The following is a 57671-nucleotide window of genomic DNA, read 5'->3' as shown; positions in this document are numbered from 1 at the left end:
TGCGCGTGCTGCGGCTCATTGAGACGATCTTCGAAGCGGCCGAAAAGCGGGTCGTACTGAAGGATCTGGAGCTGTAATAATCCATTTGCCGATAGCTTGTCCGGATCAATGATCGGGTGACATCTGACCGCGCGCCGGCAAGCGGAAGGCCGGGATTCCTGTATGGAACCCCGGCCTTTTTGGCGTAATATCAATACCGGCAAACGCTTGATGCCCATAAGATGCCGCCGGACATTCCCAGAGCTATGGCGTCAACGCTAACTCTTCTATTTCTGGGGTTCAGCCTGAATCAGCGCGTTCTCGACCGCTTTCTTCAGCACCCGGCTGGAATTCGTCGCGCCGCTGACAGCATCCACCTCAAGCGTCTGCCGCTGCACGATCTCGCCGAGAATGGCTTCCGCCGGAGCGCCATGCCCGTTCTTATGCTTCAGAATCTGGATTTCAGCCACCCGGCCTTCCTTCACGGTGACACGAACCTTCGCATCAATGAACTGCACGTCGCACTCCCCGTCATATACCCCGTCCTTAAGTCCTGTGAAAGGAAGATCCGCTGTAACAAGATTAGCCACTTTATTCTGATAGTTCCGGACCTGAATGAGATACGTCGCTCCCCAGACAATGCCGATGAGCAGTACTAGGGACGCGGCGATTATCCATATCTTTTTCTTTTTCTTCATAACGGGATTTCTCCTTCCTTCGCAAGCATCCGCAGCAGCAGCCCGAAGCTGTATTCCAGAAGATTCTCTGCCGTCACGCCCATCGTCTCGGCAATGTAGCTGCTCTTACGGTGCGCAGCCAGAATCACCCCGGACAGACTGCTCCAGAAGATCAGAATCGTCTCCTTAATCCGGATATCCGCTCTTACCTCGCCCTGGGCGATTCCCCGGGAGATCATTTCCTCAAGCGCAGCATTGATTTCTTCTCCTACGGCAAAAATATCCAGCTTAATCTGCGGCAGGTCTTTGCCATCGAGCGGCGTAGTCTGAAATTCGGCGATGCCGGCGAACTGGTAGGGCGACGCTTCATAGAAGGCGGTGAGGCCGTCGCACAGCTTCTTGTATGCGGCGGAGAAGCTTTGATTCGGCTCCCATTCTCCGAGCAGATACTCTTTCAGCCCAGTGAAGCCTTTCAGCACGAGCCGGTCGTGAATTTCCTCCTTGCCAGAGAATTGGAGGTAGACGGTGCGTTTGCTGTATTCGGCCTGGCGGGCGATGTCATCCATCGTCGTTGCGGCATAGCCCCTGTCTTCGAAGAGCTGCTCCGCGGCATTCAAAATGGTGTTCCGGTGAAGCAAAAGAATGGTTTCTTTACGGTCGCTGCGGTTCATTTTGAAACCTCCAATATGAAAAGTAAACTAACGGTTTACTTGATCGTAACATGGAAGGATGAAGCTGTATGTGCGATTTGTGGCATGGGCTAGCAAAGTTGGCTATCGAAAATAGAAAAAGAGATCGCTTCATGGAGAGGGGCGGGTGGTACATCCATCTTCCAGAAGATGATCTCTTTGATTTTGCTTTAAACGGTTGCAGAACCTTTTCCCGCTTCAAGCAGCGGAGAGGACGGAGCGAATGTGGAAAAAAGCCAGCGTTCGCATTTGTGTCCACAACAGGTCTTGGAACAACGCTCCGTTCGCGGAGCGTCCACCTATGCGATTACGTTGATCCAAGTTTAGTAACGCGGGCCTTAGGAGTTCAGGCGTTTATGATTCTGATGGGCCAGCGTGAGCAGCGCGACGTAGATCGGCTGGACGTTGAATTTTTTGCCGAACTCGAATTTGTAGGAACCGACCTGCACATTGTTGCTCTTGAAATAAGGCGACTGGATATAGTGGATCGTGATTTCACTGTCGTCAAAGCCCGTTCCGGCTGTCTCCATCGTCACTTCGTAAATGGATTCAAGCGAGATAGAGGCAACGCGCGTCTTCTTGCCGGTCACGCCCTGATGGTCGATCAGGATGAGGCGCTCGTCGGTGATGATGAACGAATCCCGGATAAGCTTGAATCCCGATTCAATCTTCTCGTCAGGCATGAGGTACATGCCGTATTGACTCTTCAGCTCCGCCGGCGATACCTCGGAATAATTGCCTAGCAGTCCATTGAACAGATTGGCCATTTACATAACTCCCCCCGGTGTCATTGAGATAATGGATGCGCATTCACATAAATGATGGATGCTTACCCATATATATTTCGGCGCCCGGAAGATATATCCTTTTTTGTATCGTCAAAAAGCGGAGCGTTTCGTCAAATTTCGGCAGCCGGTACGCGGTACACCTCACGGTATACGGTATCCCTGAAATGCAGAAACTCGCTTTCTGTCAAAGGAAGGAGATGGCTCATGATGAGAAGGGGCAGCGGCGCCTGATTCTTCCTGAGGGGCGGCTGCTCATAGGGATACGGATTCAGGGTGAAGCCCAGCCGCTCGTAGAAGCCGATGCGTCTTGACGCCCATTCCGTCTCCGGAGGCTCTACCTCCAGCAGGACGGGAATGGATGATTCGGCGGCGAATGCGCTCAGCATCCGTCCACCCACACCCTGCCCGCGCAGGGAAGGATCGACTGCCGTGTGCTCCAGAAACCTGAACTCCGGGAACTCCCAGACCGCGATAAAAGCATTTGTCTGCCCATCCGGCCCCTTCTTCGCAATTACACGGTAACGCTTGTCCTCAAGCAGCCTCTTCTGTCCTTCATAGGTCCGGAATTCGGTAGGAGGGAAGGAAGCCTCCATCAATCGATACAGCGAATCAAAGTCCAGTTCGGCTTGCATATCTATCTCTGCTTTCTGGCAAAAATAGGCCTTTCGCAACCTTTTTCGCTCACAGGCCGTCTGATACAGCGTACTCTTAACCAGTCTTACAAATCAACCGGGAGATGAAACATATGAGTCGAAAATATAATTACGCAGCCGCAGGCCTTCTGCTGGCGGCCATGCTGGGATTATCCGCCTGCAGCTCCGGCGGCAATGGGGCCGCAGGCGCTTCCGCCGCCCCGGCTGTGACCGCTTCGCCGGCGGGAGGCCCAGCGGCCGGGGGCCACTCGGCCGCTCCAAGCGAGTCCGCCGCAACCGGCGGGACGGCCGGCGCCTCGGCTCCGGCACAGGCATCTGCGGAGCCAAGCGCCGCGGATACCGGCGGCCAGAGCGTTCAAAGCCAGCTTCAGGAGCTCATGGAGCTTGCGAAGCAGGGCCACGCGCCGGGCATTCCGTTCGCCGCGCATACGGGAATGATCGAGGACGTGAAGGCCGCATGGGGCAAGCCGGATATTGAGGAGGGCGCCGGCAAGGGCATTTACGCCACATATAAAGCGAAGCAGGCCGTGATCGGCTTCAACAAAGGCAGCGTCATTATCGACGTCCGCTCCAGCGCGGATGAGCTTCACCGGCTGACGCTTCAGAATATCGAGGCATCGCTCGGCAATCCCGACGAGATTACAACGAGCGGCAGCGATCACATCTATACCTACAAGGCAGGCGAGCAGTACCAGCTTAAGTTCGTGATTCCGGAGCAAGGGGGTACGGTGGATCATATCTCCGTCTATTCTCCGGGAGATGCGGTCAACAATATGGCCGGCTAAGAGGGAATAGTGGCGGGTTACCGGCTAACCTGCTGACCCGCTAAGCAGGTTAGGTGACGACTGGTTACCGGCAGCGGAGACCGGGATCAAGCCAGCGAAAGCGCGGCAGCCTGGATCAAGTCATGCACGACAGCCTGGATCAAGTTATGAAGAGCGAGTCAGCCGGGATCAAGTCAAGAAAAGCGCGACAACCTGGATCAAGCCAAGACAGATTCGAGCTTAGTTTAATAGCGGATGACAAGCACAGCAGCGTACAAAGCAGCCCTGAGGGAGACTTCAGGGCTGCTTTTGCGCGCGGGTGAACGCTGAGCCTGCTATAATTATAGCCACGATAATAATCCGCGATAATAGTAACTGTGAGCAACAACGAACCGGAACAGAAGGAGAGGACCGCCGGACATGCTGCAATTGGACGAGAATGGATACCGGGTATCAGGCGAAGGGACTTCGGTGGAGCTGCTGCCGAAGGAATTCGCGCTGCTGAAATTTCTGTACCGGGGCAGAGGCCGCGCCTTCAGCCGGGAGCAGCTGCTGGAAGGCGTCTGGCCGCTGGAATATCCGGTTGAGCGCACGGTGGACGACCATATTTACCGGCTCCGCAAAAAGCTGCAGCCGTTCCCCGGAATCGGCATCCGCACGGTCCGGGGCTTCGGCTACTGTCTTACGGAGCGGACGGCGGCGCACGGAGTCGATGCAAGCCCGTCCGCCAAGGACGGTGAGCTGCACGAGAAGATGGCGGAGGTCTTCGCCAAATATCATCAATATGGCCAGGGACGGTCCATGCTGGCGCTGGCGCGTCAGCAGGATGTGCTGGGCTATGAGCTGGACGGGTTCTACAGCGTCTACATTCATTTTGTCGAGGGCGATGTGGAGTGGCTGCTGCGGGGAGAAGCCCCTCTTGCCGAGCGGCTGTACTCGCTGCTGCTGTTTCTGCTGGTGACGGAAGAACCGGAAGAAGGGCTGGCCTGGTGTGAACGGGTGCTGGAGGCGAAGATTCTTCCGCAGGTGCAGCACAGGGAACTGGAGATTCTGAATGTGCTGGAGCTGTACGCCGCGGCCGGGAGAGCGGAAGAAGCGCTGGAACGGCTGAAACTGACCCGGGAGGCGATCAAAGAGCCCGGCTATGAGAACTTCGGAACTCCTGCGGCCAATGCCGAGCTGTACGTCCGCCTGATGACAGACACGCCGGAAGCCGAAATGCGGCAGCTGATCCACCGGGTGGAGGCGATGATCCAGGATAAGCCCTTCCTGCGGGATATCGGAAGCTGCAAATTGTCCAAGGGCCTGTGGAAACTGAAAAAGAACGAACACCTCGCCGGAGAAGCCCTGATCGACGAGGGATTAGGCGTGCTCGAATTATCCGGCTTCGTGCCGATGAAGCTGTTCGCGCTCTATCGGATCATCTATTTCTGCCGGAGATACGATTTTAAGGGCAGGGAGTCGGTACAGCGCAAATACGAGCCGATGTTTCAGGAAGAACAGGCTCGTTGCGGGTTTCCGGAACTCAAAGCCGAAATGATCAAGCTGCTGAACGATTGCCTGAACCGATAGGCACCTTGTCCCCGCTCGTTGATATTGTTTCGACTCTCTGATATTTCTCTGACATAACGCCTTCATACTTGGTCTCATCAAGAGATGATTTCATGAAGCGGATGGAGGAATACCACATATGATCAGAAGTGAAGCTGCGGCGGCGAAGCGCCGCCAGAGCCGTAAGAATACCCGGAGCGGCCTGCTGGGTAACCCCGTGTTTCGAAAAATGTACGCCGCCTACGCCGCGGCGGCATTGGGAGACTGGTTCGATATGCTGGCGATCCAGGTGCTGGTCGGCTACCGCTGGCAGGCAAGCCCGCTCATGCTGTCGCTCATCCCCGTCAGTCTTGCGGTGCCGGGAATTCTGCTCGGCTCGCTGGCAGGTGTGGCGGCCGACCGGCTGGACCGGCTCAAGCTGATGCGGCTCTGCGACCTGCTAACAGCCGCCATAACGGCGGCGCTGCTGTTCGCGCCCGGCATGCTGTGGCTGCTGCCTTTGCTGGCGCTGCGTTCAGCCGTCTCTGCGCTGAACGTTCCCGCGCAGCAGTCGCTTACCCGGAGCATCGTCCGGGAAGACCAGCTGCTTCAGGCCGCCTCGCTTAACGGCCTCGTGACGCAGGGCTCCAAAATAGCGGGACCCCTGCTCGGCGGAGCAGCCCTGGCGATTCTCTCGCCGGCGTGGTGCATCGGACTGAACGCGCTGCTGCGGCTGCTCTCCTTCGGGCTTCTCCTGACGGTGAGAAGCCGGGATACTGCCCGCAGCATGGAGCCTGGCCACGAGTCCGCCGCTGAAGAGAGCAAGCCTTCCTTCCGCCTGATGTGGAGGGAAGGCTGGGGATTGATCTGGAGCAGCCGAATGCTGCGGAATACGCTGCTGTTCGGGCTCCTTGGGGCACTGACGATCCAGATGGTGGATTATCAGTTCACCAGCCTGTTCCGTAAGCTGGCTCCGGACCGGGCCTACTTGCTTGGTTGGCTTGTCGCCGCGGCCGGAGCCGGAGCTGTGATGATTATGCTGCTGCTGAACCGTATAAGCGCCGGGCGGCGTTACGGTCTGAGACTCGGGGGCGGGTACGTCCTGATTGGCGCCGCCTTCGGGGGCCTCGGGCTGCTTCAGCCCGGAGTGGGGACGCTGCCCGTACTTCTGCTCGGACTCCTGATGGGCGCGGGCAACGGACTGTTTTTTGTATCGTTCAGCTACTGTCTGCAGAAGGAGACGCCTCCCTCCATGACGGGCCGGGTATTCGGCATTCAGAGCATGCTGCTCAGCGCCGTCATGGTTATGGCTCCGGTGCTGGGCGGCGTGATGGTGGGTATAGAGGGACCGCGTGCGGTCTTCGCCGCGTTCGGGCTTGCGATCGGGCTGCTCGGCGGCATGGGAATGGCGCTCGGACGCAGGCTGTGGCCGGAGGGCAGAGCGGAAGAAATTTAATGGATTTGTCCTTTTTTTGTAACCTTTTCCGCTATCGGTACGTCTTAGTAACTATAGGAAACACCGACTAAGGAGGGAAGAGACATGCCCATTATGCGCCGCGCCGCCATGACTGTTCTGGCGGGCGTGCTGCTGCTGCTATCGGCCTGCGGCAATACACCGGAGACAACGGGAGAAGGACAGGCGTCCCCCTCGTCCGGACCAACGCCGGTCTCGGCAGGCCCGGAGATCAGTCCCGGCTGGACGGGAGAGGGAACGCCGCCGCCTGGCTCTTCTGAACCGCCTGCGAGTCCGGGGGCCGGGGAATCGTCTTCCTCAGAAGATATGGAGGGCCAGCCGCCAACGTCGCTTGAGGCTGCGTCGGTTGTCATGAAGGCACTGGCGGCAGGCGATATGAGAGCGCTGGCGGCCTGGGTACATCCGGATAAAGGGCTGCGCTTCTCTCCTTACGGCTATGTCGACGTGAAGACTGATCTTGTCTTCTCCCGGAGCGAAGTGGAGGGGCTGATGCATAATCCGGCCCCGCAGATATGGGGCACTCATGCCGGATCAGGCGAGCCCATTGAACTTGCATTCCCGGATTATTATAAGAAATTCGTCTACGACACAGATTTCAGCGCAGGGGCCACCATCGCGGTGAACCGGGCCATCGGGAAGGGAACGACGGTCAACAATGTGAACGAGGTTTATCCGGCGGCGAGCCATGATTATGTCGAGTATCATGTGGACGGCGTCGATCCGGCCGCCGAAGGCATGGACTGGCGAAGTCTTCGCCTGGTTTTTGAGAAGATCGGAGATGACCGGGCGCTTGTGGGCATTATCCACGACCAATGGACGCCGTAATGAACAGAAGGAACAGAAGGATGCGCAGCTCAGGCTAATGAAGCTTAAGCTGCGCATTGTTTATTCGGCATCTTTTTCCAAGATATTGACAATGACTGCACTTTGAAATCCTCCCTGAAAATGATTGATATTTTGTTGAAATCAACGGATAAATACTGAAATTGTTATGGTTTTCAAGTTGATTTCTTTCCGTTACAATGGATGCAGCATTTCATGGAGATGCATGTATCATGAGACAAGGTATGGTTATTCGGCATAACCGGATGTCCCGCTGCCGGCGGAGAGGAAGAGAAGTTTGAAACGTTTGGTGATCACCGGGTTTTTGTTCTATCTGTTGATGGGTTGTATCAAAGTTACCGTAGCTTCCGTCCTCACAGAACTGCTGCCGCTTTACGGCAGAGAATACAGCGAGGCGGGCACGCTGATTCTGCTGGAGTTCACGGCATCCCTGGCCGGGCTGCTGCTGCAGCCGCTGCTGGCCGCTCATGTGTCCAAGAAACTGCTGCTTCATATAAGCGTGTGGGGGATCGCCATTTCTTATATTACAATAGGGCTGCTTCCTCCGTGGTTCGGAGTTCTAACCGCTGTCGCCGTTGCCGGCGCCTTGGGCGGCATTATCGATGCCGTGATCGGCGGATTGATTCTGCAGGGGATCAAAGGAAATGCGGCGCTTGCGATGAGCAAGCTGGAGATCGGCTTCGGCCTTGGCTCGCTGTTATTTCCGCTGCTCGTCGGAGCGCTTATCACAGTCGGCAGATGGAATCTGGCCTTGTTCGCCGTCGCTGGATACGCCGTTTCGCTGTCCGTGTTTATCCTTTTTCTGCGCTATGGAGAAGCGGAGCCGCTGTTTCGGCCCTCATCCGGAACAACGGAAGGAAGTCATTCCGCTCCGGCGGTGAAGACGGCGGGAAGAAGGAACAGGCTGCTTCCTTTCCTCATGCTCTTGTTTGTTCTGTATGGAGCGATGGATATAGGCCTTAACCATTATCTGCCTTCCATGATGCTTCAGGCGGGCATGGCCAGCCAGGCATCGGCCCCGTTCGCCGTAACGGTCTTCTGGATCGCAATGGTAGCGGGCAGACTGTTCGCGGGCCATGAAGCCGAGAGAATCGGCTACCGCCCCTACCTGCTCATTCATTGGTCCGCCATGGCGCTTCTGCTGTCAGCCTTTGCGCTGAACCGTCATGCAGGATTCGGATATGTGCTGATTGTGCTAATGGGCTTGTCGCTATCCGGTTTATTTGCCGTCACGCTCGTCAACGCCAAAGAGATGATGCCGTCCTGGTCTGCCGGTCATACCAGTCTGCTGATGGCAAGCTGCTCGATCGGCGGCGGCCTCTTTTCCCAGGGAGCGGGGCTTATGCTAGACCATCTGCCGCTTGGTTACCTGATGTGGAGCTTTGCTCTGGTCGCCGCCCTGACGCTCGGCCTGTACCTCTTCCGGGTGAAGGAGAAGCGGATCACCGACGCCGAACCTTCGCAGGCAGTCGTCAGTTGAGCAAGCCGCCCGTATTAACCGTGTTATTATCGTATTTTAAGGAGGAGGTTCCTGTCGCTTAAGGGCGATGCGGTGGCCGCCTCTTTTTCATATTTTCATAGTAGAGCCGGTTCCCGCTGTTTGAAGCAGTTATGGGAATCGGCCTTTTTTACGCTGAATAATGTCATACCTGCAACCCGCTGCGCCATTTATACTTGATGGGACTGGATAAAGCGGAGGGTGACCTATGCGAACAAAGATTTTGCTGCTTCAGCCCGAGAACAAGAAGATCAACCGTTTCCGCCGGAAACAGTTCAATAATTTCGTGCAGATTACAATGCCCTATCTGGCGGGGTTCATAGATGAGACAAAGTATCAGATTACACTGGTGGACGAGTACAGCCAAAGGATTCCGATTCACCGGAAATTCGATGTGGTGGCCATTACGGTGAACACGCCGAACGCCTATCACTGCTACAGCATTGCGGAGCGGTTCCGCGAATCGGGGGCCAAGGTGGTGCTGGGAGGACCGCATGTTACGCTGCTGCCGGAGGAAGCCGCCGGACACTGCGACACGGTCATGATCGGCGAAGCGGAAGAGACATGGCCGAGGTTTCTTGCGGATTTCCTGGAAGGACGGGAGCAGCCGATCTATCGTTCGGAAGAGATCCCGGATTTGCGAAACCTTCCGCTGCCGAGATGGGATTTGCTGAAGCGGAACCCGCTGATGAAAGGGGCAGTATTCGCGACCCGAGGCTGTCCTTACCGCTGTGCATACTGCAATCTGAAGCAAATATACCACAATCGCTTCCGCACCCGTCCTGTCGACGAGGTCGTGCGCGAAATTTCTCTGCTGAAATCGCGTTTTTTTGTGTTCTGGGATGATAATTTTTTTGCGGATAAGGCTTATGCGCTGGAACTGATGGAACAGATTAAGCCACTGGGCCGAAAATGGGCCGCTCAGGCGACCCTCGCCGACTGCAACGACGACGAATTGCTCAAGAAGGCCAAGGAAGCAGGCTGTCTATATCTGTTCGTCGGTCTGGAATCGTTCTCTCCGGCCGCTCTGCGCGGGGTGAACAAAGGCATCAACCGGGTTAATGCCTACCGGGAGATTATCTCCAAGCTGCACAGCCATGGCATCATGATTCAGGCGGGCATCGTCTTCGGCTTCGACGAAGATACGCCGGACACCTTCCGGGATACGCTTCAGGCCTGCGAGGAGCTTGGCATCGACGGGGTGACCGTCAGTCTGCTGACTCCGCTGCCCAAGACGCCCGTATATACCGGGATGAAAGAGTCCGAAAGGTTGACCAGCACGGACTGGAGCTTGTACAACGGGAAGACGGATATCGTGTTCCAGCCCCGGAATATGACGGCGGACGAGCTGTATCAGGGCTATGTCGATTTCCGGCGGCGGTTCTATTCGCTGCGCTCGTTCGTCCGGCGGATGAGCGTGTCCCGTACGCATCTTTTTTACAACTTCATCATTAACCTGGGGTACCGGCTGGCCCTGAAGCGTTAGCGGGAGCAGGAACCTGGGACTATAAAAATGGTCTGCAGAATTTGATCGTTTCCTTGCTCTAAGGAAGAATCATCCGCCGTATTCAAATGTTCGGGTCTAAGCAGCTGATATTTTTTCATTGTATAGAAATCGCATACCGGCTTGAAAAAAGATTGTACCTTGCTGATTCAGGAAGAGTGATTAACGCTCTTCGTAGCCCAGCTAGTCCTAGCCTAACTATAGCTCTCTGAGTCACTCTTTCAGCACAGCCATCACAAAACCGTCGTAGCCCTTGGCGCCAACCGTCTGCAAGGCGGTTGCTTCCAGGCGCGGCTCTGTCGCCAGCATGTCCGCGAACCGCCGGATGCCCTGCACACGCTCGTCCCCGCTTTCTTCATTCAACACCTCGCCGTCACGCACCACATTGTCCGCTACGATCAGCGTCCCGGGACGCCCCAGCTCCATCGCCCATTTCAGATAATGGGGATTATTCGGCTTGTCGGCATCGATAAAAATCAAATCGAACGGGCCGGCTCCCTCCTGCTTCAGCGCAGCCAGACTGTCCAATGCCGCTCCAACCCGAATGTCCACCTGGTCTGCAAGACCGGCAAGCTGAAGATTGACCGCCGCGACCTCAGCATGCAGCCCTTCATATTCCAAAGTGACCAGACGGCCTTGCGGCGGCAGGGCGCGTGCCAGCCAGATGCTGCTGTAGCCGCCTAACGTGCCGATTTCCAGAATGGACGACGCTCCCATCAGCTTCGCGAGCAAATAGAGCAGCTTGCCCTGATTGGGCGCAACGTCGATCGGCGGCAGGCCCGCCTTGGTGTTGGCCTCCAGCACAGCATCTAATAAGGGATCGTCCGCAAGCAGGCGGCTGTTGAAATATTCGTCCACGGCGTTCCATTTTGCTGTTAATTCCTTCTCCATCTTCGTTCTCCTCCTGTTGGCTGGCTGTTATCCAGTCGTTTGTCTGTTTCCTGATTTCAGCTTATGATAAAATTATTCATAAATCTAATATATGTTATTGTGATAATCATATATTTTAGTTATATAAGGAGACGATGAGCATCAATACGCATGCGTTAAGGCTGTTTTATCAGGTGGCAAAAGAGGGCAGTGTGACGAAGGCCGCGACAGCTCTGCGGATCAGCCAGCCGGCGGTGACGAGCCAGATCAAACGGTTCGAAGCGGAGCTAGGCATCCCCTTGTTTCAGCCCAGCGGGCGAGGGGTTGTGCTAACGCCGTTCGGCGAGGAATTGGCCGGCAGGGCAGCCGATCTGTTCACTTATGAGGAGCAGATTGAAGCTTTCGTGGATGATTACCGGCTTGGCAGAAAAGGCCGTCTCCGCATCGCCGCCACTTACCTTCCGGCCAATTTTCTGATTCCCGGCTGGGCTGCACGCTTCAAAGCAGAGCATCCGGACGCTGAGATGATGATTACAACCCAGAATTCCAAGATGGCCTTTGAGCAGTTGAAACGACATGAAGCCGATGCCGCCGTCTATGGGGGAGGGCTTGAGGGCAAGCCGGCCGACATGGAGTGGCTGCCTCTGCTTGAGGATGAGCTATGGTTCGTGGTGTCCCCCATGCATCACCTGGCGGGCAGGACGGTGGATCTGGATGAAATGATGCGGGAGCCTTTTATTATGCGTGAGGAAGGCAGTTCTACCCGGGAGCGGCTGTTCGCGCTCTGCCGGACCTACGACGTCCGTCCGCCTCAGGTGGCGCTTCAGTTCAACGGTTTGAATGAAGCGATCTCTTCGGTCATGGCGGGCTACGGCGCCAATTTCGTCTCTTCGCTTGTGGTGCGGGAGGAAGTGGAGCGCGGCCGGCTGGCCAGAGTGCATGTCCGCGATATCCGCTTAATCAACAGCATCGCGGTCTGTACGCGCCGCAATGAACGGCGCTCCGCGCTGCTGGAAGATTTCATCGCGATCTGCCGAAGCTTTCTTCCGGGGATGTGAAGAGGCTATGATCCGCCGGTTGAAAAATAAAACGAACGAAAGAGCCGGATTTTTCCAATATAGGGTGGAAGAACGAAGGAGGAATGGCGGATGACCTGTCCGAACGAAGACTCACAGCTCGCATCGCTTGCGCTTGCCGGCAGCCGCGAAGCGTTCAGCCAGCTGTATGAAAGCACAATCGCCGAGGTATATCGCACCGCCCGCTTCCTGGTCGGAGATCCTTCCGATACGGATGATGTTGTTCAGGAGATATACATCCAGCTATACCGGTCGCTGCAGCATTACGATGCTTCCCGGCCGTTCCGGCCGTGGCTGATGGGGCTGGTTGCGAGGCAGTGCCGGGCTTACCGGAGGAAGCGGTGGAGCATGCTGCGGATTCAGAGCCGGAGTCATCGAAGCCCGGGCTTCGATGACCGCGATTTCGCGGGGGATGTCGTGGACCGGATGGCGATTGCCCCGCTGCTTGAGAGCGTGGAGCGTCTGCCCTACAAGCTGAAGCAGGTCGTGATCCTGCGGTATTTGAACGAATACTCGCAGGAGGAGATTGCCCAGGCGCTCGGTATCCCCCTTGGAACGGTCAAGTCCCGGATTCATGCCGCTTTAAGAAAGCTGCGAAGGAAGGAAATCACGGAGATCGGACATACGGGAAGGATGGAGGATGCTCATGAAACTTGAAGAAGAGCTGCGGGGAGCGCTCACTTCACACAGCATGGAGTGGAGGGCGCCGGAAGAACTGAAGATGAACATCATGCGCGAGACATTCGGGAAGACCCGAAGAATGCGTCCCGGAAAATGGGCGGCGGCAGGGATTCTTGCGGCTGTGCTGCTGCTGCCGACCGGAGTGTATGCGGGCTATCATTATCTGGCCGATTCGGTGTACGGATCGCAGAAGCAATTTCAGCAGCTGGGCGGAACCCTGGCGCAGTATGAAGAGCTTGAATCCAAGCTCCAGGCGGCCAAGGCAAGCCTTCAGCCGGCGGAATTCGACCGGCTTCAGTCGCTGCTGCATGAACTCGGGACGTATAATGCCAAGATAGCAGACTCAGGAGGGCTGCTGCATCCTGACCGGCTGAGTTCCGGCGAACAAAAGGAATATGAAGACCTGACCTCGAAGCTCCAGCCGTTGTTCGCCAAGCTGAATACTGGCGGGCAGACGGCAGGGGTCGGACAATCGGTGGATTATCGGGAGTTCCTGGATGGTCTTCTCGATAAGGCCCAGCGGAACCTCGGCACTGAGGATTTAGCCAAAGTGAAGGAGATTGTCAGCGAACTTAAGCAGCTGCAAGAAAAAGGCATTGCCCCGGACGGCACGTTCAATCCCGAGAAGCTGGGCGTGAAAGACTCCCTCGAAGCAGTGAAGCTGATGAAGGAGCTGGAGCCGTATTTCAAGGATTTGGGTATTATGGTCAAATCCGCACAGTAGCAGCCTGGAGTGGACTGCACCACGGACGCCGGGTGAACTGGCGGATTCGCCACGGCCCGGGAGCGGCTGACAGGCGCGGAAGAATATCTGACTGCACCACGGACGTTGATCGAATTGACGCAGGAACTGCACGAGGGCATCGTCTAGTTCAAGGTTTGAGAACATGAGAACATGAAACTCCGCCGCCGCTATGCCAAGAGCCTTCCCGTCCGGGAAGGCTCTTGGTCGTGGACTCGCTTAAACTATCCGAGCTGCATCGTGGTCAGGCAGGTGTCGTTCTTCTCGTATGTGGAAACCTCGGATTCGGCGGTCTTTCCGTTATATCCGATGGTGAGCCGGTACGTCTGGTCACGCGGCAGCCATAAATCGATGAACCCGTTGACATGGGACTTCACCGTCTCGTTCAGCACGATTTTACCGTCTGCATTAACGGCCGTAACGGTGAACTCTTTATTGGCAAGCTCGCCCTGGCAGCCGGCCAGATTGTGGGTTGCGCAAGGGTGTGTGGATTTCATATAAGGCGCCACAGATAGAAAAAACTCATCCTTCGGCAGACCATAGGTCAGAGTAGTGCCGTCCTCTTTCTTGACGGTGAGCTTCTTCGAGTCGATGGAAGCCGATTTGGCGGTCAGGACGCCCGAACTGTATTGATCGACGATCTGCTTGATCTCCGGCGTCTCAACGACGTTTGTCCCGCTGCTGTTTCCTTCACGGTTCACGCCACTGTCCCCGCCGCGGTTTATGGCGGTATAGGCGCCAAGCCCGCCCAATGCCAAAATCAGCAGACCAATAGCTGCCGCTCTTGTCTTTCTCGTCATGCTTGTCATTCTCCTTTATCTCATACTGGCAGTGCTGCCGCTCTATCTTGAATCTCATACCAGCGCGTCTCAGCTCTACTATTATATATGAAGCGATCCGAAATGAAAGTTACCAAAAGCATACATAGAACTGGGAGAAAAGTAAGAAGATTGCGAGTCCTCCCACGCTTGTCATGCCCGTCTGCATAATGGAGCCAAGTCCCTCATAGACATGTACTAATCAATGCTACTCAATACAGGTTAAGGGGATGATGTCATGCGCCGGACAGCATGGGTACTCGCAGTCATTATGTGCGTTACCCTGATCATGACGGGCTGCGGGAAGAAGGACGCCGCTTCCGTGGTCAAGGATTTGAACAATGTGGCCGACAAGCTGGAGAGCAAGAGCGGAGCTTATCAGGGCGAGGGAACGATGACCCTGTACACAGGGGAACAGCCCCAGGAATACAAGGTGGAGGTCTGGTACAAGAATCCTTCCTATTACCGGATCAGCCTTGCCAATGTGCAGAAAAATATTACGCAGATCGTGCTTCGCAACGATGAAGGCGTGTTCGTCCTGACGCCGAGTCTTGGCAAAAGCTTCCGCTTCCAGAGCGATTGGCCGGACAATCAGGGCCAGGTTTATCTCTATCAGACGCTGTTGAAGGGCATTACCGCCGACGACAACCGCCAATTCGTGGTCGATAAGGACAGCTATGTGTTCGAGGTAGCCGCCAATTACCAGAGCAGCGCCCTCGTTCGCCAGAAGATCTGGCTGGACAAAAAATCATACGCGCCCAAGCAGGTCCAGGTATCCGACTCGGAGGCCAAGGTCGTGGTGAATGTGAAGTTCGATAAATTCGCTTTCGATCCTCAATTCGCCGCCGATGCGTTCGATATGCAGAAGAATATGACTTCGGGCAAGTCGGAGAATACGGTCGCCCAGGTGGACGAGAACGGCAATCCGCTGCCAGCTTCGGATAGCCAGGACACAGCTCAGAATCAGGCGGACGTTCCAGCCGGTGATTTCGGTGTGATCGAGCCGGGATATACACCCGAAGGCGTTACGCTTAAAGACTCCAACAAAGTCGAGAACAGCGAGGATCATGCTGTGCTTCTCCGCTATGACGGAACGTATCAATATACGATTATGGAGTCCCGTCCGCTGGATCAGGCGGTCTCTCTTGCTCCCGGCACGATGGTCGATCTCGGCTTCACCTGGGGTGTTCTGACTGGCGATGAGCAGCAGACACTGACCTGGATGCCGGGTGACGGTGTGCAGTACCGGATTACAAGCTCGAATCTGCCGGTTAGTGAAATGATGACAATTGCAGCTTCTATGGAGGATCAAACGGGTAAATAAATGATTGTAGACGGATACTGCTGATGAGTGGAAGTTCTTCCCCTACATGCGGTATCCGTTTTGCTGTCATCCGGGGTTCCCTGAGTTCGGGGCGCAGACGGATGTCAGAGCTTTCCTGCCATGGCTATGCCTATCCATTTGACAGTGCTTACCGTTAGCATTACGATAACGAATAAGCAAGTGAAGCAAGAGTATCTTCGGCAGAGGGTTCTCTAGACTAACAAGAAGGTGACTGGAAGTGCAGGAAAGCTATCGGCCGACTGTGGCCGAGATTGATTTGGATGCGTTGCGTGCCAACTATGAGAGCTTTCGACGGCATCTGCCGGCGGACGTGAAGCTGATGGTATGCGTCAAGGGAAATGCTTACGGCCATGGAGCGGTTGACGTGACGAGAGAGCTTGAGGCTCTGGGTGTGGATTATGTCAGCGTGGCTTTTCTGGATGAGGCGATTCAACTGCGCCAGGCGGGGATTGCGCTCCCGATTCTGGTGCTTGGCTATACGCCCCCCGAAGCCATTCCGGCAGCCTGGGAGTACGACGTTACCGTTACGCTCTTTACTCCGGAGGTTCTGGAGGCCGTGGCCAAGCTGCCTGAAGGTGACAGCCGGAAGCTCAAAGTGCATATCAAGATCGACAGCGGAATGGGCCGCCTGGGACTTCTGCCGGCACAGGCGCCGAGTTTCATCAAGGAAGTAAGTCAAGTCCGTCAGGCGGAAATGGAAGGAATGTTCACCCATTTTGCCAAAGCGGACGAAGCCGACAAGAGCTATACACTGGAGCAGTACCGACGATTTATGAGCGTGACGGAAGCGCTTCGGGAGAACAAGATCCATATCCCAATCATACATACGGGCAACAGCGCTACGGCCATCGACAACCCTGAGCTGTCTCCGAACATGCTCCGCGTGGGCGTAAGCATTTACGGCTTCTACCCGTCGACCGAGGTCAGCCGGCAGGAGGTTAAGCTGCAGCCGGTCATGACGCTGAAGACGCAGGTCGTCTATGTGAAAAGTCTGCCGGAAGGCTGGGGAATCAGCTACGGGACCCATTACCGAACAGATAGCGGGGAGTATATCGCGACGTTGCCGATCGGGTATGCGGACGGGTATTCCCGGCTGCTGAGCGGCAAGGCAGAAGTGCTAATACGCGGCCGCCGCGTTCCTGTCGTCGGAACCATCTGCATGGACCAGTGTATGGTATCGCTCAAATCTTTCGCCAACGAGGCGGAACAAATCAAAGCCGGCGAAGAGGTTGTCCTCATCGGCCGTCAGGCTGGAGTCTCCGTTACGGCGGACGAGCTGGCCTCCCTTATGGGAACCATTCACTACGAACTGGTGTGCATGCTGGCGAACCGGGTTCCGCGGGTCTATATCCGGCAGGGCTCGGCTCCGAAATTGGTCAATGCGCTCACCCAAGTACTGGAGTCCAATCCGGTGGGATAAGCTGGGAATAATCATCAAGGAATATTTAATCGTGGACAACTGTGTGACTTATGGTCTATACGAAGCGCCGTTTCTAGTTTATAATGGTTGCAGCATAGTTGATATACTGACGGCATATATTCCTTGTATAAAATTCCTTGCATAATGCTACACTGGAATCAAGGGCAGTAGGTTTGTGGGGGTGGAAGAGAAGTTGGCCAATATGCAGAGCACCAAAAGAATCATGATCAGCTTGCCCGATCATCTCTTGCAGGAGGTGGATGGAATTGTCGAACTGGAGAATTCCAACCGCAGCGAATTGATTCGGCAGGCCATGAAGCTGTATCTTAGCGAACGGAGGAAGCGTTCCATAAGGGAGTCCATGCAGCGCGGATACATGGAGATGGCCAAGATCAACTTGACCATGGCATGTGAAGCGTTCCTAGCCGAGGAAGATGCAGACAGTACTCTTGGCCGCTTAGTAAGCGGGGTGTAGATATTGATCGTAAAACGCGGCGACGTTTTTTTTGCCGATCTTTCGCCGGTTGTGGGTTCCGAACAGGGCGGTGTCCGACCCGTCCTCGTCATTCAGAACGATATTGGCAATCGCTTTAGTCCGACGGTAATCGTTGCGGCGATTACCGCGCAGATCCAGAAGGCCAAGCTTCCCACTCATGTGGAAATCGAGGCGGCATCCCACGGATTCGACCGGGATTCCGTGATTCTCCTGGAACAGGTCCGGACCATCGACAAGCAGCGCCTGACGGACAAGATAACCCACCTGGACGACGAAACGATGAAAAAGGTGGATGATTCGCTGCAAATCAGCCTGGGCTTGATTGATTTCTGAAGGAAGTCCCCGGGTTATTCATATGAATAAGTTAGGAAGGCCCGCCGCGGATAACGCGGCGGGCTTTTTGGCGTGAGCGGGCAAGGGCTGTGCAGGTAAGTGCTGAGTAGGCAAGGGTTGTGTAGGCAAGGGCTGAGCAAGCAAGGGTGGTGCAGGCAAGGGTAGTGCAGGCAAGGGCTGTGCGGGCAGAGGCTAGCAGGTAAGGGCTGTGTAGGCAAAGGTTGTGCAAGGGAGGCCGGCTACCCGGGGCAGATGCCTTGGCACCTTCGCCTAGCATCAGCGCACCGTTGTCTGTCGCATCTCCTTCCGTGCATCGTCGTGTATTGCATCTTTCTCCTGCACACCGCTGTCTTTAGCGCCGCCGTCTGCCGCTCTTACTCCCGTGCGCCTCTGTTCGTTGCTTCACCATCTGTTGCACCTCCTCCGCACACCGCCGTTCGTCGTGTCGCCATCCGGCAGCTCCTTCTACCGCAGCAGATTCACAGCCTAATAACGGCCGATCGAAACCGTTAAGACCGGCGAAACCGCTTGAATCAGGTACTGCAACGGAATTGCGGGAGCCTGCCGAGAACAGGGCGCGGCTGGAACGCTCTCTGCTAAATATGATACGATGAGAGCTATAAACAGCTATTGAAAAGAGGAGAATGCAAGTGGTGGAACAAGAGATCCATTCCGCAGCGGATGAGCGCCGTGAGCGGGATCTTATGATCGGCCAGATCGCCGGAGAGCTCAGTCTGTCCCCTCGCCAGGTCGGCGTGGCGGTCTCGCTGCTGGATGAAGGCAATACGATTCCGTTCATCGCGCGCTACCGCAAGGAGATGACGGGCGAGCTGGACGAGAACGCGCTTCGCGACGTTGAAGAACGACTTGGCTATCTCCGGTCGCTGGGCGAGCGTAAGCGGGAGGTTATTCGCATCATTGAAGAGCAGGGCAAGCTGACGGAGGAGCTGCGCGGGCAGATCGTCAAAGCGGCCAAGCTTCAGGAGGTGGAAGACCTTTATCGCCCCTTCCGGCAAAAGCGCAAGACGCGGGCCAGCGTCGCCAAGGAGAAGGGGCTTGAGCCTCTGGCGAACTGGATTCTGGAGCAGCGGCGTGTCGGCAATCCGGAGGAGGAAGCTTCCCGCTACGTCGATTCCGACAAAGGCGTGGAATCTGCGGCCGATGCTCTTCTGGGCGCGCAGGACATCATCGCCGAGGTTCTGGCGGATGATCCGGCGATTCGCTCCTGGGTTCGCCAGTTCACGGCTTCGCAGGGCGTTCTTGTCTCGGAAGCGAAGGACCCGGAGCAGGAGTCGGTCTACGAGAACTATTACAGCTATCGGGAGCCGGTTCACAAGATGCCGCCTCACCGTATTCTCGCCATCAACCGCGGCGAGCGGGAGAATGTGCTGAAGGTCGGCATCGAGGTGGATGCGGCGCGCATTCATGCGCATGTGACCCGCAAGCTGATCAAGGGCCCTTCGCCGGTCAAGGAGCTGCTGGAAGCCGTAGCCGAGGACGCCTACAAGCGGCTGATCGCGCCTTCGGTGGAGCGCGAGGTCCGGGCGGAGATGACGGAGAAGGGCGAGAACCAGGCCATCTCCATCTTCTCCTCCAACCTGCGCAGCCTTCTGCTGCAGCCGCCGGTCAAGGGCCGCCGCGTGCTCGGCGTCGATCCGGCTTACCGCACCGGCTGCAAGCTCGCGGCCGTGGACGAGACCGGCAAGCTGCTGGAGGTGGCGGTGACGTATCCGACACCGCCGCATAACAAGAAGCGCGAAGCTGCCGCGACTTTCAAGAGCTTGATCGCGAAGTATGGGATCAAGCTGATCGTCATCGGCAACGGCACGGGCTCGCGCGAGACGGAGCAGTTCACCGCCGATACCATTCAGGAGATCGGCGATCCCGAGCTGGCCTACCTCATCGTCAATGAGGCCGGGGCCAGCGTCTATTCCGCCTCCAAGCTGGCGCAGGAGGAGTTCCCGGATCTCGACGTGGCCGAGCGCAGCGCCGCGTCGATCGCCCGCCGCGTGCAGGACCCGCTCGCGGAGCTGGTCAAGATCGAGCCGAAGGCGATCGGCGTCGGCCAATACCAGCATGATGTGTCGCAGAAGCATCTGGACGAGAGCCTCAAAGCCGTCGTGGAATCGGCGGTCAACCATGTCGGCGTCGATGTGAACACCGCTTCGCCGTCGCTGCTGTCCTACGTGGCGGGAATCAATTCGACGATTGCGAAGAATATCGTCAAATTCCGCGAGGAGAACGGCATCTTCAAGAATCGCAAGCAATTGCAGAAGGTGCCGCGCCTTGGGGCCAAATCATTCGAGCAGTGCATTGGCTTCCTGCGTATCCCCGAAGGGGAGAATACGCTGGACCGCACACCGATCCATCCGGAATCGTACGATGTGGTCGCCCGCTTGTTCAAGGAGCTGAAGCTTTCGCTCTCCCAGATCGGGAGCAAGGAGCTTGCCTCTGTTCTGGCTACGCAGAGCCCCGAGGAGCTGGCCGCGAAGCTTGAGGTCGGCGTGCCGACTCTGCGCGACATTCTGGAGAGCCTGCAGCGCCCGGGGCGCGATCCCCGCGAGGAGCTGCCGCCGCCGATCTTCCGCACCGATGTGCTGAAGATTGAGGATTTGGCGCCCGGCATGGAGCTGCAGGGCACGGTCCGCAATGTCATCGACTTCGGCGCATTCGTCGATATCGGTATCAAGAATGACGGACTGGTTCATATTTCCCAGCTCAGCACGAGCTTCGTCAAGCATCCGATGGACGTCGTCTCCGTTGGCGACAATGTTACTGTCTGGGTGATTGGCGTCGATCTCAAAAAAGGCCGGGTCAGCCTGACGATGCGTCCGCCGCGCAGCGAGGCTCAAGGCAGTTAAGACCGCCGGCACCGGTATCGCGCGAAAAACCTCCGAACGCTTCTTCCATCCTTGACGGGATGGGGAAGGGGCGCGGAGGTTTTTTTCACAAATAAGGACTTATCTCGCTTGATCCATCGCTACAGATCAGTACAGCGGCGACTCCGTAGCGGGCGGCGTGTAGGAGCCGGGGAGCGGCTTCGCGATGGCCGTGTAGCCTTCCGGCAGGTAAGTCACCGCTTTGGCGGTCGAAATTACCTGGGCATACATCTGGCCGGGAGCAGGCTTCGTGATTTCATAATAAATGAAGGCCTTCTGCTCTGAACCGAATTCGATTCGGGCGATGGACAGGCCATACCCCGGGTTCGGCAGATTGCCTACGGTCACGGTGACTTTGTTCACGCCATCGGCCGCTATTTCCATCGATACCATGGCTGCGGCGTCACTCTCCTCTACTCCGGGTGAAGCCGAAGGGGTATTCTGAATCACGTTTCTCGCGTTGTAAATCCATACGGCTGCCTCGGCGCGGGTCACGGCATCATCCGGCCGGAATTTCCCGTCATCCTCAAATGTAATCACACGCATGTTAAAAAGCGTCTGAAGACTGTTCATCGTCGCCGCATCCAGCTTGTCGCCGTCCGAAATGAACGCGTACATCTTCGTCACGGGAAAATTCCCCTTGGTCTGAATCGCCTGATCCAACAGATGCGCGAATTCGGCGCGGGTTATGACCGCTTTGGGGTCGGTCGAGGGTGCAAGGCTCACACCGCTCCGTACCGCCGTAACGAAGGAGGGTGCATACCAGGATTTGTCGTCAAGCTTGGTGAAATAATCGCTGGCCTTGGCAGGGCCGTTCGAATCCGCCGCGGGCGTAAGGGACAGGCCGTTCACCAGGAACTGGATAGCTTGTCCGTATGTGACTTTGGCTTTGGGAGCAAACAGTTGGTTGGACACTCCGTTAATCACCCCTGCATCGTACAGAGATTGGATCTGGGCCTCGGCCGGATCGCCCTTCAAATCAGTGAAGGCGAAGGCGGATGCCCCCATCGACAGGGAAGCTGCTATAATTCCGCAGGCCAACGTCATTTTAGCGCCGCGTTTCAAGTTGTTTGTCTTCATTATATCATCACCTCTACCTTATAGATGGCAAAATGGGCCAAAAAGTTGCATCCGATTTAGGTTTGTCCGTCATACGGAATTTATCCGCGCTGTTGCGATTCCACGCCGCCTTCAATCCGTGCACTGGAACACCCGGAGCGGATTGGTTACAATAATCGGAGGAACGGATAAGCGGTTACATGAGGAACAGGGAGAGAGACATCGGATGACAGAGCAGACGGAGAAGCGTCTGAATGTCGGCATTTTTGCGCATGTGGACGCCGGCAAGACAACGACAACCGAGCATATTTTATATGAAAGTGGAAGGATTCGTTCACTCGGAAGCGTGGATGAGGGGACGGCCCTCACCGATTCCATGGATGTGGAGAGGCAGCGCGGCATTTCGGTGCGGTCGGCGTTCGTTTCTTTGGCCTGGAAGGGCATGAAGGTGAATCTGGTCGATACGCCGGGGCATGTCGATTTCATGTCCGAGGTGGAGCGGAGCCTGCGGGTGATGGACTGTGCGGTGCTCATTCTGTCGGCTGCCGAGGGCGTGCAGGCGCAGAGCGAGATGATCTGGGGGGCGCTGCGGAAGCTGAACATTCCCACCCTGATCTTCATGAATAAAATGGACCGGATCGGCGCGGATCACAAAGCCGTGCTGGATCAGGCCCGTTCTTACCTGTCCGGCAGCATCGTGCCGGTTCAGCTTCCGCTCGGCAGCGGGCAGGATTACTGGGGCGCGGCCGACACATGGGCGGATGAGCCGGGATCGCCGGCGCTGACGGAGCTGATCGAGGCGATGGCGGAGCGTGATGAAGAGCTGCTGGAGATGTACATGTCGGGCGAAGAACCGAAGCCTGCCGACTGGAAAAAGCATATGGCCGAACGCACCGCCGACTGCCGACTCTTCCCGCTGGTCTATGGAGCGGCGGCCAAAGGGCTCGGCATCCGGGAGTTGCTGGACGCCATGACCGATTATTTTCCGGCGGCTGGGGGTGAGCCCTCCGCACCGTTGTCGGGCGTCGTATTCAGCATCCAGCGGGACCCCGCCATGGGGCGGATGGCGTACGTCCGGCTGTACAGCGGCTCCATCCGAAACCGGGACCTGGTGACGAATCATACGCGAGGCCTTCAGGAGAAGGCGACCCAGATTCGCAAGGTCGAAGGCGGACGGGCCGAGGATATCGGCATGCTGGAGGCCGGAGACATCGGCGTCGTCTATGGACTGGCCGGCGCGCGGGTCGGCGATTGCCTTGGCTCGCCGGATTCGGTTCCCGAGGAAGCGAGGCTTGCCGTGCCGCTGCTGACGGTCCGCATCCACTGGGATGCCGGGACCGACGACCAGCGCGTCATCGCGGCCGTGCAGGAGCTGGCGGACGAGGACCCGCTGCTGGATGCCCAGTGGCTGCAGGAGGAGCGGGAGCTGCACATCAAGGTGATGGGCCCGATCCAGCTTGAGGTGCTGAGCAGCGTGCTGGACACCCGGTTCGGGCTGAAGGTCACCTTCGGCAAGCCGTCGGTGATCTACAAAGAGACGCCCCGGCAGGCGGGCGAAGGCTTCATCGCCTACACGATGCCGAAGCCTTGCTGGGCGGTTCTGAGATTCCTCATTGAACCGGGGCCTCCCGGGAGCGGGCTGCGGTATGAATCGGTCGTGAGAAGCTCCGACCTGCTGCCGCAGTATCAGAACGAGACAGCCCGGCGTGTGCCGGAAGCGCTGCAGCAAGGGCTGTACGGGTGGGAGGTGACGGACCTCAAGGTTACGCTGGTGGAGGGCCAGCATCATGTGTGGCATACCCACCCGCTGGATTTTGCCGTGGCGACGCCGATGGGCATCATGGACGGGCTGGCGCGGATTGGCACGAAGCTGCTGGAGCCGGTGCTGCGGGTGCGCATTGCGGTGCCCGAAGAGAACGGCGGCCGCGTCATGAACGACCTCGTGCAGATGCGAGGCAGCTTCCAGCCGCCGGTGCTGCTGGATGATCGCATGATCATCGAAGGCCGCGTGCCGCTGGCGACCTCGCTGGAGTATCCGCCGGAGCTCAGCTCTTTTACCAAAGGGCGCAGCACCTTCACCTCATTCTTCGACGGCTACGAGGAATGCCCGCCCGACGTGACCGCCGAGCGCCCGCGCCGGGGTGTGAACCCGCTGGATCAGGCGAAATACATCCTGAGCGTGCGCAAGGCGCTGCAGGGTTGAGACGAGATGGCCTGGGCTTGACACATGGCTGGGAGAGAGAGCTCTACTTCTTGAGATGGGTCGTTGGTGCGAACCCCAAGCGCCCATGAAATTCCCGGGGGATTCGCACCTCTTGCGGGATAAGGGATTTTGCGTTATTTTGAGTAAAAGGCGACCTTGAAACCGGTCCGTTCGGCGAGGTTCGCACTATAGCGCTTCCAAATGCCCGCCGGGTAAGGCGGGAGGGTGGGGGCTGTCGCACCCTGTGTGGGTGCGTGGATTGAAATCGTCTTACTGTTGTTGATATCTGTAATCGCCTGACGTCGCACCCTGTGTGGGTGCGTGGATTGAAATAAAATCAGAACCAGAAGGTCCCGTATGATAATCGGGTCGCACCCTGTGTGGGTGCGTGGATTGAAATGCGTTCGAAGTGTGGTATAGTAAATATAGAAACAGCGTACAATGCAAAGAGAGCCGTGCTGGTAACACGACTCTCTGAGCAATAGCCGCTTTTAAGGGCGGTGGCTTAAAATAAGGAAGGCCTCAAGAAATAGATCGCGACCTTTGACCAGGGCGGTCTATTTCTTTTTGAGGTAATTCAGCAGAGCCAAAATGAACATACCGAACATGAATATTAATGACAACGCTTGATAAACCTCCACAGGCATCACCTCCCTTCCGGGAGATTAGCCAACCGCCCAAGTCAGCCATTCTATTGCTTCTGTGATTATATCATGCTGTTCCACGAGTTGGAAAGTTATGCAACTCTCAATCAACCTTCTTGTTATTTGTGTAGTTTTACATAGATTCTGTAAAAATTAGATTGCGACTCTTAACCAATGCGCTCCATTGCTTTTTGAGATTATTAAGTAGAGCCAAAATGTTCGAGTCGAACACCCACAATTTAATACGACAATGCTTGATAAGCTCCGCAGGAATCGCCTCTCTGTTGGGAGATCAGCTATCCATCCTTCTCAGCCATTCTACTGCCCCTGTCATTATAGAACGATTAACCGCAATTCCCATGAAAAAACCGAAAGATTTGTCTCTCTTGTGGAACAAGGGATTTTGCATTATTTTGAGTAAAAAGCAACCTTACAAGTAACTGCTGGTGATTTGTACTACATTGCTTCTACATGCTTGCTGGTCAAAATGATCATTTCGGCGCTATCACTACACGGTTAACCGGATTTTTTACCAGCCTCCTGAAGTTTTATAATTTTGGAATAACTTACCGATAAGAGTTGAGTGGGGCTATAACTTGAAGGAACCTCTGGGCAACACGCCTCGGGGAAAATATGCAGAAAGAAGGGTGATCCAATGAACATAACAAATTCCACCTCCATCCTGAACCTTAATTTGTACAAACTAAACCAGCAAACTGAAAGACCTACACTGCAAACTGCAACCGACCAGTCTCATCCGGAAAAATTGCAGGACATACTGGAAATCAGCGACACAGCCCGCAAAATTGCAGCAGACATTGATCATGAGGTCGTACCCGATATTGACAGACCGAAAGGCGCACCAGACGACTATATAAAAACCAGCGATCTGATGAAGCAGGTTGACAGAAAGAGCTATGATCGAATGAATGAATTTTTTAATCAAAATGATGTGCAATCCGGCTTAAGCATCCTGATCAAATTTGCTCAACAAATCCCGGAGCATCCGGAGTGGGTTGAACAATACAAAGCTGGCAAAATCGGCTTGTCTGAAAAAGTCTAAACTGCCAACTGCGCAGGATAGATGGTTGGGTATTAGTGCGAACCCCAAGCTCCCATAAAAATCCCGGGAGATTCGCACCACTTGTGGGACAAGGGTTTTTGCGATTTTTTTGAGAAAAAGGCGACCTTGAAACCGGATCGTTCAGCGAGGTTCGCACTATAACGTTTCCAAATTGCCGCCAGGTAAGGCGGGAGGTTGGGCGCTGTCGCACCCTACGCGGGTGCGTGGATTGAAATCTCCGACCAAAGACAACTCACTTGAAATCGCTGAAGTCGCACCCTACGCGGGTGCGTGGATTGAAATATTCTAAATCCTCCATTTGCCCGCTGCCTTGTTGCAGTCGCACCCTACGCGGGTGCGTGGATTGAAATAAGTGGAATGAGGACCAGGTAAGGCTGCCGGAAGTGGTCGCACCCCATGCGGGTGCGTGGATTGAAATTTCCGCATCAATCCAATCCGCTGACGGCCTCGTACTGGTCGCACCCCGAGCGGGAGCGCGTATTGAAATCTGTTCTTCCTGGGCCGTGCTATATGCGACTCGGTCCCAACCCACGCAACAGATTTCAAAAATAAGAGTTTGAAATTGCTAAACCTTGGTTTCTGTAGAGTGTACAGACATATACAGAGGGCAAAGAGCGTCCTTAATCGGACGTTCTTTTCTATATGTTTTCTTTTGAATATCCGACCCCAAGGCCTCATCCATATCCCATTGACAATGATGGAATAAACGATATGATTAGTTTACGAAAATAATTTTCGTAAGGCTGTTATTGCGAGGGAACTCTTTCCTCCAAAGCCGGTGGGCGTTTGCCATGTTTGCCATGAATAGTTTCCAATAAAATAGAGTATAGTGAGGTTCCTATGGAGAGACAACGATCGGTAATAGATACCATCAACATATTGTACGATTCTTTTTTCGAGCAAGAAAAGAAAATTGCCAATTATGTTCTACAGAACCATAAAGAAGTCGTGAATATGACGATTGGGGAATTAGCGGAGGCAAGCGGTACAAGTATAGCTACCATCTCAAGGTTTTGTAAGAAATGCGAGGTTGAGGGCTTCCATCATCTGAAGATTGGTCTGGCAAAAGAGATCGTGTTGAGCGATGATCATGTGTCGGTCTCGAATACGATTTCCAGGAATGATATTGGTCAGTCGTTGCAGAATATTTTAGCCAATAAAGTGGAAGAGTTAAAGCAGACTTTTTCCCTAATTGATGCAGAGCAATTAAATACCATTTTGGACTGTATCCAACATGCAGGGCTCGTGCAGCTTACGGCAGTTGGCAATACCATTCCGGTTGCCTTAGATGGTGCTTATAAGCTCAATGAGATTGGAATCCGGGCAGTCTCCGGTACGATTTGGGAAACTCAGCTGGCCTTTTCTTTGGCCTTGAAGAAGGGCGATGTATTGATCGCCATTTCAAACTCCGGAGAGTCGCGGCAGGTTGCTAAAATGGTACAGGTGGCCAAGGCCAATGGAGTAACTACAATCGGTATTACCAACAATCCTCGATCGACCATCGGAGCTGATGTGGATTACCATATCCAGACAGCCACCAGAGAAAAACTGTTCCTGGATGAGTTCTGCTTCTCCAGAGTATCGGCAATGACCGTAATCGAAATCCTGTATTTGTTCCTGACGGTAGGGCAGGAAGACAGCTATGAACGGTTGAGCACTTGCGAGAATTTGATTGCCGACGAGAAATTGTAGTGAATCCCTGTCTACGCATATGAATGTTCATACCTATACCCCCATGAGAGCAGACCGCTTATGGGGGTATTTGTGCTGCCGATATTCACATTTTATACAAAAATAATTTCTACGAAAAACCAATTGACGAAAATAAATTACGTGATATACTTGGAATTGAGAAAAATAATATCGTCACCGTACAACAAGAGAAAATTATTTACACGAAAATGCTTCAAACGGCAAAACGATCTGGCGTATGAATGGGGGAACTGTATGAGAATTAGCAAGTTACTCAGCAGACAAGCGGTAGAGCTAAATGGAAGTGTCTCTGCCAAGTTGGAAGTTATTGATGCGATGATAAGTCTTATGGAGGCATCAGGTAATTTAGCGGATCGAAATGTGTACAAAAAGGATGTGCTCGCTAGAGAGGAACAAGGAACGACGGGCATTGGAGAAGGCATAGCCATTCCTCACGCCAAAAGCCCGGGGGTAAGAAAAGCCGGAATGGCCGCAATGGTTATAAAGAATGGGGCTGATTATGAGTCGCTGGATGGAGAGCCAGTCCACTTGGTCTTTATGATAGCGGTGCCAGCGGATGGTGCACAAGCTCATTTGGAAGCCCTTACAAGATTATCGACCATGTTAATGGACCCGGATTTTAAGGAAGCCTTGTTAAAGGCTAAGTCGGTTGAGCAGTTCATGCGTGTCATCGATGACAAGGAAAATGAGCTGGAGAACAAGAAGAATACTGCGGCTGCAAAGGCTGCAAACGGGACGTACAGAGTATTGGCAGTCACCGCATGTCCGACAGGAATAGCCCATACGTTTATGGCGGCAGAAAGCTTGGAGGTAAAGGGAAAGAAGCTTGGAATTTCAATCAAAGTGGAAACCCAGGGAGCGGATGGAGCCAAAAATATCCTGACGGATGAAGATATTAAAAATGCGGAGTGCATTATCATTGCTGCAGATAAGAACGTGAATTTATCCAGATTTAATGGAAAACCGGTGATTATCACCAAAGTCGCTGACGGGATTCACAAAGCGGAAGAACTAATTTTGCAGGCTGTAAGCGGAAAAGTGGACATTTACCATTCGGATGAAAATGCGCAACCAGAAGGGAACGATGGGGAAAAAGAAGGTGTAGGCCGCAAGATTTATAAAGACTTGATGAATGGCGTATCTCACATGCTGCCTTTCGTTATCGGTGGAGGCATCCTCATAGCGCTGGCGTTTTTGCTGGATGATTACAGCATTAATCCTGCCAACTTTGGCAAGAACACACCGGTTGCTGCCTATTTAAAAACCATCGGAGAACTTTCGTTTGGCATGATGCTTCCCATATTGGCCGGATATATCGCGATGAGTATTGCGGACCGTCCTGGCCTTGCCGTTGGTCTTGTCGCCGGACTGGTAGCGAAAGCAGGCATTACATTCACTAATCCGGCTGGCGGAAGTGTGAATGCGGGGTTTCTCGGAGCATTATTCGCAGGGTTTGCGGCAGGCTATGCTGTCCTCGGACTCAAGAAATTGACTTCAAGGATGCCACAGGCGCTAAACAGTATCCGGCCGATGATTATTTATCCTGTGATTGGTATTTTGCTAGGGTCCGTATTGACGACATTAATTAATCCGTTTATGGGAATGATCAATAATTCGTTGACCGATGCATTAAACAGCATGAACGGAACCAGTAAAATACTGCTTGGCATCATTGTCGCAGGTATGCAATCGGTGGATATGGGCGGACCCATCAACAAAACCTCTTATGTGTTTGCAACCTCACAGCTGGCCGAAGGAAATTTCGAGATTATGGCGGCTGTTATGGCTGGAGGCATGATCCCGCCCCTTGGCATCGCACTCTGTACTTCCATCTTTAGAAACCGCTTTACCAAGAAGGAAAGGGATTCCGGCCTCGTAAACTACCTGTTGGGATTGTCCTTTATTTCTGAGGGAGCCATTCCGTTTGCCGCAAGTGATCCGCTTCGTGTGATTCCAGCCTGTATTGCAGGTTCTGCTACAGCCGGCGGTTTATCCATGTTCTTCGGGTGCACGTTGCGGGCACCGCATGGCGGGATTTTCGTCTTACCGACTATAGGGCATCCCATTTTTTACGCGATTTCAATTCTGGTCGGATCTGTAGTGAGCTGCATTATTTTGGGGCTTCTCAAGAAGCCTATTAAGGAAGCGGACTCGTTGAAGGCGGCTTAATACTAGGGAAGGAGAGAATTTTTGTGAAACAACAATGTGCCAAAAAAGCGGTAGAGCTGATCAAGCAGGACATGATCGTTGGGCTGGGCGGCGGATCTACGGTGGGATTTTTAATTCAAGAGATTGAAACTAGCAATCTGCAGATTCAGGCTGTCACACCATCCATGGATACGGAGGAATTGTGCCGGAAACATCATATCCCTGTGCTTCCGTTGGAAGCGGTCAGTGCAATTGATATTGCATTCGACGGATGTGATGAACTGGACGATCAATTGAACGCATTAAAGAGCTGTGGAGGGATTCACACCAGAGAAAAAATAGTTGCCGCCATGGCGAAAGACTATGTCCTTCTTGCGGATGAAGAGAAAAGGAAGGAACGATTGGCCTTTTCCTATCCGGTTACCGTAGAGGTTGTCCGCTCTGGCAGAGCTTTTGTCAAGACTCGGTTAGAGGCCCTGGGAGCAGTGGTGACGGAGCGCCGGTCCAGCAGTAAAACCGGATTGACGATCACTGATGATGGCAATTACCTCATGGAAGCAAAGTTCGAGAGGGTAGAGGATGTAGAACAATTGGCAACGCAACTGGATTCCATTCCAGGGTTGCTTGAGCATAGCTTATTCAATGGAATAGCCACAAAAGCCCTGATCGCCACTAAAGATGAAATTTATTTGATAGAAAGAAAAAACTAATAGGATAGGAAGGGAAAAACTATGGAAAACAAAAAGTTGAATTGGGGAATATTGGGTACGGGCTGGATTGCCCATGAAATGGGCGAGGCTCTGAATGCCGTCAATGGTGAAATCTACGCGGTGTGCGATGTTACCTTGGAAGCGGCGGAGAAATATGCAAAGGAATTCGGTGTATCCAATGTGTATGGCAGCGCCGACGACATGATTAACGACAGTCATGTAGATATTGTATATATTGCGACTCCGCATAATCTTCACTACCAATTCCTGCGGCAATCGCTGCTGGCCGGGAAGCATGTGTTCTGTGAAAAATCGATTACCGTAAACAGCCGCCAGCTGGAGGAATGTGTAGCAATTGCGCAGGAAAAAGGTCTGGTTATCTGTGATGGGATGACGCTGCTGCATATGCCTCTTTTTAAGAAATTAAAACAGATCGTAGATACCGGCGCCATTGGCGAAGTGAAAATGGTTCAAGTTAACTTCGGAAGCTGCAAGGAGTATGATATTAAGAACAGATTCTTCTCTAAAGAATTGGCGGGCGGGGCGCTTCTTGATATTGGGGTATATGCCACTACCTTTGCCAGATATTTTATGAAGAGCAAACCCAATGTCGTGCTGACTACGGCTAACTATTTCGAGACGGGTGTAGATGAAACCAGTGGAATTCTTTTGAAAAATCCGGATGGTGAAATGGCAGTGATGGCGCTGACGATGCGCGCAAAACAGCCCAAACGCGGTGTTGTTTCCGGTGAAAAAGGTTTTATTGAAATTTATGAATATCCGAGAGCGGCAAAAGCCACGATTACCTATACAGCGGATGGGCATACAGAGATTATAGAAGCAGGGGAGACTGCCAAAGCGCTTCAGTACGAAGTGGAAGATATGCAGGATTACGTGAAGCATTCCGGCGGTAAGGAAAATTTGCAAATTATCCGCGATGTGATGGAAGTATTAACGACTATACGAAATCAGTGGGGATTGGTGTATCCTTTTGAATAAAAAATATTTCTTCTTCGATATTGATGGTACTTTAACCGATCGAGACAATGGGATGGTGGTTCCCTCTGCCAAAGAGGCCGTCCAAAAGTTACAGGCTGCAGGTCATTTCGTATCCATAGCAACCGGCAGAGCCTATTATAAAGCGGATCATTTCCGGGAAGCCAATGGTTTTGCGCATATGGTCTGCAATGGTGGACACGGCATTGTCTATGACGGTGTGCTGAGAGAAAATCGGCCGCTGGTATATGAACATGCAAAAGCCGTATATGACCAGGCGCTTACTTTAGGCTATGGTGTGTATACAGCAATTGATGATTCCAATAAGGTGTATGCAAACAGCTTTTTGTTCCACGAACAGGCCGGTATGCGAAAAGAACCCAGCGTTTATATCATCGACAAAGATTTTGACCCATCTGCCGCTGGAACGATCTATAAAATGTATATTTCAATTCCTCCGGAAGAGGAGGAGAAGCTTACGACCAAGAGCTTGCTTGGACATCTTCGCTTTGAGAAGGAATACCTGATGTTTCAGCCGGATGAGAAGAAGGACGGAATTCTCCGGATGCTGGAGTATGCCGGCGGACAAGTTGAGGATGTTATCGTATTTGGGGACGATTATAATGATCTGATCATGTTCGATGACAGGTTCTACAAGGTGGCAATGGGTAACGGATGCGATGCCTTAAAGGAAAAAGCAGACTATATCGCGCCGAAGAACGTGGAAGACGGAATCTATAAGACATGTGAAGCCCATGGATGGTTTCTCTAATACAATTTTAATATTGAAAAAGGTAAAGTCCCCGTTTGCATATTGGGAAATGGTGTTGTTGCCCAAATTCCCGAGCAGATGGGGACTGTTTTTTACCTAATAAGGCTGATCTAGTCCTCTACCGTATACGTCTTCAGCGTCCGCAGCATCGGGAACAGCCGGTACATCCACAGCACGGCGACAACGAGGGTGCCAAGGCCGCCGATAATCGTCGCAGGGACAGCGCCGACCAGACCGGCCATCGTGCCGGACTCGAATTCGCCAAGCTGGTTCGAGGTGCCGATGAACAATGAATTCACCGCGTTTACCCTTCCCTGCATGTCCTGGGGCGTATTGATCTGGACCAGGGTGGAGCGGATCACGACGCTGACAACATCGGAGGCACCGATCAGAAACAGCGCGAACAGAGACAGAATCAGGCTGCGCGAGACGCCGAACAGAATCGTTGCCAGCGCGAAGACGGCGAGGGAGGCGAACAGTGTTTTGCCGATCGCGTTCTCCAGGGAGACGCGGGTCAGAACGAGCGACACGGCCAGCGCGCCGACGGCCGGCGCAGAACGCAGCAGTCCAAGGCCGAGCGAACCGGTCTTCAGGATATCTTCGGCGAAGATGGGCAGCAGCGCGGTAGCACCGCCGAGCAGCACGGCGAACAGGTCGAGCGAGATTGTGCCGAGAATAATTTTACGATCGAATACAAAACGGAGTCCGCTCAGGAAAGTATTCATTCCCACTGCATCCGGTTTCTTGACATAGCGTATCACTTTGACACCAAAAATCAGCAGCACCGACAGCACCAGTGCAATGAGCGAAGCGACATAGGCGTAAGAGGTGCCGAATGCGACGAGAACCCCGCCGAGTGACGGGCCGACGATCATCGCGGTCTGTCCGGCCGAAGCGGACCAGGCGGCCGCCTGCGGCAGCTGTTCTTTCTCGACTAAATCCGGCACAAGTGCAGCGGAAGCCGGACTCTCGAACGTGCGGCAGGCCCCAAGCACAGCAGCTGCCACTAAAATATGTACCGAACCAATCCATCCCTGCACGCTGCCGAGTACCAGAAGGACGACGACTGCGCTCTCCACCAGTTGGGAGACATACACGATTGTACGGCGGTCGAAGCGGTCCGCGGTCTGCCCCGCTGGCAAAGTAAGCAGTAGCATGGGCAGGAACTGCGCCAGTCCGACAAGGCCAAGCTGGAAAGCGTCATGGGTCAGCGCGTACATTTGCCAGCCGATGGCGACCGATAGCATCTGGAAGGCGGTTGTGGAGAAGATTCGGGCGGTCCACAGCCGCAGAAACGAGCGATTTTTTAATACAGATGGGCTGTTCTCATTCAATTGCAATTATCCTTTCTTCTGTGATCAAATTGCGTTCTGTCGAATTTTGCAACATATTGGAAAAAGAAGAGACGAAGGAGTATTGCGAAATACTACTCCCGGTTTAATGTTCTGTCAAGAATGAAATGATTTTGAAGAATTATGGCACAGATCTATTCGTATTGATTTGGGACAACATAGTGGTATGTGGAGTTACTCCTATATGGGGACGTTTCTGCAACTGCATGCCTAGTGTGTAGGCAGGTGCGAATCCCAAGCTCACATGAAATTCCCGGGGGATTCGCACCCCTTGCGGGATAAGGGTTTTTGGGTTATTTTGATTAAAAAGGGTCCTTGAAACCGGACGGTTTGAAGAGGTTCGCACTATAGCGCTTCCAATTGCTTGTCGGACAAGGTGAGAAGTTGGGCGCTGTCGCACCCTGTGTGGGTACGTGGATTGAAATAAAATCGCTTGCTGCTCCGCCGGAGTATATTGGAGTCGCACCCCGTGTGGGTGCGTGGATTGAAATTGACGCAGTGTAGGACGGACGCCTCGGGTCTTACGGCCCCCCCTGAAGGCGCATGAATACACGCTAAACACAAAAAAGAACCGGCAACTTCGCCGGTTCTTCACTCATTATCCTATATGTATCACCCATTGCACTCCGGAGACCAGTGTGCTATCATTGTAAGGCTATGGGCATGTTTTTCATACCAAAACATAAATTATCCATCTTATCTATAATATAATCATATCACAGGGTGGAGCTGGTTGTCAAATGTGCCTTCCGCATTCCTAACAAACTCGAAGGGGAGCGTGGTCGGGAAGATGATAGAGCAGCAGGATTGGGTGCAGGAACAGAAGCGGCTGGAACAGGTTACAGAGCAGCTGCAATCGAGAATCGGCGAACTGGAGCCGGAGGTTAGCGGATTGCGCGATCAGGCGATGGACTTCCGCAAACGGTTCTGGGAGGAAGTCACCGTCAATGCGAGCACGAATGAGGATTTTGAGGAAACCTTCTACAGCATCAGGCAGCAGGAAGCGCTGCTGTCGGAGCGGGAGCGCAGCCACCGCCAGCGGCAGCGGCAATGGAAGGATCTGAAGCGGCTGCTTCCTTCCCCGTATTTCGGACGGATAGATTTTCAGGAGGACGGACAGTCTGGCGACGAGCAGGTATACATTGGCGTATCATCTTTTGCAGCGCCGGACGGGATGAGCTTCCTGGTCTATGATTGGCGCACCCCCATTGCCAGCATGTATTACGACTACTCGCCGGGACCGGCTGACTATGATACGCCGGGCGGGAAGATCGCAGGAACGATGAAGCTGAAACGGCAGTATCAGATCCGGAACGGACAGCTTCACAATGTGTTCGACACCAGCATCACCATCGGCGACGAGCTGCTCCAGCAGGTGCTTGGCAAGGAAGCCGACTCGCAGATGAGGAGCATCGTGGCGACGATCCAGCAGGAGCAGAACGCCATTATCCGCGACGACAACAGCCGGATGCTGATTGTCCAGGGCGCGGCCGGCAGCGGCAAGACGTCTGCGGCGCTACAGCGGGTCGCCTATCTGCTCTACAAGAACAGGGATCGGCTGCGGGCGGACCAGATCGTGCTGTTCTCGCCTAATCCAATGTTCAACAGCTACGTGTCCACCGTTCTTCCTGAGCTTGGTGAGGAGAACATGCAGCAGACGACCATTCAGGAATACCTGGAATACGGGCTGGGAAAAGATTGGCGTCCCGAAGACCCGTTCGATCAGATTGAATATGTGCTCACGCAGGAGTCGGAGCCGGGCTACGAGGCGCGGCTGAGCGGCATCCGCTATAAGGCGTCGGAGGCATACCAGCAAGCACTGCAAGGCTATGCGCAGTGGCTGGGCGGAGAAGGAATGCGTTTCATCGGGATTACTTTTCGCGGGCGCGACCTGATTAGCTCTAAGGAGATGATTTCGCAATTCTACAGCTATGACGCTTCCATCAGGCTTCCCAACCGCATCATTCTGCTTCAAGAGTGGCTGCTGCGGCGGCTGGAAGTGCTGGAACGCAAGGAGCGCGATGCGCTCTGGGTGCAGGAGGAACTCGACTATCTCGACAAAGACGACTATGACGCCGCCTACAATGAATTATCCAAAAAGTATCGGCGAGATCAGCCGGTCTTTGATTTTACCGCGCCTTACTTGGAAGCCCAGGGCGAATTGCAGGGTGATGGCCGGGGAGAGGAAAATGTCTTCGATTTCGCTGAACAGGAGGAGGAACTGCTGAGCCGAATGGTCGTGAAGGAGCAATTCAAGCCGTTGAAGCGGCAGGTGAAGCGGCTCGGTTTCCTGGATTTGAAGGAGCTGTACGCCCAGTTATTCGGCGGGGAGCAAGACTATCATGTGATGACGGGCGGTGCCGAGGCTCCCGAACATTGGCCGGATATTTGCCGGCAGACCCGGGAGAAGCTGAACCGCGGCGAGCTGTTCCATGAGGATGCGACGCCGTTTCTCTATCTGAAGGAGCTGGTCGAGGGCGTCCGGACGAATACGGAGGTGCGGCATGTATTCATCGATGAGGGGCAGGATTATTCACCGTTCCAGTACGAGTTTCTTCAAAAGCTCTTTCCCCGCGCCCGCATGACCGTTCTCGGGGATTTCGGCCAGGCGATATTCACCCATTCGACGAATCTGCATGAGACGGATTCGCCGCTTATCCGGCTCTGCGGGAAGGATGCGACGAGACTGATCTCTCTGCTCCGAAGCTATCGCTCGACTCGCGAGATCGTGGAGTTCACGCGAGCGATGCTGCCGGATGGCGGGCGGATTGTGCCGTTCGACCGGGGCGGCCCGAAGCCGCTGCTTACGGTGACCGGCGATCCCGGGCAGCGGGCGGCACGGATCGCCGCCGACCTTGCGGCGCTGGAAGCAGACGGATTCGGCTCGATCGCCGTCATCGCGAAGAACGCAGCCGAGAGCCGGGAGGCGTATGACGCTTTGAAGGCTCAGGGCTGCGAATCGCTGCGGCTCGTGACGAAGGAGACGCCCGCTTTTGAGAAGGGAACGGTTGTGGTTCCGGCTTATCTGGCGAAGGGGATCGAGTTCGATGCCGTGCTGATCTATGACGCTTCCAGCGGAGCGTACAGCCGGGAGAGCGAGCGGAAGCTGTTCTATACGGCTTGCACGCGCGCAATGCACCGACTCCTGCTCTACACGGATAGGGAGTGGACGCCATATCTCCAGGGAATGAATGCGGAGCTGTACGAAATGGGATGATCCGCATCACGCCCCTTCGTAGACAATTACCCGTACCAAGTGCTGCGTGCCATCCGTTCGGGGCGGGCATTCCGCCTGCCCTGACAACTTGGCCCTGATCAAATGGGCCATAATGGGCCATGCCAGTCAAGCTCATGCCTCAATGGAGGCTCTCACGCGGTCCTAACAACATGGCCCCGTTCAAATTGGCCATGAATGGGCCATGCCAGCCAAGCTCATGCCTAAATGGAGGCCCTCACGCGGCCTTAACAGCATGGCTCAAATCAGGCGGGCGATGCCCCGGATGTCCTTGGCTGATTCGGCCAGCTGCTCCATGGACGCGGCAATCTGCTCGGTCGCCGCAGCCTGCTGCTCGCTCTGCTCCAGGCAGGCGGCCAGCGTCTCGTCGAGCAGGGCGATATTGCCCTGGATCGTCTTCAGAATCTCCTCGATCTCCTTGGCCGAAGAGGCGCTGGAATCGGCCATTTTGCGCATTTCCGAGGCGACGACGCTGAAGCCGCGTCCATGCTCGCCCGCATGTGCAGCTTCAATCGATGCGTTGATGCTGAGCAGCCTGGAGTTGTCGGCTACACGCTTGATGAAGCCTAGCATCTCATCGGTATGCTTCAAATGGACGACAATCTGCTCTCCCAGCTGCTTGAGGTCTTGAATTTCGGTATTCAGCTGAGTCGCAGAGGCGGCGATGTTATCGGTGGCGGAGCGAACCTCTCCTGAGCCAACCGCCAGATTCTCGGCCGCCTGGGTCAGAATTAGCTGATTCTCCAGGCTGATGCCCAGCGTAATCGCTCCGATGATCCGCTCCTGCTCATCCTTGAGAGGCAATGTATTGGATTTGAACGGAATGCCGTACACCCTGGCATCGACATCGGCGCTGGCGAACTGCCCGCTGTCCATCGCCTTCCGAAGACCGCTGGTATCCGGAACCGCGTCTCCTTCTTGAAGGCGGATGTCCAAAGTGCGTCCCGATAAATAATGCAGAAATTTCTCTGTATCCGTCAGTGCGAACATCACATCCATTGGAAAAAGCTGCTGAATCAAAGGCAAACTTTGCTCCAGCGCCTCTTTTAACCCGGAAAGCTGCTGTGATGATAGTGTATCCAATGAAACCATCTCCCGACTCGTTATGTAGTGCAACAATCGCAGGGAATCCTAAACGGTTGTCCTTTCTATTATTTATCGGTTGGTCCATTCAATTCCAATAATGACCAGGCCCGGATGATCGATACAGCTTCTCATAAAAAAATACCCGGATGCGCCGTTCCCGTAAGAACGGCGGCATCCGGGTATTTGTCCTGCTTTCAATTCTTCAAGTGGTCTTCCAGCGCTTCAGGGAAGGGAACACCTGGCGCATGATGGCCCGCGCCCCGTCCCCGTCCATTCCAGGGTTGGCCGAGACCATATGCGGAACGCATTCCTCGATCATCTGTTCCTGGGTGATGTCGGCCTTGAATGCCCCATCCTCATAGCAATACTTGCAGTAATCCGGATTCTGGCTTCCGTCCGTGTTCGTCCCATACAATTCGGAGGACTCCATCGGCATGGCACAGCTTTGACATAAAGCGGCTGTCATCTCGATTCTCCCTTTCGCTTCAAATGGTTAACTGCTTGTACAGCGTATCACACCTAACCTGACAACAGCGCTTCATGTTTTAATCCGGTTTGTAGGTTTGAACGATCAGCTCCGCCCTACGGGCAATTCCGTTCCGGACGGAGGGCGGCTCCAGCACCTCCACGGCGGTTCCGAAGGACAGAATATAATCATAGAGCCATTGATCCTCCGGCCATGCTACCGCGACCAGGAAGGAGCCATCTTCGGTCTGAACGAAGTCCTGCTCATCGAACTCATCATGGATGCGGAAAGCGGCGTGGGGCGAGAATTTGAGCCTGACCACCGCAGGAACGCCGGTGACTTCGCGGGAAGGCTCAATTTCGGGCGGATGATAAGATCCAGCGTCGAAAGTATCGTCCAGCAGCACGGGCAGGGTCATGCGGTTGACCTTGAAGATGCGGTAATCGCATTTGGACAGGCAATAGGCAAGCAAATACCAGGAATGCGACTTGAATACAAGCCTCAGCGGGTACACACGCCGTTCGCGGGATTCGCCGCTTGAATTGAAGTAGGTGAAGGCGAGCGCGCGTCTTTGGATGACGCCGTTCTTCAGCGTCTCGAACTTCTCCCGATCGGTCTTCGAATTGCCCCAGCGTGATAAATCCACCTCAATCCAATCCGTATCCCTCTTCTCAAAAAAGCTGCGCAGCTTGCCGAGCGTATGCTGTGGATCAACATGCCGCGTGGCGGACAGGCTCTGAAGAGCGAAGAGAATGTCGTTCTGCTCCTCTTCGGAGATGACGGCTTTGTTCAGAATAAATGTATCCAGGATGAAAATGCCTCCGCCCTTCCCCTGGGCGGTATATACCGGAATGCCCGCCGCGGCCAGCGTATCGATATCGCGCAAAATGGTGCGGACGGATACCTCGAAATGCTCGGCCAGCGCTTTGGCCGTTGTGTTTTTATGCTCCTGCAGGAGATATACAATTTCAAACAATCTGCCGATTTGCATGCGACCACCTCATAGCCTCAGTATAACCTAGCATATAAAAATATCGCATCCCCCTTAGCGCGGAAGGGGAAATGCGATATTTTTAGGATAAAAAAGATTCTCTCAGTCAGACCGCGCCGAACCTCGGATTATACGAGATTGATGTTCAAAAAGTTAGGGATGATAATCAGCTTTCCTTTTCCTCTGTGCTTGTCGTCTGCCGGAACGAAGATGCCCACAGTCTGTATATTGGCGAGTTCCACTGCAAAATCGGTATGCGGCTCAACATCAAATGTAAGAGACGGCGCGTTGAATCGGGTAATTACCAGCTGCAGCAGTGCTTTGCCTTCGTTCTTGAGCAGTACCAATGTGTTAATACCAGGAGGGATTTCTTCGATAAAGTAGCCTTGTCCAACGCCGGCGCCTTGCTCTACACGCAGTTCCACATGTTTCATCTTTTTGGCTCCCTTCCAAATTTCTGATACATCATATGCATTTCTATGAAGTTGTTTCTAGTTGATCAACTATTATTGAAATACAGATTTAAGAAAAGATGAGTTGAACCCAGTAGTATAAAAGGAATAAGGTTACAATGGTTGTTAGAGGGACAACGAGCAGGGTGACACGCAGATAATCTTTCCATTTCACCGGAATCTTCTGCTGTCTGAGGATATGCATCCACAGAAGAGAGGCGAGAGTTCCAATCGGAAACAGCAGGGACCCGATATCGCTGCCAACAATGTTGGCCAGATAGATAGTCTTCAGTGTGACGGGATCGAGGTTCAGCTCGGTCAAGGTAATGGTTCCGATCATCAAAGCGGGATGGTTATTAAACACATTGGACAGAATGGAGACGAGTCCGCCCATGATCAGGCTTGCCTGCAGCAATCCCTGAGCTACGATGGGGGCGCAGAATTTCACCAGTACCGCAGTCAGTCCGGCATTGTGAAGGCCATAAATGATAACGTACATCGAGAAGGCGAAGATCAGAATATGCCACGGAATTTTCGTTACAATATCGGAAGGGCTTGTGCCCAAACGGTACCATCTCCACAGCAGCAGAACGATTGAACCCGATACAGCAACCCATTCAACCGGAATGGCGAAGAAAGAGGCAACAAAGAGAAGACAGCGCAGCGTGAAGACAAAACCCAGTACTTTTAGCATAAAAAAGGTTCGTTTCTTCTTGCTGTCAGCAGAATTAACACTTTTCTTCGATTGACGGTCGGCAGCGAAATCAGTCTCTTCCAGATCATATTCTGCTGGCGGCAGTGTTTGGGGCAGCTTTTTTTTCATGACAAGAAACATGAGGGATGACATAAACAGAAGACCCGCAGTTGCAGGAACAAACATCATGGCTGTATGCATGTAGAGGCTCATATGAACGATTTTCAAAGCGATCAAATTGACGATATTGCTGACTCCGATAGGTGCGCTGGAAGCTGTTGCAATCAATGCCCCGCTTAATAGATAAGGGATCATTTGATGTGTTTTTAGGCGCAGATTTTTCAGCAACAGGATGAGAATCGGGGTTGTAATCAGGATGCTGCCGTCATTGTTGAATAGCAGAGTCATGAAGAAACAGAGAATTTGAATATTCCAATATAATCGATAGCCGGAGCCTTTGGACAGCAGGGCCAGTCTTACAGCCGCCCAATTGAAGAAACCGAAGCTTTCCAGAATGACCGCCATGACAATCGTCGCCATGATGGTAACGGAAGCCCCTCCAATTTTCTGAACGATGTTCGCAACGTCATGGCGGGATACGATTCCGGTTAGTAGAATAATTCCGGCCCCGACGGACGCCGGCCAGGCTTCGCTGATCCCTCCGGGTCTCCAGAAAATAACCAGCATAGCCATAATAAATACAAAACCGGTGATTACAATGTCCAATGTCATGGTTCCCCCTCCTTCATGACGGTTATATAAGGGCAGTGCTAGATTTCCTTGCGCTATATTTATATTCATTTGAAAATACTAGGAACTGGCCCTTTGTCCATATCTCTGAATATGTACTCTCAACTCTAGTAATCCTGAATTTCGAAAAGAGATCGGCCAGCGTTAATCGGTCATTTGAAGCCGTTCACCATATCGAAATATTTTTGGAGGGTTTTGAAGAATTCTGATTGTTTTTGAATAATAGTGATTGTTTTTTAACGGATTTGTGATACGATATGACTAGGCAGGAGGAATGAAAGTGCTTACGGAAGAACGTTACGCTCTTATATTACAGCGCTTACAAGAAAATGGGGTCGTCAAGCTTCACGAGCTTACCGCTATGCTGGATGCTTCAGAATCTACGGTGCGGCGGGATTTAATCGATCTGGAGTCGCGAAATTTGCTCAAACGGGTACATGGGGGCGCCTCCATTTTATCCCACCGGAGCCTGGAGCCAGGCATGGAAGAGAAAACCTCCAAAAACGTTCAAGAAAAACAGTCGATTGCCCGTTTAGCCGCTGCTCAGCTGCAGGATGGTGAATGTATTTATTTGGATGCGGGAACAACAACATTAGCAATGATTTCTCAAATTACCGCGAAGGACATCACGGTTGTCACCAACGGCCTGTCGCATGTGGAAGAGCTGGTCAGCAAGCAGATACGCAGCTACCTGCTCGGCGGAATGATGAAGAGCCATACAAAAGCGGTCATTGGCAGTATCGCGCTGCAAAATATGGAGAACTTTCGCTTCGACAAATGTTTTCTGGGTACAAATGGCGTAGATGCGGAATTCGGGTTCACAACCCCCGATCCGGAGGAGGCTCTGATCAAGAGGCGGGCCCACCAGCTGTCCAGTACCACATTCGTGCTGGCGGACTCCAGCAAATTCGGCGAGGTCGCGTTCGCCAAGCTGTTTGACCTGCACGAGGCTGCGGTGATAACGGAAGCTGTTCCGGAACGTCTGCGGCATTCCTTTGCCGGAAAAACCAAAATAATTGAGGGATGAAATATGATCTATACGGTGACGCTTAACCCTTCCATCGATTACATCGTGGAGGTAGAAGATTTGAAGCTGGGTGACCTGAACCGGATGAAGCGGGATTTGAAGCTTCCGGGAGGAAAAGGGATCAATGTATCCCGCGTGCTGAATCAGCTTGAGGTTGGCAATACGGCTCTCGGCTTTCTCGGAGGATTTACCGGAAGGTTCATCGACGACAAGCTGCGGGAGGACGGAATCGAGCGCGATTTCGTATTCGTCAAGGATGACACCCGCATCAACATCAAGCTGAAAGCAGGAGAAGAGACGGAAATCAACGGGCTTGGCCCGGTAATCGAAGGTGAGGAAGCCGGGAAGCTTCTGGATAAACTGGCGCATCTGCAGCCTGATGACATCGTCATTCTGTCGGGCAGCGCACCGCCTTCGCTTGGCGGAGGCTTCTACCAGGAGCTGGTGAAGGCATGCCGGCAGTCCGGCGCTGAATTCGTCATCGACACGACGGGCAAGGCGCTCAAGGAAGCGCTTGTTCACAAGCCGCTGCTCGTCAAGCCGAATCATCATGAGCTGGCTGAGCTGTATGGCGTTACGATTAACTCCATAGAGGAGATTGTCTTATACGGCCGCAAGCTGCTTGCGGAGGGCGCCAAGCATGTGCTGATTTCCATGGCAGGCGAAGGCGCATTGCTCATAACGGAGAATGAGGTGTACCGCGCCACTGTGCCGTCCGGGACGGTGCGAAATTCGGTAGGCGCAGGCGACTCCATGATCGCCGGATTTGTCGGGACGCTGGTCCTGACCGGCGATCCCATCGAAGCCTTCCGCACCGGGGTCGCTTCGGGCAGCGCCACCGCATTCTCCGACGATTTGGCCGTGAAGGAGGAGATCGAGCGGCTGCGCCCCCAGGTTGACATTACTCCGCTGTAATGCCGTAGAGGCCGGAATCGTCACCATGAAATTGAACTCGTGGAATTGAACATGAGCTATTTACATGAGCTATTTAAAGGAGTTGAACGGAAATGAGAATTACGGACCTGATGATAAAAGAGGCCATGGTCATGGACCTCAAGGCAGCTACGAAGGAAGCTGCCATCGACGAGCTTATCGCCAGCCTGGATCAGAGCGGACGCATCAATAACCGCGTGTTATTCAAGGAAATGATTCTGAAGCGCGAGGCAGAGTCCAGCACGGGGATCGGCGGCGGAATCGCTATGCCTCATGCCAAGACTAAGGCTGTCAATGAAGCGACGGTCGTCTTCGCCAAGAGTGCGGCCGGCGTCGATTTCGAGACGCTGGACGGCGAACCGGCTTACCTGTTCTTCATGATCGCGGCTCCGGAAGGAGCCGGCAACACGCATCTTCGCACGCTCGCCGCGCTGTCCCGCATGCTCATCGATCCCGACTTTATCGATCAGCTGAAGAATACCCGCACGCCCAATGAGGTGGCGGCTCTGTTCGATGCGAAGCAGGCGGCGGATGAAGCGGCCAAGGCAGCCGAAGAAGCGGCTCTGGCGGCCAAAGCCGCGAAGCAAGCGGCATCGCAGCCGGCAGCGGACGGAATGATCGTCGGTGCTCCTGACAAAATGGAAGCGTTTGTAGTGGCAGTTACCGCCTGTCCGACCGGCATTGCGCACACCTACATGGCGGAAGACGCGCTGAAGAAGAAAGCCAAGGAGCTTGGCATCAACATCCGGGTTGAAACGAATGGCTCCGAAGGAGCCAAGAATACGCTGACCCCGGACGAGATCAGCCGCGCCAGCGGTGTTATCGTCGCCGCCGACAAGCAGGTCGAGATGGACCGCTTCAATGGCAAGCCGGTCCTGCAAAGACCGGTCAGCGACGGCATCCGCAAGCCGGAAGAGCTGATCCGCAAGGCTGCGGCCGGCGACGCGCCGATCTACCGCGGCAAGGGCGGGGCATCTTCCGCAGGCGGATCGGCCGCAGAAGGCAAGCCGAGCGTCGGCAGCAAGATTTACAAGGATCTGATGAACGGTATTTCCCATATGCTCCCGTTCGTAGTCGGCGGCGGTATCCTAATCGCCATCTCATTCCTGTTCGAGCAGGTCGGCGGCGCGGATAATCCGATCTATAAGCTGCTCATGGCAATTGGCGGCGGAGACGGCGCGTTCCATTTCCTGATTCCGATTCTCGCCGGCTTCATCGCGATGAGCATCGGCGACCGTCCGGCGCTGATGCCCGGTATCGTCGGCGGCTATATGGCGGCATCGTCCAACGCGGGCTTCCTGGGCGGTCTGGCCGCCGGTTTCCTCGCCGGATATATTGTCATCGGCCTGCGCAAGCTGTTCACCGGCCTGCCCAAAACGCTGGACGGTCTGAAACCGATCCTGCTGTATCCGGTATTCGGTCTGCTGGTTACCGGCACGATTATGTATTTCATCTTCGACCCGTTCTTCAGCTGGATTAACACGGGCCTTACCGAGGGTCTGAAAAACATTGGAACAGGCAATGCCGTGCTGCTCGGCATTATTCTCGGCGGCATGATGGCGATCGACATGGGCGGTCCGTTTAACAAAGCGGCTTACACCTTTGCCATTGGCATCTTTACTTCGACAGGCGACGGCGTATGGATGGCGGCCGTTATGGCCGGGGGCATGGTTCCTCCGCTGGCAATCGCCCTGGCAACAACCTTCTTCAAGCCTAAATTCACGGAAGAAGAGCGGAAGTCCGGCTTGACGAACTATGTGCTCGGGCTGAGCTTTATCACCGAAGGCGCGATTCCGTTCGCGGCAGCTGACCCGCTTCGCGTGCTGACCTCCTGCATTATCGGCTCCGCAGTGGCCGGCGGTCTGACCCAGCTATGGCATATCAACATTCCGGCACCGCACGGCGGCATCTTCGTAGCCGCTCTCGCCAACCACGCCCTGCTGTTCATGCTCTCGGTCATCATCGGCTCCGTCATCTCGGCGCTCATCCTCGGCGTCTGGAAGAAGTCGCTGGCTGATAAGCGCGTAGCAGTGAAAGCCTAAGCTGTTAAATGAAATAAAAGGCATTGACAGGATAGAGATTGTTCTCTATAATCCGTAATAACCATTAAATCCCATTGTAATAATATGAATTGGCATAAGGCTGACCGGTACTCCGGAAGCTGGGCCTCCGATGGTTCGGAGCGCTTGGCTTCCGGTTTTTTTGGATTTTTTCCGGGAATGATTGTGATATTAATCACAATTTCGGTCTATGCTGGGCATTACCACGTCAACCAGTTAACTGGAGGCTTGTTCCGATTTCGCAGAATCGGAGTGGGCCTCTTTTTAAATCATCGGAAAAGTTAAGCCTGTGCGCTTGCCTTGACTGATGCTGATGAATTTACCTGAACCTGGAGGGAACTACTGATGTCAAAAATCGCAAGCAAGCTGACCGATCTGATCGGCAACACTCCTCTTCTGGAATTGAACGGGTACAGCGAAGAGAAGGGGCTTGGCGCGTCGGTGATCGCGAAGCTCGAATACTTCAACCCGGCTGGGAGTGTCAAAGACCGCATCGGATACGCGATGATCAAGGATGCGGAGGAGCAGGGCCTGATCGGACCGGATACCGTCCTGATCGAACCGACAAGCGGCAATACGGGTATCGCTCTTGCCTTCGTCGCGGCTGCCCGTGGCTACCAGCTTATCCTGACAATGCCGGATACGATGAGCGAAGAGCGCCGCAATCTGCTGAAAGCGCTGGGAGCGGAGCTGGTGCTTACCCCCGGCGCGGAAGGAATCGGAGGCTCGGTCCGCAAGGCGGAAGCGCTGGCTGCCGTAACTCCGAATTCTTTCATTCTTCAGCAGTTCAACAATCCGGCCAATCCCAAGATTCATCGCTCGACGACGGCGGAGGAAATCTGGCGAGATACGGATGGCAAGGTGGATATCTTCGTCGGCGGAGTAGGCACCGGCGGCACGATCACCGGAGTGGGCGAAGTGCTGAAGGAGCGCAACTCGGACGTTAAGATCGTAGCAGTGGAGCCATTCAACTCTCCGGTGCTCTCGGGCGGCAATCCCGGTCCGCATCAGATTCAGGGACTGGGCGCCGGCTTCGTGCCGCAGATTCTGAACCGGGAGATTATCGATGAAGTATTCAAAGTGCGGAACGAGGAAGCGCTGGAGACAGCCAGAGACCTGGCCCGGACGGAGGGACTGCTCGTCGGCATTTCCTCAGGCGCGGCTGTCTTCGCGGCCGCCCAATTGGCCAGACGCAAGGAGAACCGGGGCAAGAATATAGTAGTGCTTCTGCCGGATACGGGCGAGCGCTATTTGTCGACCGTGCTGTTCCGGGAGCCTGCCCAGACAGGAGGCGTGTCATGAGCCAGGTTATCGAAAGACCGCGTTATGTATGCGCGCTGGGAGGCGCGATCGGCACAATTCAATCGCTGCCAAGAGCGATTCCGATTCTTCATTCCTCATCGGGCTGCGGCGGGAACCTGGCGGGAGCGCTGAGCGGCGCTTCAGGCTACAATGGAGGCAACTATTGCGGCGGACAGGCGCTGCCGAGCTCCAATGTATCCGAACGCGATATCGTGTTCGGCGGCGAGGGTCGGCTTGATGAACAGATCGGGAATACGCTGAAGGTGATGGACGGGGATCTGTATTTTGTTGTTACGGGCTGCATGGTTGAGATGATCGGCGATGATGTCCGGGCGGTCGTCAAACGCTACAAGAACGGCGAGCTGCCGGTGCTGGCAGTGGAGACGGTGAGCTTCAAGGGCAACTCGTACTATGGCTACGAGCTGGTGCTGGAGACGCTGTTCCGGGATTTTGTAGAGAAGTCCCCGGTCAAGGATACGGCGACGGTTAATCTCTGGGGGGTAGTCCCCATGCAGGATGTGTTCTGGAAGGGCAATCTCGGCGTGCTGAAGGGACTGCTGAAGAAGCTCGGCTTCGAGACAAACACCTTCTTCGGGCAGGGAGAGACGCTCGACAACCTGAAGAAAGCCGGAAGAGCGGTGCTGAACATCGTCGTCTCGGACGCATACGGCATCGAAGCGGCCAAGGTATTCGAAGAAGAACATGGGGTTCCCTACATTACCGTTCCGCTTCCGATTGGCGATCACGGAACTTCCCGATTCCTGCGGACGGTGGGAAGTGCGCTCGGCGTCGATGAGGCCAAGATCGAAGCGTTGATTCATGAAGAGAGAAAGGCTTATTATCCTTATCTCGAACGGCTCGCGGACGTCTACAACGACCTCGATTTCCAGCGCTATGCGACGGTTGTCGGCGATCCCAACTATACGCAGGCGCTGACCCGGTTTCTGGCCGACGATCTCGGCTGGCTCCCGGAGCTGGTCGTCATCACCGACATATTGGAGGATGAACAGAAGGAACGGGTGCTGTCAGCCTTCAGCGGTTATGAATCCGGACTTCGGCCGGAGGTTGTATTTGATGCAGACGCATCCAGCGTAGTGGGCTACATCAACCGCCATTGGCCGCAGACTAACGGTCAGAAATACTACAAGGGCTTTTCCCCGGGAGTTATCGTCGGCAGCGTCATGGAACGCGACACGGCCGAGCAATTCAAAGTGCCGCTGCTGCCGGTGACTTACCCGATCTCCAACCGGGTCGTGCTGAACCGCGCTTATGCCGGATACTCAGGCGGTTTGACACTCGCAGAGGATGTCTTAAGCCTGCTGGTCGCCCATCGCTAATTTTTCACGGAAACGAGCTTTTTCAAAATACCGGTATTAGCACTTATTAATTGCGCACGCGCACTTCAATTTAAACTTCTATTTCTCGGTAGACGCCTAGGCGCTTATCGTTGATTCACTTCATAAGGAGGGTGTTATCGATGGATTATATCAAACAGAAGGTGCCGCCGGTTCGCGAGGATCGTCTAATGGCATGTCAGGCATATGGCGGAACCTGCGGTGAGTTGTCGGAGGATTCCAAGAAGGGCTGCCTGTATGCAAGCAAGCGCTCCTTCTCCCAAACCCAGGGCTGCCAGTTGAACCTGAGCCTCGGGATGATCAGCTCGCTCCGGGACGCAGTCATGGTCATTCACAGCCCGATCGGCTGCGGCGGGAATCTGATCCAGAACGCCGGAATCAATAAAGTGTTCCAGAAGCTCCGTCAGGAATCGGCAATTGGGCTTCGCTGGATCAACACCAATCTGAGCGAAGTCGATGTTATCAGCGGCGGCGAAGCCAAGCTGAGACAGGCCGTGCTTAAGGCCGAACGCGAATTCCGGCCGAGCGCGATCCTGGTGTTCAACAGCTGCGTGCCTGCCTTGATCGGCGACGACATCGACGGTATTCTGGGCGATCTGCAGAAGCAGGTCACAGCCAAAATCGTACCGATTCACTGCGAAGGCTTCAAGACCAAAATCCAGGCGACCGCTTACGACTCCGTCTATCACGGCCTGATCCGCAATCTGGTCGGCGAAGACAAGAGCCAGCAGCCCGCCATCGTGCGCACGCCGGAGGAAGAAGCTGAGCATCAGGCGAAAATTAGCCGGACTGTCAATCTGTTGAACGTCGGCTCCATGAGCCGGATCGACGAGGAAGAGCTGGTCCGCCTGCTGAAGGCGCTCGATCTGAATGTAAGAATTCTGCCTTCCTATTCGCATCCGGACGATTTTGTCTATGCACACGAAGCAGCGCTCAATGTCAGCATTTGCGCAACGCATGACGATTATTTTGTCGAGCATTTCAAGGAGATGTACGGCATCCCCTATGTGCTTCGCACCATACCGATCGGCATCGCGAACACGAACAAGTGGCTCCGCGATATCGCTTCTTTCTTCGGCATCGAGGAACAGACCGAGAAGCTGATCGCCGCCGAGACGGCGGAGCTTGAGAAGGCGCTTGAGCGGTACCGGGCAGAATTCAAGGGCAAGACGGCGTTCCTTACCGGCGGCGAAGTCCGCATTCTGACCACGGCCGAACTGCTGCACAATCTCGGATTCGAAATACTGGGCCTGCGGGGCTACCATTTCGACAAGTACGGCGAGGTGCTGCTGGAAGAATACCTGCAGGATGTCCCGGACTCGGAGAAAGCGATCTTCAATATCGGTTCCGGCCAGGTGTTCGAGCAGGCGAATCTTCTTCGCAAAATCACTCCGGACCTCTTCGTTGGCCATATTGGCGTGAACGGCTCTGCGGCGAAACAGGGGTATGCCATCTTCCCGCTGTTCGGCCAGAGTGATGATTACCTGGGCTACAAAGGCGTGTTCGAGGTGGCGGCCCGGGTCAGCCGGATTCTGAAGAATGCGGCGTTCAACCGGAATCTGGGCGGCAACACGAAGCTGCCTTACCGTGAGAGCTGGTATGAGCAGGACCCGTTCACTTACATCGACGACTCGGAGAAGCTGGCGGCCCGGATCGGTTAATCTTTCGGAAACAATAGAAAGGAGAATGTAAATGTCCGCGAATGAAGCGAAAATTACGGTGAGCGGGGTAACCCGCCGGTATTCGATCCGTCAGACGAAGGATGGCGGGAAGCAGCTGTTCACCGCTCTGAGTGATGTGGATTTAAAGGTAGTGCCGGGAGAGTTCCTGACGATTGTGGGACCAAGCGGCTGCGGTAAATCGACGCTGCTCGATCTCATTGCCGGACTTGCCCATCCGACCGAAGGCGAATTGTTCATTGATGGCAAAAAAATCACGGGTCCCGCGCTCGACAGAGGGATTGTGATGCAGGGCTACGCCCTTTTTCCATGGAGAACGGTCCGCCGCAATATCGAATTCGGGCTTGAAATCAAGAAGGTGCCCAAAAAGGACCGCAAACCGATCGTCGACCGGTTTCTGGATCTGGTGAACCTGAGCGAATACGGCGACCGCTATCCCTACGAGCTGTCGGGCGGGATGAAGCAGCGGGTCGCAATTGCCAGAGCTCTGGCCTATGATCCCGAGGTGCTGCTCATGGATGAGCCGTTCGCCGCAGTTGACGCCCAGACCCGGGAGACGCTGCAGGATGAGCTGCTGCGGATATGGGAGCAGACCGGGAAGACGATTATATTCGTCACCCACAGCATCGACGAGGCCGTCGCCCTTGCCGACCGCGTGGTGGTGATGTCGCCGAATCCCGGCAGGGTGCGCGAGATCGTACCGGTATCGCTTCCCCGGCCGCGCCGCGTAGGCGATGTGCAGTCGACTCCCGACTTCGGCTGGATCAGACACCGGGTCTGGGAGCTGCTGCAGAATGAGGAATCGGCAGCGAAGCCGGATGTCAAGCCCGTCGCGGCGGCACAGTTTGAACTGGCCGAACAGATTTCCTCGTCGGCGGCATTGTAGCAGCAGCGGGCATAACCGGGTCGTGGAATCCGGAAGGCTTGTACGGCGCACACCCGGACTGGAATCTGGAAGACTGGTGCGGGGCACACCCGGACTGGAATCCGGAAGACCGGGTGGGGGACTGGCTGCCGACTCATCTTTTTTATCCCAAACCGGATCAAACCAAACTGCCCGTAACAGTGAATTTAATGCTATTTGGCTCAGGAAAGAAGAAGCTGGCGCTATCACGAATTGCAAATAAGAAGGAGTGCGGATTATGTCAAAAAAACCAAAGCAAATCGCCATTTACGGCAAAGGAGGAATCGGCAAATCGACGACCACCTCGAATATCAGCGCGGCGCTGTCCGTGGCCGGATACAAGGTGATGCAGTTCGGCTGCGACCCTAAAAGCGACTCCACCAATACCCTGCGCGGCGGCGAATATATTCCTACTGTACTCGATACGCTTCGGGATAAGCAGATTGTCAAAGCCCATGAGGTCATATTCCAGGGATTCAACGGCATCTACTGCGTGGAAGCGGGGGGGCCGGCTCCAGGCGTCGGCTGCGCGGGCAGAGGGATTATTACGTCCGTTTCGCTTCTGAAGCAGCAGAAAGTGTTCGAAGAGCTGGACCTCGACTATGTGATTTATGATGTTCTGGGCGACGTGGTCTGCGGCGGCTTTGCCGTTCCGGTCAGAGAAGGAATCGCAGAGCATGTCTTCACGGTTACTTCGGCGGACTTCATGGCGATCTATGCGGCCAACAATCTGTTCAAAGGCATTCACAAATACTCCACCGAAGGAGGAGCGCTGCTCGGCGGAGTTATCGCGAACTCGATCAACGCGCCGTATGCGCGTGAGATCGTCGACGATTTCGTGGCCCGTACCCAGACCAAGGTTATGGAATATGTGCCGCGATCGGTGTCGGTAACCCAGGCGGAGCTTCAGGGAAAGACGACGATCGAAGCGGACCCGGATTCCGAGCAGGCCAAAATCTACAAGTCGCTTGCCCAAAAAATCGCCGACCATACGGACTCGAAGGTTCCGGCTCCTCTGGAGACAGGCGAGCTGCGCAAATGGGCGTCCGAATGGGGCAAGCAGCTGGTGGAATTGGAAGCGCGCCAGAACGCAACCGCAGCCGCCGGCTTGTAGGGCGGCGGAAGGCGAATGCGGAGAGGAAGCGGGCTGGTTATGCCGAGGGCAGTGGCAGCCGGCAGCGTGACGGATCTGATCGGCAATACACCGGCTGTGAAGCTTGGCCGCCTGGTTCCGGCCAATGCGGCGGACGTGTTCGTGAAGCTGGAGTCGTTCAATCCTTCGGGCAGCGTCAAGGACAGGGCGGCCCACCATATGATTTGCGAAGCGGAGCTTGCGGGCAAGCTGCGGCCCGGAGGGACCATCATCGAGCCGACCAGCGGCAACACGGGGATCGGGATCGCCATGAACGCCGCTGCGCGGGGGTACTCGGCTATCATCGTCATGACGGACAATATGAGTCTGGAGCGAATCCGGCTTCTGAAAGCCTATGGCGCGGAGGTCGTGCTGACCCCGGCTGCCGATGGCATGAAGGGAGCGATCGCCATGGCCCGCAAGCTGCATGAGGAAATACCGGGGAGCTTCATGCCGCTGCAATTCGAGAACGGCGCCAATCCGGCCATCCACCGGCTGACAACGGCTGTCGAAATCGCCGGGCAGATGGAAGGGCGGCTGGATGCGTTTGTCGCGGCTGCCGGTACAGGAGGGACGATAACCGGAACCGGGGAGACGCTTCGCTCCCTGATTCCGGGCGTTTCCATCTATGCCGTCGAGCCGAAGGCTTCGCCTGTTCTCTCGGGCGGGAAGCCAGGGACGACGAAGCTGGTTGGGACCGGCCCCGGTTTTATTCCCAAGGTGCTGAATACGGCCGTATACGACGACATTGTACAGGTCGAGGATGAAGACGCGCTTGCGGTCATGCGGAAGCTTGCTTGCCGGGAGGGACTGCTCGTGGGGCCGTCCTCCGGAGCGGCAGTATGGGCTGCGCTTAGGATCGCTGCACAGCTCGGGCCGGGTAAAAGGGTGCTTTGTATCGCGCCCGATACCGGTGAACGGTATTTGAGTCTTGGATATTTTGATGAGTAACCGGCGAACGCTATTTGAGTCTTGGATATTTCAATGTATGATCAAATGATTTTGCTGACGATAAGAGGGATGAAACGGCTGGGCATCACCTAATAGGGAATGGTATGCCACAATCTTCCCTCTCTTTTTATTCTTCTTATAACAACGAAATAAGTTTATTTGATCTGCGCCAGTTTTGGCTCATTATTCGGACTGTCCCTGTCAAAGGGCCGGACAATAGCGCGGCAGTAATGTATGAACCGGGACAAGGGATACGGCTTAATAAACAGCTGCAATCAAAAATCAGGATACGAGGTGGATGAACCATGCGGATACAGGAGGTAGTTGACGAAAGGCTGCTGGATGCGCTGTCCGGTGGAACCGTTATCGGCATCGATATCGGGTCGAGAACGGGCAAGGCGGTGCTGCTGTCCGGGGAGGAAATATATACAAGCTCGGTCTATACCGGCATCAATATGCAGGAGACCGCCGATGAACTGCTGGAGGATCTGCTGGACAAATCGGGCCTGACCCGTTCGGACATCGATTATATCGTGGGAACCGGATATGGCCGGGTTGCCCTTCGGTATCCCGATATTCCGACCCGGATCGTGACGGAAATTTCATGTCACGCCATGGGGGCGCATTATCTCAATGCGGATGTGCGGACCATCGTGGATATCGGAGGCCAGGACTCCAAGGCGATCCGGGTCGATCCGCTGACAGGCGGCGTGACCGAATTCGTAATGAACGATAAATGCGCGGCGGGAACGGGACGCTTCCTGGAGAAAGTGGCCGAAATTCTGGAGCTGAGCATCGATGAGCTGGGACAGGAAGCCGTGCTGGCCGAAGCGCCGTCGGAGATCAGCAGCCAGTGCGTCGTGTTCGCCGAATCGGAGGTCATCTCGCTGCGGGCCAGGGGAGAGACTCGGCGTAATATCGCCGCCGGCATCCATTTCGCTTCGGCGAAGCGGGTCCGCAACCTGCTCAAGCGGGTAGGCATCGAGCCGGGACTGATCTTCTCCGGCGGCGTTTCGAACAACGTCGGTATGCGTAAAGCGTTGGAGGAGCTGTCCGGTCATCCCTTGATCGAAGCGAAGATCGACACGATCTTTGCCGGGGCGCTCGGAGCGGCGATCCATGCCTTGAATGACTCGCGCGCAGCCTTGACAGACAGCAGGACCGATTCCGGAGGGTTCCGGCTCGATTTATCCGGCGTTGAGAACCGGATCGCGGAGCGTCAGGAGCAGCTATCGGCCCAAGGCGATGAGCACAAGAAGGTGGGCTACCTGTGCTCCTACACGCCGCTTGAGCTGATCAGTGCCGCCGGCGTCTCCCATATCCGGCTGTTCAAGGCGGGTGACACCGAGACGGTAGCCAGCGGTGAACAGATTACGCAGAGCGTATTCTGCGATTTCACGAAGAGTATTCTAGGCGCTTTCAAGGAAAAAGACCCGCTCTACACATCGCTGGATAAAGTGTACACATTCTACACCTGCGATTGCATTAAGACGGTCGGTGAGGCGATCGGCGAATTTTTTACGCCAACTGACATTTATACCCTCCCCCGCATCAAGGCGAAGCCCTCCTCGCGAGATTTCTATGGCTCCCAAATTTTGAGCTTCAAGGCCGATCTCGAACAGTTGTCCGGGAATGTGATTACCGAAGATGAGGTGCGTCTGCAAATCAGGCAGTACAATGAGGTCCGCCGGCTGCTGACCCAAATCTCCGAACTCCGGAAACGGCCCAATCCGCCGCTCACAGGCAAGGACTACCTGGATCTGATCAAGGCCTTCTATTATTTGCCCGCCGAGGAGCTAATCCCGCTGTACCGGGGCATATACGACAAGCTGTCGGCTGTGCCGATCCGCGAGGAACGGACGATCCGTCTGTTCATGGCCGGAGGCATTATTGCCGACGGAGACCGGAAGCTTCTGGAGCTGATCGAGGACGAGCTGGGGGCCCGAATCGTTGCCGAGGATCATTGCACCGGGCTGAAAATCGCCTCCGCCCAAATCGATGAAACGGGTGATCCGTACAAGGCCTTGGCGGAAGGCTATATCGATCAGACGCCTTGCGCCCGGATGAAGCCCCTGGAGGAGCGAGTGAACCTCTCGGGAGCGCTTGCGACCGAATATCAGGTGGACGGAATTCTGTACGCCTATCTCAAATTTTGCCCGTGCTACGGACAGGTCAAGAATGAGTTCTTCCGGCATTATCAGCAGCTTGGGCTTCCCGTGCTTGAATTGCCGATCGATTATTCGAAGAGCGATCAGGGGCAGCTTAAGACGCGGCTTGAGGCGTTCATCGAAGTGCTGAAGGAACGGAAAGGGCTGGCCGCGGGAGCGGTGTGATATGACGCATGGGCGCAACATTTTGATCAACGCAAGGGAGATGAAGAGCATGAGTGAATGGAAAGAGATCATCGATCCCGAACTGCTGTCCTCGCTGACGGGTGATATTACGGTCGGTCTCGATTTGGGCTCCAGAACGGGCAAGGGTGTGCTGCTGGCCGGAGGCAAGCTGTACACGGCGATTACCCCGACGGGAGTATATATGCAGGAGACGGCCGACAAGCTGCTGGACAAGCTGCTTAGACAATCCGGGGTTCCTCGAGAGGAAATCGCCTACATCGTCGGTACGGGGTATGGGCGCGTCTCCTTGAATTTCGGCGCAACCGGACACAAAATCGTGACCGAAATTTCCTGCCACGCCATGGGCTCCCATTACCTGAACGCCAAGGTTCGATCCATCGTGGACATCGGCGGCCAGGATTCCAAGGCGATCCGGGTTGATCCGGCTAACGGCAAGGTTATCGAGTTCATCATGAATGACAAATGCGCGGCCGGAACCGGACGGTTCCTGGAGAAGGTCGCGCATCTGCTGGATTTGACGCTGGAGGAGCTGGGCGCCGAAGCGCTGAAGGCCGACGAGCCGGCGGATGTCAGCAGCCAATGCGTCGTCTTCGCCGAATCCGAAGTGATATCGCTGAAGGCCAAGGGCGTGTCCGCCGCCAACATTGCAGCCGGTATCCATCTGGCAACAGCGCGCCGGGTCCGCAATCTCGTCAACCGGATCGGGCTTGAGCCGGATCTGGTGTTCTCGGGCGGGGTATCTAACAATCCGGGCATGACCAAGGCGCTGGAGGAACTGCTGGGCCATCCGGTCAGCCGGGTGAAGCTGGACACGATATTTGCAGGCGCTCTGGGGGCGGCGGTCTTCGCCCAGAAAGCGGCGTCCCGGGGCGAGAGCGATCTGTCGGACTTTGCCCTTCTGAAGGCGAAATGAACCGATAATTCCAAGGAGGTCATACGAAGATGTCGACGGTATTAACCAATGAGGCTCAGGAGCAACTGAATCATATCCGGCACAGCCGCGACGTTGTACATGCTCATTCGCCCGCCATCCGGAAGCTGTTCAATCTGGTCATCGATTATGTGGACGACGCGGAGAAAGCCGGCAAGAATGGAACCAAAGTCATTTGGGCCGGCGTGCCCTGGGCGATGCCCTTGATCTATTCCACCGGAGCTATTCCGGTCGCTTTCTCGGAAATGGGGCGGATCAGCGGTCAGGAAGCAATCACCGTCTCCGAGGATCATTATCAGATGCCGGCCGAGACCTGTTCGATGGTGAAGGCGACGGCGGGGGAATGGTACTTGCGGAAGCAGGCCGGAACCTCGATCACCCGCATATTCGGCTCATCCTCCGCATGCGAGCCCTATAACCTGGCCTGGGAAGTGATGAGAAAGGAAGGCTTCGACGTCTACACCAGCGATATCGTCTATCGGGCGCCGGGTGTGGAGGGAGAGCGGTACGAGGAGCTGGTCAAGTATTTTATTGAAGAGATCCATGAGTTCAATGAGTGGCTGACAGGCAGCCGTGAGATTGACCGGGACAGTCTGCACCGGGAAATTGTCCGCAAGAACCGGATGATGCGCTCCATGCGTGAAATCATGGATCTGCGGCTTCAGCATCCGTTCCATGTCAAGAGTCTGGGCATTATGTATCTAATGAATGGGCTGACCCATTATTTCGGCAAGCCCGGAGAATATCAAGAGGTGCTGGACGCGCTGATCGGCGAATTGCAGGGCCTGGATATCAACGAGGAGGAACGCAGCCAGGCGATTCCGCTGATCTGGACCGGCGGGAACGGCCAGGAATTTGGCATCTACGACGCCATCGACAATGCCGGGGGCTCACTTCTCGGCTTCGTCACCTCCCCGTATGCGAAGGATTACCGCGAGGAGATCGATCCGGTGGAATCACTCGTCCGCTTCCAGCTTGAGAGCCAGATGGCGGGGGCGTCGATATACCGGCGCGATGTGATTGAACGGCAGGTCGACCGGATCGGGGCGCGGGGCTTGATTTTGTACGGATATTTAGGCTGCTCTTTCGGAAGCGTGACCCGGGAGATGTACAGAGAGTATTTTCACAACAAAGGCATTCCGAGCATCAATCTGGAGGGGACCTTCCAGGTGGGCGCCGCCAGCGGACAAATTCTGACCCGGATCAAGGCGTTTATCGAAATGCTGTCCTGACCGGCCTGGCCAGTCTGGACGGCGCGGGGCAGGCCGTACCATGCGTGATCGATTTCCAGAAGCGAATTGCATTTACCGGCTTACAGCCCTGGATGCAAATCCCGGCTTGCTGCTCTGGCTGCAACTCCGGTATGCAGTTTCGTACGCACATTCCTGCTATTGCCCCCAAAAGGCTATTGCCTCCTGAAGGCTCGTCGGCTTCTAGTCTCCCGGCTTCCGGGAACGGGCATCGGCTCACTGCCCCGCTTTCTTGCGGGCGCGGAACCGGCGGACCTTCATCAGGTTGCCGCATGCTTTGTCGTCGCAGTACCGCTTGGAGCGGTTGCGCGTATCGTCATAATACACCCACAGACAATCGGGGTTGTCGCAAATGCGGAACCTCGATTTGTCCTGTCCT

Annotated in this window: 50 protein-coding genes (2 of these 50 running past the window's edge); 35 read left to right on the top strand and 15 right to left on the bottom strand. The window is 54.8% G+C overall.

Annotation, left to right across the window (positions count from 1 at the left end; all coding sequences use genetic code 11):
- Positions 1–77, top strand: the 3' portion of a protein-coding gene (locus tag KIH86_RS23710; RefSeq protein WP_223085862.1) for a Gfo/Idh/MocA family protein. The gene continues 985 nt to the left of window position 1, outside the view; only the last 77 of its 1062 coding nucleotides appear in the window; its start codon lies off the left edge, out of view; its stop codon occupies positions 75–77.
- A 189-nt stretch (positions 78–266) separates the two neighbouring features.
- On the opposite strand, the gene KIH86_RS23705 is transcribed toward KIH86_RS23710, so the two are convergent.
- The 4 genes from KIH86_RS23705 to KIH86_RS23690 form a co-directional block, all read right to left on the bottom strand.
- Complete coding sequence (locus KIH86_RS23705) at positions 267–677, bottom strand: FMN-binding protein (RefSeq protein ID WP_223085861.1); 411 nt, start codon at positions 675–677, stop codon at positions 267–269.
- Positions 674–1327 (bottom strand): TetR/AcrR family transcriptional regulator, encoded by a 654-nt coding sequence (locus KIH86_RS23700; protein ID WP_223085860.1) that lies wholly within the window; start codon positions 1325–1327, stop codon positions 674–676. Before KIH86_RS23700 ends, KIH86_RS23705 begins: the two co-directional genes overlap by 4 nt.
- Before the next feature lie 356 nt (positions 1328–1683).
- The gene (locus tag KIH86_RS23695) at positions 1684–2112 is read right to left on the bottom strand and encodes a PH domain-containing protein (protein WP_223085859.1); all 429 of its coding nucleotides are present in this window, start codon (positions 2110–2112) and stop codon (positions 1684–1686) included.
- A gap of 131 nt (positions 2113–2243) precedes the next feature.
- Positions 2244–2765: a GNAT family N-acetyltransferase gene (locus KIH86_RS23690; protein ID WP_223085858.1), complete on the bottom strand. Its 522-nt coding sequence runs from the start codon at positions 2763–2765 to the stop codon at positions 2244–2246.
- Between the two features lie 113 nt (positions 2766–2878).
- Here KIH86_RS23690 and KIH86_RS23685 point away from each other — a divergent pair, with 113 nt between their 5' ends.
- The 6 genes from KIH86_RS23685 to KIH86_RS23660 all read left to right on the top strand — a co-directional run bounded on the left by KIH86_RS23685 (position 2879) and on the right by KIH86_RS23660 (position 10381).
- Entirely contained in the window at positions 2879–3571 is a 693-nt protein-coding gene (locus tag KIH86_RS23685) for a YjgB family protein (protein ID WP_235775564.1), read from the top strand.
- Between the two features lie 399 nt (positions 3572–3970).
- Positions 3971–5122: a winged helix-turn-helix domain-containing protein gene (locus tag KIH86_RS29890; protein ID WP_223085857.1), complete on the top strand. Its 1152-nt coding sequence runs from the start codon at positions 3971–3973 to the stop codon at positions 5120–5122.
- A 118-nt stretch (positions 5123–5240) separates the two neighbouring features.
- A complete protein-coding gene (locus tag KIH86_RS23675; RefSeq protein WP_223085856.1) occupies positions 5241–6536 on the top strand; it encodes an MFS transporter in 1296 nt (431 codons plus the stop codon).
- Between the two features lie 84 nt (positions 6537–6620).
- Positions 6621–7379, top strand: a complete 759-nt coding sequence (locus tag KIH86_RS23670; protein ID WP_223085855.1) for a hypothetical protein — start codon at positions 6621–6623, stop codon at positions 7377–7379.
- 295 nt (positions 7380–7674) lie between these two features.
- The gene (locus KIH86_RS23665; RefSeq protein ID WP_223085854.1) at positions 7675–8877 is read left to right on the top strand and encodes an MFS transporter; all 1203 of its coding nucleotides are present in this window, start codon (positions 7675–7677) and stop codon (positions 8875–8877) included.
- A 226-nt stretch (positions 8878–9103) separates the two neighbouring features.
- A complete protein-coding gene (locus KIH86_RS23660) occupies positions 9104–10381 on the top strand; it encodes a B12-binding domain-containing radical SAM protein (protein WP_223085853.1) in 1278 nt (425 codons plus the stop codon).
- 231 nt (positions 10382–10612) lie between these two features.
- Here the strand turns inward: KIH86_RS23660 and KIH86_RS23655 are convergent, their stop codons facing one another.
- The gene (locus KIH86_RS23655; RefSeq protein WP_223085852.1) at positions 10613–11290 is read right to left on the bottom strand and encodes an O-methyltransferase; all 678 of its coding nucleotides are present in this window, start codon (positions 11288–11290) and stop codon (positions 10613–10615) included.
- A 134-nt stretch (positions 11291–11424) separates the two neighbouring features.
- On the opposite strand from KIH86_RS23655, the gene KIH86_RS23650 reads away from it, so the two are divergent.
- The 3 genes from KIH86_RS23650 (at position 11425) to KIH86_RS23640 (ending at position 13750) form a co-directional block, all read left to right on the top strand.
- Complete coding sequence (locus KIH86_RS23650; protein WP_262416531.1) at positions 11425–12327, top strand: LysR family transcriptional regulator; 903 nt, start codon at positions 11425–11427, stop codon at positions 12325–12327.
- A gap of 90 nt (positions 12328–12417) precedes the next feature.
- Complete coding sequence (locus KIH86_RS23645) at positions 12418–13002, top strand: sigma-70 family RNA polymerase sigma factor (protein ID WP_223085851.1); 585 nt, start codon at positions 12418–12420, stop codon at positions 13000–13002.
- Entirely contained in the window at positions 12992–13750 is a 759-nt protein-coding gene (locus tag KIH86_RS23640) for a DUF3600 domain-containing protein (protein WP_223085850.1), read from the top strand. Before KIH86_RS23645 ends, KIH86_RS23640 begins: the two co-directional genes overlap by 11 nt.
- A 242-nt stretch (positions 13751–13992) precedes the next feature.
- Here the strand turns inward: KIH86_RS23640 and KIH86_RS23635 are convergent, their stop codons facing one another.
- Complete coding sequence (locus KIH86_RS23635; protein ID WP_223085849.1) at positions 13993–14568, bottom strand: CueP family metal-binding protein; 576 nt, start codon at positions 14566–14568, stop codon at positions 13993–13995.
- A gap of 256 nt (positions 14569–14824) precedes the next feature.
- Here KIH86_RS23635 and KIH86_RS23630 point away from each other — a divergent pair, with 256 nt between their 5' ends.
- From KIH86_RS23630 to KIH86_RS23610, 5 genes are all read left to right on the top strand, one after another.
- Positions 14825–15910, top strand: a complete 1086-nt coding sequence (locus KIH86_RS23630) for a LolA family protein (protein ID WP_223085848.1) — start codon at positions 14825–14827, stop codon at positions 15908–15910.
- A 238-nt stretch (positions 15911–16148) separates the two neighbouring features.
- A complete protein-coding gene (alr, locus tag KIH86_RS23625; RefSeq protein ID WP_223085847.1) occupies positions 16149–17351 on the top strand; it encodes an alanine racemase in 1203 nt (400 codons plus the stop codon).
- A gap of 193 nt (positions 17352–17544) precedes the next feature.
- On the top strand, positions 17545–17826 hold the full coding sequence (locus KIH86_RS23620; RefSeq protein WP_316503289.1) for a CopG family ribbon-helix-helix protein: 282 nt from the start codon (positions 17545–17547) through the stop codon (positions 17824–17826).
- Positions 17827–17829: 3 nt separating this feature from the next.
- Positions 17830–18180, top strand: coding sequence for a type II toxin-antitoxin system PemK/MazF family toxin (locus KIH86_RS23615; protein ID WP_025333625.1), 351 nt, complete (start codon positions 17830–17832; stop codon positions 18178–18180).
- A gap of 704 nt (positions 18181–18884) precedes the next feature.
- Positions 18885–21041 (top strand): Tex family protein, encoded by a 2157-nt coding sequence (locus KIH86_RS23610; protein ID WP_235775575.1) that lies wholly within the window; start codon positions 18885–18887, stop codon positions 21039–21041.
- Between the two features lie 126 nt (positions 21042–21167).
- Here the strand turns inward: KIH86_RS23610 and KIH86_RS23605 are convergent, their stop codons facing one another.
- Positions 21168–22139, bottom strand: a complete 972-nt coding sequence (locus KIH86_RS23605) for an S-layer homology domain-containing protein (protein WP_223085845.1) — start codon at positions 22137–22139, stop codon at positions 21168–21170.
- Positions 22140–22344: 205 nt separating this feature from the next.
- On the opposite strand from KIH86_RS23605, the gene KIH86_RS23600 reads away from it, so the two are divergent.
- Positions 22345–24321 (top strand): GTP-binding protein, encoded by a 1977-nt coding sequence (locus KIH86_RS23600; protein ID WP_223085844.1) that lies wholly within the window; start codon positions 22345–22347, stop codon positions 24319–24321.
- A 557-nt stretch (positions 24322–24878) separates the two neighbouring features.
- On the opposite strand, the gene KIH86_RS30215 is transcribed toward KIH86_RS23600, so the two are convergent.
- On the bottom strand, positions 24879–24968 hold the full coding sequence (locus tag KIH86_RS30215) for a putative holin-like toxin (RefSeq protein ID WP_407672344.1): 90 nt from the start codon (positions 24966–24968) through the stop codon (positions 24879–24881).
- Positions 24969–25620: 652 nt separating this feature from the next.
- Between KIH86_RS30215 and KIH86_RS23590 the strand changes: the two genes are divergently transcribed.
- The 6 genes from KIH86_RS23590 (at position 25621) to KIH86_RS23565 (ending at position 32388) form a co-directional block, all read left to right on the top strand.
- Complete coding sequence (locus KIH86_RS23590; protein WP_223085843.1) at positions 25621–26028, top strand: hypothetical protein; 408 nt, start codon at positions 25621–25623, stop codon at positions 26026–26028.
- 861 nt (positions 26029–26889) lie between these two features.
- Positions 26890–27741, top strand: coding sequence for a MurR/RpiR family transcriptional regulator (locus KIH86_RS23585; RefSeq protein WP_223085842.1), 852 nt, complete (start codon positions 26890–26892; stop codon positions 27739–27741).
- Between the two features lie 255 nt (positions 27742–27996).
- Positions 27997–29931 (top strand): PTS fructose transporter subunit IIABC, encoded by a 1935-nt coding sequence (locus tag KIH86_RS23580; RefSeq protein WP_223085841.1) that lies wholly within the window; start codon positions 27997–27999, stop codon positions 29929–29931.
- A gap of 23 nt (positions 29932–29954) precedes the next feature.
- Positions 29955–30620 carry a ribose 5-phosphate isomerase A gene (gene rpiA / locus KIH86_RS23575; protein WP_223085840.1) on the top strand — a complete coding sequence of 222 codons (666 nt, stop codon included), beginning with the start codon at positions 29955–29957 and terminating at the stop codon, positions 30618–30620.
- A 21-nt stretch (positions 30621–30641) separates the two neighbouring features.
- A complete protein-coding gene (locus KIH86_RS23570; RefSeq protein WP_223085839.1) occupies positions 30642–31619 on the top strand; it encodes a Gfo/Idh/MocA family protein in 978 nt (325 codons plus the stop codon).
- On the top strand, positions 31612–32388 hold the full coding sequence (locus KIH86_RS23565) for an HAD hydrolase family protein (RefSeq protein ID WP_223085838.1): 777 nt from the start codon (positions 31612–31614) through the stop codon (positions 32386–32388). The genes KIH86_RS23570 and KIH86_RS23565 overlap by 8 nt, the downstream gene beginning before the upstream one ends.
- Before the next feature lie 110 nt (positions 32389–32498).
- Here KIH86_RS23565 and KIH86_RS23560 read toward each other — a convergent pair whose 3' ends face one another.
- On the bottom strand, positions 32499–33722 hold the full coding sequence (locus KIH86_RS23560; protein ID WP_223085837.1) for an MFS transporter: 1224 nt from the start codon (positions 33720–33722) through the stop codon (positions 32499–32501).
- An 808-nt stretch (positions 33723–34530) separates the two neighbouring features.
- Here KIH86_RS23560 and helD point away from each other — a divergent pair.
- On the top strand, positions 34531–36957 hold the full coding sequence (helD, locus tag KIH86_RS23555) for an RNA polymerase recycling motor HelD (protein ID WP_223085836.1): 2427 nt from the start codon (positions 34531–34533) through the stop codon (positions 36955–36957).
- Between the two features lie 258 nt (positions 36958–37215).
- On the opposite strand, the gene KIH86_RS23550 is transcribed toward helD, so the two are convergent.
- The 5 genes from KIH86_RS23550 to KIH86_RS23530 all read right to left on the bottom strand — a co-directional run bounded on the left by KIH86_RS23550 (position 37216) and on the right by KIH86_RS23530 (position 41396).
- A complete protein-coding gene (locus KIH86_RS23550) occupies positions 37216–38067 on the bottom strand; it encodes a methyl-accepting chemotaxis protein (RefSeq protein WP_223085835.1) in 852 nt (283 codons plus the stop codon).
- Positions 38068–38263: 196 nt separating this feature from the next.
- Positions 38264–38527, bottom strand: coding sequence for a zinc ribbon domain-containing protein (locus KIH86_RS23545; RefSeq protein WP_223085834.1), 264 nt, complete (start codon positions 38525–38527; stop codon positions 38264–38266).
- Between the two features lie 79 nt (positions 38528–38606).
- The gene (locus KIH86_RS23540) at positions 38607–39518 is read right to left on the bottom strand and encodes a helix-turn-helix transcriptional regulator (protein ID WP_223085833.1); all 912 of its coding nucleotides are present in this window, start codon (positions 39516–39518) and stop codon (positions 38607–38609) included.
- A 128-nt stretch (positions 39519–39646) separates the two neighbouring features.
- The gene (locus KIH86_RS23535; protein WP_223085832.1) at positions 39647–39952 is read right to left on the bottom strand and encodes a hypothetical protein; all 306 of its coding nucleotides are present in this window, start codon (positions 39950–39952) and stop codon (positions 39647–39649) included.
- 88 nt (positions 39953–40040) lie between these two features.
- Positions 40041–41396, bottom strand: a complete 1356-nt coding sequence (locus KIH86_RS23530) for an arsenic transporter (protein WP_223085831.1) — start codon at positions 41394–41396, stop codon at positions 40041–40043.
- A gap of 298 nt (positions 41397–41694) precedes the next feature.
- Between KIH86_RS23530 and KIH86_RS23525 the strand changes: the two genes are divergently transcribed.
- From KIH86_RS23525 to KIH86_RS23470, 12 genes are all read left to right on the top strand, one after another.
- Complete coding sequence (locus tag KIH86_RS23525) at positions 41695–42441, top strand: DeoR/GlpR family DNA-binding transcription regulator (protein WP_223085830.1); 747 nt, start codon at positions 41695–41697, stop codon at positions 42439–42441.
- 3 nt (positions 42442–42444) lie between these two features.
- Positions 42445–43356, top strand: coding sequence for a 1-phosphofructokinase (pfkB, locus tag KIH86_RS23520; protein WP_223085829.1), 912 nt, complete (start codon positions 42445–42447; stop codon positions 43354–43356).
- Positions 43357–43448: 92 nt separating this feature from the next.
- Positions 43449–45416: a PTS fructose transporter subunit IIABC gene (locus tag KIH86_RS23515; RefSeq protein WP_223085828.1), complete on the top strand. Its 1968-nt coding sequence runs from the start codon at positions 43449–43451 to the stop codon at positions 45414–45416.
- Between the two features lie 363 nt (positions 45417–45779).
- Positions 45780–46736, top strand: a complete 957-nt coding sequence (gene cysK, locus KIH86_RS23510) for a cysteine synthase A (protein ID WP_223085827.1) — start codon at positions 45780–45782, stop codon at positions 46734–46736.
- The gene (locus KIH86_RS23505; protein ID WP_223085826.1) at positions 46733–48073 is read left to right on the top strand and encodes a nitrogenase component 1; all 1341 of its coding nucleotides are present in this window, start codon (positions 46733–46735) and stop codon (positions 48071–48073) included. Before cysK (KIH86_RS23510) ends, KIH86_RS23505 begins: the two co-directional genes overlap by 4 nt.
- 140 nt (positions 48074–48213) lie before the next feature.
- On the top strand, positions 48214–49752 hold the full coding sequence (locus KIH86_RS23500; protein ID WP_223085825.1) for a nitrogenase component 1: 1539 nt from the start codon (positions 48214–48216) through the stop codon (positions 49750–49752).
- Positions 49753–49783: 31 nt separating this feature from the next.
- On the top strand, positions 49784–50656 hold the full coding sequence (locus tag KIH86_RS23495; RefSeq protein ID WP_223085824.1) for an ABC transporter ATP-binding protein: 873 nt from the start codon (positions 49784–49786) through the stop codon (positions 50654–50656).
- Positions 50657–50912: 256 nt separating this feature from the next.
- Entirely contained in the window at positions 50913–51788 is an 876-nt protein-coding gene (nifH, locus tag KIH86_RS23490; protein ID WP_223085823.1) for a nitrogenase iron protein, read from the top strand.
- 39 nt (positions 51789–51827) lie between these two features.
- Positions 51828–52757: a cysteine synthase A gene (cysK, locus tag KIH86_RS23485; protein WP_223085822.1), complete on the top strand. Its 930-nt coding sequence runs from the start codon at positions 51828–51830 to the stop codon at positions 52755–52757.
- Positions 52758–53062: 305 nt separating this feature from the next.
- Positions 53063–55090 (top strand): 2-hydroxyacyl-CoA dehydratase, encoded by a 2028-nt coding sequence (locus tag KIH86_RS23480; protein WP_223085821.1) that lies wholly within the window; start codon positions 53063–53065, stop codon positions 55088–55090.
- Between the two features lie 49 nt (positions 55091–55139).
- On the top strand, positions 55140–56024 hold the full coding sequence (locus tag KIH86_RS23475; RefSeq protein WP_223085820.1) for an acyl-CoA dehydratase activase: 885 nt from the start codon (positions 55140–55142) through the stop codon (positions 56022–56024).
- 29 nt (positions 56025–56053) lie between these two features.
- Positions 56054–57274 (top strand): 2-hydroxyacyl-CoA dehydratase family protein, encoded by a 1221-nt coding sequence (locus tag KIH86_RS23470; protein WP_223085819.1) that lies wholly within the window; start codon positions 56054–56056, stop codon positions 57272–57274.
- 234 nt (positions 57275–57508) lie between these two features.
- Here the strand turns inward: KIH86_RS23470 and KIH86_RS23465 are convergent, their stop codons facing one another.
- On the bottom strand, positions 57509–57671 hold the 3' end of the coding sequence (locus KIH86_RS23465) for a CGNR zinc finger domain-containing protein (protein WP_223085818.1). Its footprint extends 389 nt past the window's final position; the window shows 163 of its 552 coding nt (coding positions 390–552); the start codon falls outside the window, past its right edge — the gene reads right to left on this strand; its stop codon occupies positions 57509–57511.

Origin of the sequence: Paenibacillus sinensis (genome assembly GCF_019904155.1) — a bacterium.
Classification (GTDB): Bacteria; Bacillota; Bacilli; order Paenibacillales; family Paenibacillaceae; genus Paenibacillus_AQ; species Paenibacillus_AQ sinensis.
The sequence above is the reverse complement of the archived record's forward strand: the minus strand, read 5'-3'. Positions and strand labels throughout refer to the sequence as shown.

Coding starts and splice junctions, on each gene's coding strand:
- KIH86_RS23705 (WP_223085861.1), bottom strand. CDS start 677: ATGAAGAAAAAGAAAAAGATATGGATAATCGCCGCGTCCCTAGTACTG.
- KIH86_RS23700 (WP_223085860.1), bottom strand. CDS start 1,327: ATGAACCGCAGCGACCGTAAAGAAACCATTCTTTTGCTTCACCGGAAC.
- KIH86_RS23695 (WP_223085859.1), bottom strand. CDS start 2,112: ATGGCCAATCTGTTCAATGGACTGCTAGGCAATTATTCCGAGGTATCG.
- KIH86_RS23690 (WP_223085858.1), bottom strand. CDS start 2,765: ATGCAAGCCGAACTGGACTTTGATTCGCTGTATCGATTGATGGAGGCT.
- KIH86_RS23685 (WP_235775564.1), top strand. CDS start 2,879: ATGAGTCGAAAATATAATTACGCAGCCGCAGGCCTTCTGCTGGCGGCC.
- KIH86_RS29890 (WP_223085857.1), top strand. CDS start 3,971: ATGCTGCAATTGGACGAGAATGGATACCGGGTATCAGGCGAAGGGACT.
- KIH86_RS23675 (WP_223085856.1), top strand. CDS start 5,241: ATGATCAGAAGTGAAGCTGCGGCGGCGAAGCGCCGCCAGAGCCGTAAG.
- KIH86_RS23670 (WP_223085855.1), top strand. CDS start 6,621: ATGCCCATTATGCGCCGCGCCGCCATGACTGTTCTGGCGGGCGTGCTG.
- KIH86_RS23660 (WP_223085853.1), top strand. CDS start 9,104: ATGCGAACAAAGATTTTGCTGCTTCAGCCCGAGAACAAGAAGATCAAC.
- KIH86_RS23655 (WP_223085852.1), bottom strand. CDS start 11,290: ATGGAGAAGGAATTAACAGCAAAATGGAACGCCGTGGACGAATATTTC.
- KIH86_RS23650 (WP_262416531.1), top strand. CDS start 11,425: ATGAGCATCAATACGCATGCGTTAAGGCTGTTTTATCAGGTGGCAAAA.
- KIH86_RS23645 (WP_223085851.1), top strand. CDS start 12,418: ATGACCTGTCCGAACGAAGACTCACAGCTCGCATCGCTTGCGCTTGCC.
- KIH86_RS23640 (WP_223085850.1), top strand. CDS start 12,992: ATGAAACTTGAAGAAGAGCTGCGGGGAGCGCTCACTTCACACAGCATG.
- KIH86_RS23635 (WP_223085849.1), bottom strand. CDS start 14,568: ATGACGAGAAAGACAAGAGCGGCAGCTATTGGTCTGCTGATTTTGGCA.
- KIH86_RS23630 (WP_223085848.1), top strand. CDS start 14,825: ATGCGCCGGACAGCATGGGTACTCGCAGTCATTATGTGCGTTACCCTG.
- KIH86_RS23610 (WP_235775575.1), top strand. CDS start 18,885: ATGATCGGCCAGATCGCCGGAGAGCTCAGTCTGTCCCCTCGCCAGGTC.
- KIH86_RS23605 (WP_223085845.1), bottom strand. CDS start 22,139: ATGAAGACAAACAACTTGAAACGCGGCGCTAAAATGACGTTGGCCTGC.
- KIH86_RS23600 (WP_223085844.1), top strand. CDS start 22,345: ATGACAGAGCAGACGGAGAAGCGTCTGAATGTCGGCATTTTTGCGCAT.
- KIH86_RS30215 (WP_407672344.1), bottom strand. CDS start 24,968: ATGCCTGTGGAGGTTTATCAAGCGTTGTCATTAATATTCATGTTCGGT.
- KIH86_RS23590 (WP_223085843.1), top strand. CDS start 25,621: ATGAACATAACAAATTCCACCTCCATCCTGAACCTTAATTTGTACAAA.
- KIH86_RS23585 (WP_223085842.1), top strand. CDS start 26,890: ATGGAGAGACAACGATCGGTAATAGATACCATCAACATATTGTACGAT.
- KIH86_RS23580 (WP_223085841.1), top strand. CDS start 27,997: ATGAGAATTAGCAAGTTACTCAGCAGACAAGCGGTAGAGCTAAATGGA.
- KIH86_RS23570 (WP_223085839.1), top strand. CDS start 30,642: ATGGAAAACAAAAAGTTGAATTGGGGAATATTGGGTACGGGCTGGATT.
- helD (WP_223085836.1), top strand. CDS start 34,531: ATGATAGAGCAGCAGGATTGGGTGCAGGAACAGAAGCGGCTGGAACAG.
- KIH86_RS23550 (WP_223085835.1), bottom strand. CDS start 38,067: ATGGTTTCATTGGATACACTATCATCACAGCAGCTTTCCGGGTTAAAA.
- KIH86_RS23545 (WP_223085834.1), bottom strand. CDS start 38,527: ATGACAGCCGCTTTATGTCAAAGCTGTGCCATGCCGATGGAGTCCTCC.
- KIH86_RS23540 (WP_223085833.1), bottom strand. CDS start 39,518: ATGCAAATCGGCAGATTGTTTGAAATTGTATATCTCCTGCAGGAGCAT.
- KIH86_RS23535 (WP_223085832.1), bottom strand. CDS start 39,952: ATGAAACATGTGGAACTGCGTGTAGAGCAAGGCGCCGGCGTTGGACAA.
- KIH86_RS23530 (WP_223085831.1), bottom strand. CDS start 41,396: ATGACATTGGACATTGTAATCACCGGTTTTGTATTTATTATGGCTATG.
- pfkB (WP_223085829.1), top strand. CDS start 42,445: ATGATCTATACGGTGACGCTTAACCCTTCCATCGATTACATCGTGGAG.
- KIH86_RS23515 (WP_223085828.1), top strand. CDS start 43,449: ATGAGAATTACGGACCTGATGATAAAAGAGGCCATGGTCATGGACCTC.
- cysK (WP_223085827.1), top strand. CDS start 45,780: ATGTCAAAAATCGCAAGCAAGCTGACCGATCTGATCGGCAACACTCCT.
- KIH86_RS23505 (WP_223085826.1), top strand. CDS start 46,733: ATGAGCCAGGTTATCGAAAGACCGCGTTATGTATGCGCGCTGGGAGGC.
- KIH86_RS23500 (WP_223085825.1), top strand. CDS start 48,214: ATGGATTATATCAAACAGAAGGTGCCGCCGGTTCGCGAGGATCGTCTA.
- KIH86_RS23495 (WP_223085824.1), top strand. CDS start 49,784: ATGTCCGCGAATGAAGCGAAAATTACGGTGAGCGGGGTAACCCGCCGG.
- nifH (WP_223085823.1), top strand. CDS start 50,913: ATGTCAAAAAAACCAAAGCAAATCGCCATTTACGGCAAAGGAGGAATC.
- cysK (WP_223085822.1), top strand. CDS start 51,828: ATGCCGAGGGCAGTGGCAGCCGGCAGCGTGACGGATCTGATCGGCAAT.
- KIH86_RS23480 (WP_223085821.1), top strand. CDS start 53,063: ATGCGGATACAGGAGGTAGTTGACGAAAGGCTGCTGGATGCGCTGTCC.
- KIH86_RS23475 (WP_223085820.1), top strand. CDS start 55,140: ATGAGTGAATGGAAAGAGATCATCGATCCCGAACTGCTGTCCTCGCTG.
- KIH86_RS23470 (WP_223085819.1), top strand. CDS start 56,054: ATGTCGACGGTATTAACCAATGAGGCTCAGGAGCAACTGAATCATATC.